General features: G+C 72.2%; 48 protein-coding genes and 2 pseudogenes (1 of these 50 running past the window's edge). 29 read left to right on the forward strand and 21 right to left on the reverse strand.

Going from position 1 to position 57671, the window contains the following annotated elements; genetic code table 11:
* Positions 1-48: 48 nt before the first annotated feature.
* From Vau01_RS51285 to Vau01_RS51295, 3 genes are read right to left on the reverse strand one after another with little or no spacing between them, the layout of a single operon-like run.
* Entirely contained in the window at positions 49-813 is a 765-nt protein-coding gene (locus tag Vau01_RS51285) for an enoyl-CoA hydratase-related protein (protein WP_204008631.1), read from the reverse strand.
* 10 nt (positions 814-823) lie between these two features.
* A complete protein-coding gene (locus Vau01_RS51290; RefSeq protein ID WP_204008633.1) occupies positions 824-2074 on the reverse strand; it encodes an FNR domain-containing protein in 1251 nt (416 codons plus the stop codon).
* Positions 2071-3573 (reverse strand): amino acid adenylation domain-containing protein, encoded by a 1503-nt coding sequence (locus Vau01_RS51295; RefSeq protein WP_239152633.1) that lies wholly within the window; start codon positions 3571-3573, stop codon positions 2071-2073. Before Vau01_RS51295 ends, Vau01_RS51290 begins: the two co-directional genes overlap by 4 nt.
* A gap of 229 nt (positions 3574-3802) precedes the next feature.
* On the opposite strand from Vau01_RS51295, the gene Vau01_RS51300 reads away from it, so the two are divergent.
* From Vau01_RS51300 to Vau01_RS51310, 3 genes are all read left to right on the forward strand, one after another.
* Positions 3803-5260 carry a PQQ-dependent sugar dehydrogenase gene (locus Vau01_RS51300; protein WP_204008636.1) on the forward strand — a complete coding sequence of 486 codons (1458 nt, stop codon included), beginning with the start codon at positions 3803-3805 and terminating at the stop codon, positions 5258-5260.
* A gap of 290 nt (positions 5261-5550) precedes the next feature.
* On the forward strand, positions 5551-14811 hold the full coding sequence (locus Vau01_RS51305) for a LamG-like jellyroll fold domain-containing protein (protein ID WP_204008638.1): 9261 nt from the start codon (positions 5551-5553) through the stop codon (positions 14809-14811).
* A 79-nt stretch (positions 14812-14890) separates the two neighbouring features.
* Positions 14891-15382, forward strand: a complete 492-nt coding sequence (locus Vau01_RS51310; RefSeq protein ID WP_204008640.1) for a nuclear transport factor 2 family protein — start codon at positions 14891-14893, stop codon at positions 15380-15382.
* Between the two features lie 4 nt (positions 15383-15386).
* Here the strand turns inward: Vau01_RS51310 and Vau01_RS64870 are convergent, their stop codons facing one another.
* Positions 15387-18254: a helix-turn-helix transcriptional regulator gene (locus Vau01_RS64870; protein ID WP_204008642.1), complete on the reverse strand. Its 2868-nt coding sequence runs from the start codon at positions 18252-18254 to the stop codon at positions 15387-15389.
* 112 nt (positions 18255-18366) lie between these two features.
* On the opposite strand from Vau01_RS64870, the gene Vau01_RS51320 reads away from it, so the two are divergent.
* Complete coding sequence (locus tag Vau01_RS51320) at positions 18367-18960, forward strand: dihydrofolate reductase family protein (RefSeq protein WP_204008644.1); 594 nt, start codon at positions 18367-18369, stop codon at positions 18958-18960.
* A 58-nt stretch (positions 18961-19018) separates the two neighbouring features.
* On the forward strand, positions 19019-19573 hold the full coding sequence (locus Vau01_RS51325) for a hypothetical protein (protein WP_204008645.1): 555 nt from the start codon (positions 19019-19021) through the stop codon (positions 19571-19573).
* Between the two features lies 1 nt (position 19574).
* Here Vau01_RS51325 and Vau01_RS51330 read toward each other — a convergent pair whose 3' ends face one another.
* From Vau01_RS51330 to Vau01_RS51365, 9 genes are all read right to left on the reverse strand, one after another.
* Positions 19575-20363 (reverse strand): GNAT family N-acetyltransferase, encoded by a 789-nt coding sequence (locus tag Vau01_RS51330; RefSeq protein WP_239152636.1) that lies wholly within the window; start codon positions 20361-20363, stop codon positions 19575-19577.
* A gap of 44 nt (positions 20364-20407) precedes the next feature.
* Positions 20408-21346: an MBL fold metallo-hydrolase gene (locus tag Vau01_RS51335; RefSeq protein ID WP_204008647.1), complete on the reverse strand. Its 939-nt coding sequence runs from the start codon at positions 21344-21346 to the stop codon at positions 20408-20410.
* Complete coding sequence (locus Vau01_RS51340) at positions 21343-21807, reverse strand: nucleoside 2-deoxyribosyltransferase domain-containing protein (RefSeq protein WP_204008649.1); 465 nt, start codon at positions 21805-21807, stop codon at positions 21343-21345. Before Vau01_RS51340 ends, Vau01_RS51335 begins: the two co-directional genes overlap by 4 nt.
* 7 nt (positions 21808-21814) lie before the next feature.
* Entirely contained in the window at positions 21815-22273 is a 459-nt protein-coding gene (locus Vau01_RS51345) for a hypothetical protein (RefSeq protein WP_204008651.1), read from the reverse strand.
* 40 nt (positions 22274-22313) lie between these two features.
* Positions 22314-23549 carry a cytochrome P450 gene (locus tag Vau01_RS51350; protein ID WP_204008660.1) on the reverse strand — a complete coding sequence of 412 codons (1236 nt, stop codon included), beginning with the start codon at positions 23547-23549 and terminating at the stop codon, positions 22314-22316.
* A 53-nt stretch (positions 23550-23602) separates the two neighbouring features.
* Positions 23603-23692 (reverse strand): hyalucidin A family RiPP precursor, encoded by a 90-nt coding sequence (locus tag Vau01_RS65800; RefSeq protein ID WP_506020351.1) that lies wholly within the window; start codon positions 23690-23692, stop codon positions 23603-23605.
* 19 nt (positions 23693-23711) lie between these two features.
* Entirely contained in the window at positions 23712-24830 is a 1119-nt protein-coding gene (locus Vau01_RS51355) for a cytochrome P450 (protein WP_204008662.1), read from the reverse strand.
* A gap of 89 nt (positions 24831-24919) precedes the next feature.
* The gene (locus Vau01_RS51360) at positions 24920-25381 is read right to left on the reverse strand and encodes an SRPBCC family protein (RefSeq protein WP_204008664.1); all 462 of its coding nucleotides are present in this window, start codon (positions 25379-25381) and stop codon (positions 24920-24922) included.
* Entirely contained in the window at positions 25381-26103 is a 723-nt protein-coding gene (locus Vau01_RS51365; protein WP_204008666.1) for a hypothetical protein, read from the reverse strand. Before Vau01_RS51365 ends, Vau01_RS51360 begins: the two co-directional genes overlap by 1 nt.
* Here Vau01_RS51365 and Vau01_RS51370 point away from each other — a divergent pair.
* On the forward strand, positions 26102-26923 hold the full coding sequence (locus tag Vau01_RS51370) for an SAM-dependent methyltransferase (RefSeq protein WP_204008668.1): 822 nt from the start codon (positions 26102-26104) through the stop codon (positions 26921-26923). The two genes, Vau01_RS51365 and Vau01_RS51370, sit on opposite strands and share 2 nt — an antisense overlap.
* 20 nt (positions 26924-26943) lie before the next feature.
* On the opposite strand, the gene Vau01_RS51375 is transcribed toward Vau01_RS51370, so the two are convergent.
* Entirely contained in the window at positions 26944-27915 is a 972-nt protein-coding gene (locus Vau01_RS51375; RefSeq protein WP_204008670.1) for a CU044_5270 family protein, read from the reverse strand.
* A 2-nt stretch (positions 27916-27917) separates the two neighbouring features.
* A complete protein-coding gene (locus Vau01_RS51380; protein ID WP_308440521.1) occupies positions 27918-28511 on the reverse strand; it encodes an RNA polymerase sigma factor in 594 nt (197 codons plus the stop codon).
* A 98-nt stretch (positions 28512-28609) separates the two neighbouring features.
* Between Vau01_RS51380 and Vau01_RS51385 the strand changes: the two genes are divergently transcribed.
* The 6 genes from Vau01_RS51385 to Vau01_RS51410 all read left to right on the forward strand — a co-directional run bounded on the left by Vau01_RS51385 (position 28610) and on the right by Vau01_RS51410 (position 32977).
* Positions 28610-29506 carry a tetratricopeptide repeat protein gene (locus tag Vau01_RS51385; protein WP_204008672.1) on the forward strand — a complete coding sequence of 299 codons (897 nt, stop codon included), beginning with the start codon at positions 28610-28612 and terminating at the stop codon, positions 29504-29506.
* 102 nt (positions 29507-29608) lie between these two features.
* Positions 29609-30406, forward strand: a complete 798-nt coding sequence (locus Vau01_RS51390; protein ID WP_239152639.1) for a phosphotransferase family protein — start codon at positions 29609-29611, stop codon at positions 30404-30406.
* 74 nt (positions 30407-30480) lie between these two features.
* Positions 30481-30807: a TraR/DksA family transcriptional regulator gene (locus tag Vau01_RS51395; RefSeq protein ID WP_204008674.1), complete on the forward strand. Its 327-nt coding sequence runs from the start codon at positions 30481-30483 to the stop codon at positions 30805-30807.
* A gap of 65 nt (positions 30808-30872) precedes the next feature.
* Complete coding sequence (locus Vau01_RS51400) at positions 30873-31298, forward strand: PASTA domain-containing protein (protein ID WP_204008675.1); 426 nt, start codon at positions 30873-30875, stop codon at positions 31296-31298.
* 84 nt (positions 31299-31382) lie between these two features.
* Entirely contained in the window at positions 31383-31775 is a 393-nt protein-coding gene (locus Vau01_RS51405) for a YciI family protein (RefSeq protein WP_204008676.1), read from the forward strand.
* Positions 31772-32977 (forward strand): RNA polymerase sigma factor, encoded by a 1206-nt coding sequence (locus Vau01_RS51410; protein WP_239152642.1) that lies wholly within the window; start codon positions 31772-31774, stop codon positions 32975-32977. Before Vau01_RS51405 ends, Vau01_RS51410 begins: the two co-directional genes overlap by 4 nt.
* Here the strand turns inward: Vau01_RS51410 and Vau01_RS51415 are convergent.
* Complete coding sequence (locus tag Vau01_RS51415) at positions 32955-33833, reverse strand: LysR family transcriptional regulator (protein WP_204008677.1); 879 nt, start codon at positions 33831-33833, stop codon at positions 32955-32957. The two genes, Vau01_RS51410 and Vau01_RS51415, sit on opposite strands and share 23 nt — an antisense overlap.
* A gap of 136 nt (positions 33834-33969) precedes the next feature.
* On the opposite strand from Vau01_RS51415, the gene Vau01_RS51420 reads away from it, so the two are divergent.
* Entirely contained in the window at positions 33970-34974 is a 1005-nt protein-coding gene (locus tag Vau01_RS51420; RefSeq protein WP_239152644.1) for an NADP-dependent oxidoreductase, read from the forward strand.
* Here the strand turns inward: Vau01_RS51420 and Vau01_RS51425 are convergent.
* The gene (locus Vau01_RS51425) at positions 34967-35998 is read right to left on the reverse strand and encodes a zinc-dependent alcohol dehydrogenase family protein (protein ID WP_204008679.1); all 1032 of its coding nucleotides are present in this window, start codon (positions 35996-35998) and stop codon (positions 34967-34969) included. The two genes, Vau01_RS51420 and Vau01_RS51425, sit on opposite strands and share 8 nt — an antisense overlap.
* A gap of 100 nt (positions 35999-36098) precedes the next feature.
* On the reverse strand, positions 36099-38003 hold the full coding sequence (locus tag Vau01_RS51430) for a hypothetical protein (RefSeq protein WP_204008680.1): 1905 nt from the start codon (positions 38001-38003) through the stop codon (positions 36099-36101).
* A 136-nt stretch (positions 38004-38139) separates the two neighbouring features.
* Here Vau01_RS51430 and Vau01_RS51435 point away from each other — a divergent pair, with 136 nt between their 5' ends.
* The 11 genes and pseudogenes from Vau01_RS51435 (at position 38140) to Vau01_RS51480 (ending at position 52467) form a co-directional block, all read left to right on the forward strand.
* Complete coding sequence (locus Vau01_RS51435) at positions 38140-39333, forward strand: dienelactone hydrolase family protein (protein ID WP_204008682.1); 1194 nt, start codon at positions 38140-38142, stop codon at positions 39331-39333.
* 102 nt (positions 39334-39435) lie between these two features.
* Positions 39436-43008, forward strand: coding sequence for a BTAD domain-containing putative transcriptional regulator (locus Vau01_RS51440; protein WP_204008684.1), 3573 nt, complete (start codon positions 39436-39438; stop codon positions 43006-43008).
* A 206-nt stretch (positions 43009-43214) separates the two neighbouring features.
* The gene (locus Vau01_RS51445) at positions 43215-43625 is read left to right on the forward strand and encodes a hypothetical protein (protein WP_204008686.1); all 411 of its coding nucleotides are present in this window, start codon (positions 43215-43217) and stop codon (positions 43623-43625) included.
* A 132-nt stretch (positions 43626-43757) separates the two neighbouring features.
* The gene (locus tag Vau01_RS51450) at positions 43758-47237 is read left to right on the forward strand and encodes a tetratricopeptide repeat protein (protein ID WP_204008688.1); all 3480 of its coding nucleotides are present in this window, start codon (positions 43758-43760) and stop codon (positions 47235-47237) included.
* A 159-nt stretch (positions 47238-47396) separates the two neighbouring features.
* Complete coding sequence (locus tag Vau01_RS51455; protein WP_204008690.1) at positions 47397-48797, forward strand: outer membrane protein assembly factor BamB family protein; 1401 nt, start codon at positions 47397-47399, stop codon at positions 48795-48797.
* A 213-nt stretch (positions 48798-49010) separates the two neighbouring features.
* Positions 49011-49211 (forward strand): hypothetical protein, encoded by a 201-nt coding sequence (locus Vau01_RS51460; RefSeq protein ID WP_204008691.1) that lies wholly within the window; start codon positions 49011-49013, stop codon positions 49209-49211.
* The gene (locus Vau01_RS51465; protein WP_204008693.1) at positions 49211-49891 is read left to right on the forward strand and encodes a Dyp-type peroxidase; all 681 of its coding nucleotides are present in this window, start codon (positions 49211-49213) and stop codon (positions 49889-49891) included. The genes Vau01_RS51460 and Vau01_RS51465 overlap by 1 nt, the downstream gene beginning before the upstream one ends.
* A 235-nt stretch (positions 49892-50126) precedes the next feature.
* Positions 50127-50693, forward strand: a pseudogene (locus Vau01_RS65090) (RHS repeat-associated core domain-containing protein); the annotation flags it as partial.
* 20 nt (positions 50694-50713) lie between these two features.
* Positions 50714-50830 (forward strand): annotated as a pseudogene (locus tag Vau01_RS65095) (hypothetical protein); the annotation flags it as partial.
* A 271-nt stretch (positions 50831-51101) separates the two neighbouring features.
* Positions 51102-51614: a hypothetical protein gene (locus tag Vau01_RS64070; RefSeq protein ID WP_239152657.1), complete on the forward strand. Its 513-nt coding sequence runs from the start codon at positions 51102-51104 to the stop codon at positions 51612-51614.
* A 94-nt stretch (positions 51615-51708) separates the two neighbouring features.
* Positions 51709-52467 carry an XRE family transcriptional regulator gene (locus tag Vau01_RS51480; RefSeq protein WP_204008695.1) on the forward strand — a complete coding sequence of 253 codons (759 nt, stop codon included), beginning with the start codon at positions 51709-51711 and terminating at the stop codon, positions 52465-52467.
* Positions 52468-52516: 49 nt separating this feature from the next.
* Here the strand turns inward: Vau01_RS51480 and Vau01_RS51485 are convergent, their stop codons facing one another.
* The 3 genes from Vau01_RS51485 to Vau01_RS51495 form a co-directional block, all read right to left on the reverse strand.
* Positions 52517-53167 carry a helix-turn-helix transcriptional regulator gene (locus Vau01_RS51485; RefSeq protein WP_204008697.1) on the reverse strand — a complete coding sequence of 217 codons (651 nt, stop codon included), beginning with the start codon at positions 53165-53167 and terminating at the stop codon, positions 52517-52519.
* 99 nt (positions 53168-53266) lie between these two features.
* Positions 53267-53875, reverse strand: coding sequence for a GNAT family N-acetyltransferase (locus Vau01_RS51490; protein WP_204008699.1), 609 nt, complete (start codon positions 53873-53875; stop codon positions 53267-53269).
* Between the two features lie 55 nt (positions 53876-53930).
* A complete protein-coding gene (locus Vau01_RS51495; protein WP_204008701.1) occupies positions 53931-54872 on the reverse strand; it encodes a GNAT family N-acetyltransferase in 942 nt (313 codons plus the stop codon).
* A gap of 89 nt (positions 54873-54961) precedes the next feature.
* Between Vau01_RS51495 and Vau01_RS65480 the strand changes: the two genes are divergently transcribed.
* From Vau01_RS65480 to Vau01_RS51515, 5 genes are all read left to right on the forward strand, one after another.
* Complete coding sequence (locus Vau01_RS65480) at positions 54962-55210, forward strand: DUF6986 family protein (RefSeq protein WP_373320443.1); 249 nt, start codon at positions 54962-54964, stop codon at positions 55208-55210.
* Positions 55211-55503: 293 nt separating this feature from the next.
* Entirely contained in the window at positions 55504-55962 is a 459-nt protein-coding gene (locus Vau01_RS51500) for a hypothetical protein (protein ID WP_204008703.1), read from the forward strand.
* 68 nt (positions 55963-56030) lie between these two features.
* Positions 56031-56549, forward strand: coding sequence for an SMI1/KNR4 family protein (locus Vau01_RS51505; protein WP_204008705.1), 519 nt, complete (start codon positions 56031-56033; stop codon positions 56547-56549).
* A gap of 110 nt (positions 56550-56659) precedes the next feature.
* Entirely contained in the window at positions 56660-56875 is a 216-nt protein-coding gene (locus Vau01_RS51510) for a hypothetical protein (protein WP_204008707.1), read from the forward strand.
* Between the two features lie 168 nt (positions 56876-57043).
* On the forward strand, positions 57044-57671 hold the 5' portion of the coding sequence (locus Vau01_RS51515) for an aldo/keto reductase (protein ID WP_204008709.1). It continues 206 nt past the right edge of the window; only the first 628 of its 834 coding nucleotides appear in the window; its start codon is at positions 57044-57046; the stop codon falls past the right edge of the window.

Genomic DNA, 57671 nt, shown 5'->3' on the forward strand with positions numbered 1-57671 from the left:
GGCGGGCGGAACGCCCGGCACAACCGGGTGTCCCGCCCGCCATCGGTGCTACTCGCCGGTGAACCGCGGCGGGCGTTTGTCGAGGAAGGCGTGCATTCCCTCGGTCTGGTCGTGGGTGGCGAAGAGGGCGTGGAAGGTGCGGCGTTCGAACAGGACGCCCTCGCGCAGGCCTACCTCCTGGGCGCGGTCGACCGCCTCGCGGGCGGCCATCGTCGCCAGTTTTCCGTAGGACGCGATCGTGCGGGCCGCCGCCAGGGCCTCGTCCATCAGGCGTTCCGCCGGCACGACCCTGGACACCAGGCCGCAGCGCTCGGCCTCCGCCGCCGCCATCGGCCGGCCGGTGAGGATCAGGTCCATCGCCTTGGCCTTGCCGACCGCGCGGGTGAGCCGCTGGGTGCCGCCGATGCCCGGGATCACCCCGAGCTTGATCTCCGGCTGCCCGAACCGGGCGTCCTCGGCGGCGATCACGACGTCGCACATCATGACCAGTTCGCAGCCGCCGCCGAGGGCGTACCCGGCCACGGCGGCGAGCTTCGGGGTGCGGAGCGCGGCGAAGGCGTCCCATCCGGCGAAGAAGTCGTCGCGGTACATGTCCGCGAACGACCGGGGCGCCATCTCGCCGATGTCGGCGCCGGCCGCGAAGTAGCGGTCGGTGCCGGTGATGACGAAGCAGCCGACGTCCGGGTCGCGGTCGAGCGGCTGGAGCGCGGCGAGGAGGTCGTCGAGCAGGTCGGTGCTCAGGGCGTTGCGTACGGCGGGCCGGTGGAGGTGGGCGGTGACCACACCGCCGTCCCGATCGATTTTGACGTTCATTGTTCTCTCCTCACGAGTCCCAGATCGCGCCGTAGGCCGGGATGCCGCGTTCCTCGACGCCGCGCACCACCTGCCAGGTGAGCTTTCTGTTGGAGATGCAGATGACGGCCTCGGCGTCGAACTCCCGGCACGCGTCGAGCGCCATCCGCACCATGTCGGGCTTGCCGCGGTCGCCGGTGTCCCAGATCCACGCGTCGGGTTGCACGGCGAGGATGTCGTCGACCAGCCGGTCGCCGTAGGTCTTCCGGGGATCGCGCGTCGCCCACACCAAGAGCGCGGGCACCTTCTGCGCGAGCAGGTGCGGCAGGCACGGGCCGATGCCGCTGCCGGTCGCCACGTAGACCACGCGCGTGAACAGCGTCTCGATGTTGGCGACCCCGGCGGTCGGGATTCCCTTGACCCACACCGTTTCCGGGGCGTCGTCGATGAACCGGCCGGTCCAGTCGCCGGCCCGGGAGATGGTCAGCCGGAACCCGCTGCGACCCGGCTCCGGGATGTTCGCGAACGAGTGCCACTCCAGCAGCGGCCGCCGGCTGACCGCCGTGGACGAGCCGGCGAACGGCGTGACCCCGTGGTCGAACCGCACCAGCGCCACGTGCGACGACGGGCGGTCGATGTGGACGGACACCCGGCGCAGCCGCAACCACGGCGACGCGATGCTCGCGGTGAGCACCGACAGGACGACCATCGCCGGACGGTCACCGGCGAGGAGCGTCTGTGTCCACAGTAGACACAGCGCGGCCCAGCCGCCGAACCGGTGGGTCTTCTCGAACGCGTCGTGGAACCGGCCGCGGAACCACGGCAGCGCGGTCGCCACGACGCCGACCAGGAGGACGAGAAGCGTGTAGCAGACCGCCAATTGCGCCACCGGCAACGGGTCCAGCGTCGCCGCGACGACGAATCCCAGGAACCACGCCGTCGCCGCCGTCGCGCCGCCGACGTGCAGGCCGCCGAAGTGGTACACCTTCGCCAGCGTCCACCGCACCCGCAGGGGCCAGGTCGTGGGTGCGCTGGTCGCGAGCCGGAACAACAGGTTGATGACGTACTGCTGGCGGATCAGCACCGCCAGCGCCACGTTGCCGAGGGCGAGGTACGACAGCGTGCCCGGATTCAACGGCACGGTCGCGAGCAGGACCAGGTTCACCGCCCAGACGCCCGCGGCGAGCCGGTTGTGGTGCATCAGGGCGGGGTGCTTGAGGATCCGTCGCACCCCGGTGGACGGCGGGTGATCGACGGCGGACCGCGTGAGCATGTCGGTCATGACGCCACCAACGCGAGCAGGCGGGTCTTGTCGACCTTGCCGCGGGCGGTCGTCGGTAGGTCCGGTAACGCGTGCACCTCCGACGGCACGCAATAGTAGGGCAGGGCGTCCGCCACCGCGCGTCGGGCGACCTCCGCATCGACCGACGCCGGGCTGACGAACGCGACCAGGGTCCGGTCGTCGACTTTCAGGGTGACCGCCCGCGTGCAGCCGGGCACGGATTCCAGCACGGACGACACGGAGTCGAGTTCGACCCGGAAGCCGCGCACCTTCACCTGGTCGTCGGTGCGGCCCCAGTGTTCGAGGTCGCCGTCGGCCGTCCAGCGCCCGAGGTCGCGGGTGCGGAACATCCGGCGGTCGCCGCCGAGGAACGGGTCGGGCACGTACCGCTCCGCGGTCAGGTCCGGGTTGTCGAGATAGCCGGCGCTGACGCAGTCGCCGCCGGCCCACATCTCGCCGACGACGCCGATCGGGCACGGGCGGCCGTGCCCGTCGAGCACGTACACGGTGTTGTTCGGCGTCGGCCGCCCGATCGTGAGCCGCCCGCTCGCCGGGTCGTACCGGTGCATCGTGTTGACGATCGTGGTCTCGGTGGGGCCGCAGCAGTTCCAGAACGCGCACCGCGTCGCCCACCGGTCGGCCAGGGAGCGCGGGCAGGGCTCGCCGGCGACTGCCACCACCTTGATCCGGCGGCACCGGGCCGGGTCGATCGTGCCCAGCACCGACGGCGTCGCGATGACGACGTCGGCGCGCTCCGCCGCGTCCGCGATGCTTTGACCGCGGATCACGAGCGTGCCGCCGTTCGCCAGGCACCCGAGGATCTCCCAGGCGGCCATGTCGAACGCGATGTTCAACAGGTGCGCGACCCGCCAGCCCGGCCGGATGCCGAGGTTTCCCGGCGCGGTGAGCAGAATGTTGGTGACGTTGCGGTGGGTGACCAGGATGCCGTTGGGCGTGCCCGTGGTGCCCGACGTGAACAGCACGTAGCACCCGTCGTCGGGTTTCGCCGCGCGGTCCGGAACGAAAGACGCCGCCGTCCCGGGGACGGCGGCGTCGGTGTCGATGGCGAGGACGGTGCGTCCTTCCATGGCGGGAACGCGGTCTGCCAGCCCGCGCAGGGTGAGGATGACCCGGATGCCGGCGGCCCGGGCCACCTGGCGCAGTTGCCTGGGTGGCGCGGTGCGTACGTCCTGCGGCACGTACGCGGCGCCCGCCTTCAGCACGGCGAGGATGCCCACGAGCATCGGCAGCGACCGGCGCAGGAACAGGCCCACGGTGTCGCCGGGTCGTACGCCGTGCGCGGTGAGCAGGTGCGCCAGGGCGTCGGCGCGGCGGTCGAGCTCGCCGTAGGTGATCGCGCGGCCGTCGTGCTCGGCGGCGATCGCGTCGGGCGTCCGGTCGGCCCAGCCGGCGATCGCGTGATGGATCGCGTCGTGCGGAACCGGCTCGACCGGTCCGCGCCCGAACTGTTCGAGCCGGGGTGGTTCCGTGCGGTTCATTGACATAGAGGTCGATCCCCTCGTCGGAGGTGCGCGCGTGCGGTAGCACGGCGGGCCGCTCCGCGGCCACCTGCGAGAACGAAGATCGTCGATGTTCGGTTCAATGCGCACGCAACTAGTTACCCTTCCGTTACTTGCGAAAGGTTTCCGAAAGTTATTGATCGACGTCGATGTTGCTGGGACGCTGGTCGGTGAGTCGGATCCGCCCTCCGACCTACCGGGAGTCCTCATGTTCCTCGTCCGTCGCCCGTCCTGGGCCACCCTGGCCGCGCTCACCGGTGCCGCGCTCGTCGGTGCGCTGGTGCTGCGTCCCGCCCTGCCCTCCGCCGCGCAGGCCGCGGGCGGCTACGACTTCACCCGGCCGAACACCGTGGCCACCGGACTGGCCGTGCCGTGGGGGATGGCGTTCCTGCCCGACGGCAGCGCGCTGGTGGTGGAGCGGGACAGCGCGCGGTTGCTCCAGGTGCGCACCGGTGCGGCGCCGACCGTGCTGGGCACCGTGCCCGGCGTCGTGCCCGGCGGGGAGGGCGGACTGCTCGGCCTGGCGGTGTCGCCGACGTTCAGCCAGGACAACCTCGTGTACGCCTACTTCACGGCGGCCAACGACAACCGCATCGTCCGGTTCCCGCTGACCGCGATCCAGAACCAGACCGTCGTCGTCAGCGGGTTGGCGAAGGCGACGATCCACAACGGCGGGCGGATCGCGTTCGGTCCCGACGGCATGCTGTACGCCGGCGTCGGCGACGCCGGCCAGACCGCCAACGCCCAGAACCAGCAGAGCCGCAACGGAAAGATCCTGCGGATGCGGCCCGACGGCACCGTGCCGCCCGGCAACCCGTTCACCAACTCGCTCGTGTACAGCCTCGGCCACCGCAACGTGCAAGGGTTGGCGTGGGACACCCAGGGCCGGTTGTACGCCACGGAGTTCGGCCAGAACACGTGGGACGAGGTGAACCAGATCGTGGCCGGCGGGAACTACGGCTGGCCGACCGTTGAGGGCATCGGCAACAACCCGAGCTTCCGCAACCCGATCGTCCAGTGGACCACCGCCGAGGCGTCGCCCAGCGGCGCGGCGATCGCGAACGGCACGCTGTTCGCGGCCGCGCTGCGCGGCACCCGGCTGTGGGCCGTGCCGCTGACCGCCGCCGGCGGCGCCGGCACGCCCGTGGCCGAATTGCAGGGCCAGTTCGGACGGCTGCGCACGGTGGTGGTCGGCCCCGACGGATGGCTGTGGGTCACCACCAGCAACCGCGACGGCCGGGGCAGCCCGGCCCAGTCGGACGACCGCGTCCTGCGCTTCCCGCCGGTCGGCACGCAACCGTCCGCCTCCTCGTCGGCGCCGTCATCGTCGGCATCGGTCTCCCAGGCGCCCGGCGGCTGCGCCGTTCGCTGGGAGGTCAACGACTGGGGCACCGGCTTCGTCGTGAACGTGACCGTGACCAACCGCGGACCCGCCCTGAACGGGTGGGCGCTGTCCTGGACGTTCGGGGGCAACCAGCGCGTCACCGGCGCCTGGCAGACCAGAATCACCCAGACCGGCACCGCCGTGACCGCCGCCAACGAGACCTACAACGCGACCCTCGCGACGAACGGCACCGTGGCGTTCGGCTTCCAGGGCACGTACACCGGTGGCAATGCCCGGCCCACCGACATCCGGCTTGGTTCCACCCCCTGCACCGTCACCTAGGCGCTCACATTCGCGGATCTTGGACTCCTTGCGGTGCCATAGGCCCGTGGGGAGTCCAAGATTGCGAACGGTGGCCGGGTGGCGTGGATTCTCCGTGGTCGACGATGTTGACGGAAAGTATTTGTTGCCTGCGCAGCGATGAGGCGTCACTATATCGACACATCTACATACACCGCTGAAGGGCGGCCGAAGTGCGACTACGGGGATCGCGTCGGCGTGGACTTCGCTGGACCAAGCGTCTGGCGGCTGCGGCCGTGGTAGTTCTGGCGTCATCAATCATCATCAATCCGGTGGAAGAGGTGTCGGGTTTCCCGGTACCGGACATTTTGGCGTGGCTGCCGGCCCGGCCCGGCCACGCGGCACCACCGGAACCCGGCCCACCGGCGGTCAGCCGAGCCGCGGGCGTTCCGACGCACCTCCCGGCCGAGGCAACCACGGCGGACGGCGGCGCCGGGCGTGCGCCGGGACGGGGCGTCGACGCCCTGGACCCGTACGTCGCGCCGCCGCGCGTCGCGCGTCCGGCCACGACGACCGAACCGTTGCGGGACAAGGCATCCACGCTCCTCGCCGGGGTGGCGCCACAGGTCGACGACCAGTACCCGCCGTCCGGGTACTCGCCGCCGACGCTGACCCCGGAACTGCTCGTCGCCGCGCACGACCCGGACGCCTCGGCCGGCGCGATGGCCTACGACTTCCTCGTGTACGACGCGGCGGGCACGAAGATCGCCGACTCCGGCTGGATCACGTCGCGGGCGTGGACGGTGCCGTCCGGCAAGCTGCAGTGGGGCAAGCGCTACTCGTGGACCGTCGGCGCGATGGACGGCACCGGCGCGGTGAGCACCTCGCAGACCCTCAACGCCCTGTCGACGCAGGTTCCGCAGCCGCCGATCACCTCGGAGCTGTCGCAGAACGACGGCAGGGGATTCGACCCGCAGGTCGGCAACTACACGACGTCGGCCACCGACGCCGGTGTGGCCACCGTCGGTCCGGCGCTGGCGATCGAGCGGTCGTACAACAGCCGGGACCCGCGACTCGACGGCGCCTTCGGCGCCGGCTGGGCGACGATCATCGACTCCCGGGCGACGGAACAGCGGGACGCCGCGGGGGCGGTCCGCACGGTCGTCGTCACGTACCCCGGCGGGCAGGACGTGGCGTTCGGCCGCAACGCCGACGGGACGTTCGCGCCGCCGCTGGGCCGGTTCGCGTCGTTCGCGGCGGTGACCGGCGGCTACCGGCTCGTCGACAAGGACGGCACCACCTACCTGTTCACCACCGCCACCGGTGCCACCGGCCGGACCGGGCTGACGTCCGTCGCCGACGCGCAGGGCCGGGCCACGACGCTCACGTACGCGTCGGGCCGGGCGACCAGACTGACGTCGGCGTCGGGGCGGTCGCTGAGTCTCACGTGGACGATGCCGACCGGCGCGACCGGGCAGCACGTGGCGACGGTCGTCACCGACCCGGTGACCGCGGGCGACGCGTCGAGCGCGCTGACGTGGTCCTACACCTACACCGGGGACCTGCTGACGAAGGTGTGCGCGCCGACGTCGTCGACCGAGTGCACGACGTACTCCTACGGCAACGGCACGCGGTACCCCGGCACGGTCGACAACACCGGTCCGCGCTCGTACTGGCGGCTCGGTGACGCCGCGGGCAGCACGGTGGCGACGAGTTCGGTGCTCGACAACAGCGGCACCGACAACGGCCAGTACGCCAACGTGACGCTGGGCCAGCCCGGCGCGCTGGCGGGCTCGACGGCCACGGCGGCCGGGTTCAACGGGACGTCGTCGCGCGTGCAACTGCCGTCGAAGCTGGTCGCCGAGGGCAGCTACCAGGCCGTCTCGATGTGGTTCAAGACCACCATGCCGGGCGGCGTGCTGTTCAGCTACCAGGCCAGCCCGGTCACCAACGCGACGACCACGAGCAACTACACGCCCTCGCTGTACGTGGGCGCGAGCGGCAAGCTGTACGGGCAGTTCTGGACCGGCGGCGTCGGCCCGATCGTCACGACCGGTGCGGTGACCGACGGGAACTGGCATCACGTGGTGCTGTCGGCGGCGGGGAACACGCAGTCGCTGTACGTCGACGGGAGCCTCGTCGGTTCGAAGAGCGGCCTGGTGCAGATGTACAACGCGGCCAGCGCCGCCAACAGCTACCTCGGCGCCGGGTTCCTCGGCGGCGCCTGGCCCGACAACGGAAAGAACGGCACCGGGAACACCGGCTACGCCACGTTCTTCACCGGCACGATCGGCGAGGTCGGCTACTTCGACAAGCCGCTGACCGCCGACGAGGTCGCCGCGCTCAACAGCACCGCGCGGGCGACCGCGCGCCCGCTGACGTCGGTGGTGCGCCCGTCGGGGAACGCGTCGGCGACGGTCTCCTACGACCCGAAGACGGGTGCGTTGACCCAGGCGACCGACGTCAACGGCGGTGTCTGGAAGGTCGGCGCACCAACGGTTTCCGGCTCCGGACAGGTGTACTCGGGCGCGGTGCTCGGTGCCGGTCCGGTGGACTACTGGCGGTTCGCGGAGAACGGCACCGTCGACGCCGTCAACCAGGTCAACGGCAACGTCGCCTCCTACAACGCGGTGACGCTCGGGGTGACCGGCGGCCCGTTGGGCGACTCGACGGTGGCGGGGTTCAACGGCACGTCGTCGTACGTGCGGCTGCCCGCGGCGTCGAACCCGGTGACGGGGCCGGCGTCGGTGAGCATGTGGTTCAGGATGCCGGCCAACAGCACCGCCGGCGGCGTGCTGTTCGGGTACCAGAACGGCGCGGTGACCGATACCGCCGGCACCACCGCGCAGGTCCCCGCGTTGTACGTGGGCATCGACGGCAAGCTCCGCGGTGGCTACTGGACCGGTGACCCGACGCGGGTCCTCGCCTCGGCCGGCAAGGTGAACGACGGCAACTGGCACCACGTCGCGCTGGCCGCGTCCACGAACTCCCAGACGCTCTACCTCGACGGCGTCGCGGTGGGCGCGGCGCTGTCGGCGGCGCTCGTCGCCGGTGGCGGCGACCACGTGTCGGTCGGCGCGGGCAAGTGGAACGCGACGACGCCGAGCAGGTCGGCGGCGGCCGTCGGCTACTTCCCGGGCAGCATCGGTGAGGTGGCCGTCTACCGTGGACAGTTGTCGACGGCCCAGGTGCAGGGCCAGTTCGCCGCGCGGGCCGCGTCGACGGGTGTGCCGGTGAAGACGGTCGTGGTCACCGACCCGGGCAACAGGTCCATCACCAACGTCTACGACATCGGCACGGGCCGGCAGATCTCGACGACCGACGCGCTGGGCAACAAGACCCAGTACGGCTACGACGTCGGCGGTTTCCTCCGCACGGTGACCGACCCCAACGGCAACGTCACCACGAACGAGCACGACGTGCGCGGCAACACCGTGTCGCAGACGACGTGCCAGGACCAGTCGGCGAACCGGTGCTCGACGGTCTACTACACGTACTACCCGGACTCGACGACGACGGTACTGAATCCGGATCCGCGCAACGACGTCCTGCTGACGACCCGCGACGGCCGCTCGTCGTCGGCGACCGACGCCACGTACCTCACCACGTACGCCTACGACGCGGCCGGGAACCGGGTCTCCGCAACGGATCCGTTGGGGCGCACCACGGTCACCACGTTCACCGACGGCACCACGGTGGCCGCCGCCGACGGCGGTTTCGCGCCGGCGGGCCTGCCGACGACGGTGACGACACCGGGCGGGGTCCGCCAGCGCGTGGTGTACTTCCGCAGCGGCGAGGTCGCCACGGTGACCGATCCGGCCGGCAAGGTCACCCGGTTCACCTACGACGGCCTCGGCCGCCTGCTCACCGAGACCGAGGTGACGAGCACGTTCCCGGCGGGCCTGACGACCGGCTACACGTACGACAAGCTCGGGCGGGTGGTGAAGCAGTCGGAGCCGCCGACGACGAACCGGGTCACCGGTGCGGTGCACACGGCGGTGACGACGACGGTCTACAACGCCGACGGTCAGGTCGTCTCGGAGACCGTGGCCGACCCGACCGGCGGCGACGCGTCGCGCACCGAGTCGGCCACCTACAACGCGCGCGGCCAGCAGGACACGGTGACCGACAGCGCCGGGAAGACGACGCGGTACGGCTACGACGCCTACGGGAACATCGTCCTGGAGACCGAACCCGACGGCGGACAGACCGCGTCGACGTACGACGCCGAGGGGAACCTGCTCACCTCGACGCTCGTCGCCTACACGGGTGACCCGAACGCGCCGGGTTCGCCGGTGAACTTCGTGCTCACCTCGAAGGCGTACGACCCGTCGGGCCGGCTCGGCTCGGTGACCGACGCGATGGGCTGGGTGACCGCGTACACGTACACCGACAACGGGCTCACGGCCACGATCACCCGGCGTGATCCGGCGTCGGGGGCGACGTTCGTCACGGAGCGGAACTCCTACGACGCGGCCGGGAACCTGCTGTCGCAGGTCACCAACAACGGGGTGACGACCGTGTCGTTCGCGGTCGACGCGGCCAACCGCACCACGACGTCCACTGTGGACCCGGCCGGCCTGCGCCGCACGACCACCCACGAGTACAACCGCGACGACGACGTGGTCGCGCAGACCGTCTCCGACCCGTCGGGCCTGGTGTCACGGTCGGAGACCCTGCACGACCAGTTGGGCCGGCCGCTCGCCCACACCGTCCACAATGGAGCGCTCGCGCCGATGGCCCGGTGGCGGCTGGCCGAGACGGCCGGCGCGACCACGGCCCGCGACACCGGTGGCAACAGCACCGGCGCCGCGACCGGCGTCACCTGGACCACCGACCGGGGCGGCGCGGCGACGTTCAACGGCACCAGTTCCGCGATCGCCACCACCGGCCCGGTGCTCGACACCGCGCGCAGCTTCACGGTGGCGGCGTGGGTGAACCCGACCAGCGCCACGGGTGCCCGGAACCTTCTTGCCCAGGACGGGAAGTCGGCGAGTGGGCTCACCCTCGGCGTCGACGCAAGCGTCTGGTCGCTGTCGATGGCCGACCGCGACGACGCGGCGGCGTCGGCGGTGACCGTGCGCTCGCCGCAGGCCGCTCCGCTCAACACGTGGAGCCACGTGACGGGCGTGTTCGACGCCGCCGCGCGACAGCTGCGGCTGTACGTGAACGGCACACTCGTCGCGACCCAGGCGCTGCCGGCGGCGTTCGTCCCGTGGACCGCGACCGGGCCGATGACGCTCGGGCAGGGGCGGGGCGGGTTCTTCGCCGGTGCGCTCAGCGACGTCCAGGCGTACTCCCGGGCGCTGACACCGTCGGAGGTGGGCGGCGTCTTCGGCGGCACGGTTCCGGCGGCGGGCGCGGCCATGGTGCGCGAGAGCTGGGCGCGCGACGAGGCCGGTCTGGTCACGGTCTCGGTCGACCCGCTCGGCCGGGCCACCAACCACGAACTCGACGCCGACGGCGAAGCCGTCGCGACGATCTCGCCGGCGGTGTCGACGGAAGCCAACGGCGGCGCCGCGCTGCAGGCGCGACCGGTCTCCTACGCCGGATACAACACGTTCGGCCAGCGGACCGAGGTGAAGGACCCGCTCGGCAACGTGTCGACCACGCGGTACGACGCCGCCGGCCGGCCGGTGTCGATGCGGTTGCCGAGCTACACGCCGCCGGGTTCGACGACGGCGATCGTGCCGGAGTCGACCGCGACGTACGACGTCAACGGCCAGCTGGTGTCCCGGACCGACGCGCCGGGCAACGTCACCACCTACACCTACGACCAGTTCGGGCGGCTCGCGAAGGTCACCGCGCCCAACAACGGCACGACGACCTACACCTACGACGCCGTCGGCAACCTGCTGTCGGAGACCGATCCGACCGGCGCCCGGTCGGAGAGCACGTACGACTTCCTCGGCCGCCGGATCACCGACACCGACATCGTGCGGCAGTCGGGGCAGCGGTACACGACCACCAACGTGTACGGGACGGGCGGCTGGCCGTCGCGGCAGGTGTGGCCGAACGGCACCGCCTCCGAGGCGACCTACAACGCCGTGGGCGAGGTCGTCACCGGCAAGGACCCGGCCGGCGCCGTGACCACGTACGCCTACGACGGGGAGGGCCGCACGGTCCGCGAGACGGCGGCGGACGGCACGTTCCGGACCGTCACCTACGACATGGCCGGACGGGACGTGGCCACCCGCCGGTACGACGCGGCCGGCGTGCAGCTGACCGCGGAGTCGAGCGAGTACGACGCGGCCGGCAACCTCCTCGCCGCGGTCGACGCGCGCGGCACGCGGACGACGTTCGCCTACGACGGCACGGGCATGGTGGTGTCGGAGACGCAGCCGGTCAGCGCGACCGACTCGATCACCACCACGTTCGGGTACGACGCGGCCGGCAACCGCACGCGGTTCACCGACGGCCGGGGCAACCCGTTCGTCTTCACCTACAACAGTCTCGGCCTGCCGGAGTCGCAGATCGAGCCGGCGACGACGGCGTACCCGAACGCCGCCGACCGCACGTTCACGCTGGTGTACGACGCGAACGGCGACCCGGTGTCGCAACGGTTGCCGGGTGGGGTGTCGGTCACCAACACCTTCGACGTCATGGGCAACATGACGAAACAGGCCGGCGCCGGCGCGGAGGCCGTGACCGCCGACCGCACGTTCGGGTACGACCTGGGCGGCCGGCTCACGTCGGCGTCGGCACCGGGCGGAACCAACACGTTCACCTACGACGACCGCGGCCTGGTGCTGACGACGACGGGCCCGTCGGGCGCGGCGACGTTCAGCTACAACAGCATGTCGTCGATGACGTCCCGGGTCGACGCGGCCGGCACGACGAGCTACACCTACGACTCCGCGAACCGGTTGGCGACGGTGGCGAACCCGACCACCGGCGTGCAGCTGCGACTCGGCTACACGCCGCTGTCGCAGCCGTCGACGATCACCTACGGGAACAACGGGAACCTCCGGTCGCTTGGCTACGACAGCCTGCACCGGCTCACCAGCGACGAGCTGAAGACGTCGGCCGGCGCGTCGATCGCGCGGATCACGTACGGATACGACGCGAACGACAACGTGACGTCGAAGACGACGACCGGTTTCGTGGGGCAGAGCAGCAACACCTACGCCTACGACCGGGCCGACCGGCTGGTGCTGTGGAACAGCGGGTCCGCGGTCACGAACTACTCCTACGACAAGTCCGGCAACCGCACCTCGGCCGGCGCGAAGACCTTCACCTACGACCAGCGCAACCAACTGGTCACCGGTGACAACACCACGTTCAAGTACACCGCGCGCGGCACGCTGCAGTCGGCGTCGAACCTGACCGGCACGTATTCCACGCGCACCGACGCGTTCGGTCAGGTGGCCAGCCAGGACGCGGCGGGCGGAACGCAGACCTACGCGTACGACGCGCTCGGTCGGGTGGTGCGGGACGGGTTCGCCTACAGCGGCCTGGACAACACCCTCGCGGCCGACGGCACCGCCCGGTACACCCGCGACGATGACGACGACCTGGTCGGTGTCGCGTCGGGGACGACCCAGACGTACGCGTGGGTCGACCTGCACACCGACGTGGTGGGTCAGTTCACCGCCACCGGCACCACGCTGCCCGGGTCGACGACGTACGACCCGCTGGGCCAGGTGCTCGGCAGCGCGGGCATGCTCGGCAACCTCGGCTTCCAGTCGGGCTGGACCGACTTCGCCACGGGTCGCGTGAACATGTGGAACCGGTGGTACAACACGCTCTCCGGCCAGTTCGACACGCGCGACGCCGTCGACGTCGACCCGGTGCCGGACTCGGTGAACGCGAACCGGTTCGCGTACGCCGAGGACAACCCGATGACGATGACCGACCCGATCGGCCACTGGCCGAGCTGCGGCTGGTGCAGCAAGGGTTTGAGCAAGCTGAAGTCGGGCTACCACGCCGTCACCTCGACCGTCTCGCGCGGGGTCAGCAAGCTCAAGAGCGGGCTGAAGGCCGTCGGCAAGAAGCTGAAGAGCGTCGGCAGCAAGATCAAGAAGACGCTCAAGGGGCTGGCCAACAAGGGCAAGCGGCTCCTGAAACACCTGTACAACAAGGGGAAGAAGCTCCTGAAAAAGGGCTACAACATCGTCAAACGCAAGGTGAAGGGCTTCATCGGCGGTGCGAAGAAGTGGATCGCCGACAAGGGCAGCTGGGCCAAGAGAAAGCTGAAGCAGGGTCTCAACAAGCTCCAGCAGGGCGGCAAGTGGGTCGTGGCGAAGACGAGCCGGGGCCTCAAGGTGGCGGGCAACAAGCTTCAGGACGGCTGGCACGCCTCCGAGAAGTGGGTGAAGGACAACAAGAACGCCATCATCGAGGGGGTCGCGATCGGCCTCGGGGTCGTCGCCGGGATCGCCTGCACCGCGGCCTCCGGCGGCACCCTGGTCGTCGCCTGCATGATCGGCACCGCGGCCATCATCAACCTCGGCAAGGACGCCGCCCAGGGCAAGATCCACAATGCTGGTGACGCCTTCGGCTCGCTCGGGATGGGTGCCCTGCAGGGTGCGGCGGGTCTGTTCGGCGGAGCCCTCGGCGGCAAGCTCGTCGGCGCGGGCCTCAGCCGGTTCGGTTCCGGGATGTCCTCGCTCGGCGGCCGCATGTTCGCCGGCGCGGCCGACGGTGCCGCCGGCGACGCGATCACCCAGTTCATGTTGACCGGCAAGGTCGACCTGCGCGGGGTCGCCGAGAGCGCCGCCCTCGGCGGGCTCACCGGTGGCCGGTCCCGCAAGCGCCCCACGAAGTGCGAGACGCACAGCTTCGCCCGGGACACCAAGGTCCTCATGGCCGACGGGAGCACCAAGGCCATCAAGGACGTCCGCGTCGGCGACCGGGTGGTGGCGACCGATCCCGCGACCGGCCGCACCGAGGCCCGCACGGTCACGAAGCAGCACATCAACCGCGACCGCGACCTGACCGACCTTGCCGTCCGCACCCCGGACGGCAGCACGCGCACGGTCGAGACGACGCAGCAGCACCCGTTCTGGAACGACACGGCCAGGAAGTTCGTCGCGGCCGGCACGCTCGTCGGCGCCGTCCTCTTCGGCGGGCAGGCGGCGACGGCCGGGACGGCACAGGCCGCACCGGTCGTCGAGTCGGTGACCAACTACACCGGCGACCGGGTCATGTACGACCTCACCGTCGACGAGATCCACACCTACTACGTGCTCGCCGGCGGGACGCCGCTGCTCGTGCACAACTGCGGCACCGGCGGCCCGACCGACCGCACACCCTACGACGAGAACGGCTGCCAGTGCGGCGATCGGGCCGAGTACCGGTTCAAGGTCAACGACAAGCACAAGTGGGAATCGACCGTCCCCGAGGACCAGGACCCCAACGGTCCCGTCAAGAAGCGTCGCGACGGGGTCAAGGACGCGCTGGACCGGGCCGAGAAGGCCGGGCAGTACATGGAGCAGGGCGACGAGGTCCTCGAACACGTCGGAGTGGGTGAGGACATGTCCGTCGACGTCGACATGACCGGTTTCCAGCAGGGGGTGCGCGTGGTCACCATGGGCATCCTGGCCTGGAAGAAGTGGCGGGAGACCAGGAAACAGAAGCGGTCGGGGGGCTGACGCCGGGGGAGCGTGCGGGGAGCGTCCGGGGAGCGGGCCGCGCGAGGGTGGGCGTATCAACGACCCATCCGGAGGAACCATGCGAAAGACATTCCTGCTCGCGCTCGCCGGTCTCGCCGCCAGTGCCGTCGCCGGCGCGGGAGTCGCCGTGCCGACCGCGGCCTCGGCGGACTCCGAGGAACAGCGGAACCGCCGCTGCGCGCGGGAGTTCCACGCCGCCGTCGTCGAGGACAACGAGGCGTACAACTTCCGCGACGCCGCGCGGTACGAACGGATCCTCAACCCCCGCATGATCTTCTGGGCCGACGGCGTCGCGACCTACGGCCGGGACACCATCATGGCCAACGCCGAGGCGGCCTTCGCCGTCCCCGGCTGGGTCTGGCGCTACGACATCAAGAGCGAGACCGTGTACGGCTGCGACTCCGGCATCGCGGTGCTCGAGGCGCACGTCAACTACCCGGAGACCGGGAAGGACATCCACTACGAGGTGACCATGGGCCTGGTCAAGGAGCACGGTCGGTGGTCGGTGGCCATCGACAACGTGCACCGCGTGAGCCCGCCCCCGGCCTGACCGGTCAGTGCAGCAGGTCCGCTTCGCGGGCTCGGGCGGCTGCCTCGGTGCGGGTCGTGACGCCGAGCTTGGTGAGGATGCGGGCCACGTGGGTCGCCACGGTGTTGCCGCTGATGAAGAGCTCGGCGGCGATCTGCGCGTTGGAGCGGCCGCGGGCCAGCACCCGCAGCACGTCGAGTTCGCGGCGGGTCAGGCCGAAGTCGTTGGTGGCGAGAGCGGTGACGTCGTCCGCCAACCGGCCCCGGCGTCTGAGGTCGTCGATGTGGGCCAGCAGTGGCTTGGCGCGCAGGTCGGCGGCGATCGCGTGGGCTTCGCGCAGTCGGGACGCGGCGCCGGGGCGGTTGTTCGACGCGAGTGCGGTGGTGGCGGCGTCGGTCAGCGCGAGTGCCAACTGGTACCGGTTGCGCAGGCCGCGCCAGGCGTCGGCGGCCCGGTCCCAGGCGGGCAGCGCGTCCGGCGTGGCGATGGCGTCGAAGGTGTGCCGGTGTGCGGCCAGTTCGGTCGTCGTGGTGTGCACGGCGTCGACGAGGTCGGTCAGTTCCGCGAATCTGGCGCTGACCGCGTCGGCGACCCGCCGGTTGCGTGGCGCGGCGGCGCGCCACGCCCGCAGGGCCCGCGCTCCGACCAGGACCAGCCGCATCGCCTCCGGCGGGAACCAGGCGGTGCGCGCCGGCCCGAGGTGCTCGCCGAGGATCCGGTCGGCCAGCTCGTGGTCGCCCTGGTCGGCGGCCCAGGCGATCCGCTGGACGGCGATCTCGGCCAGCACCTCGTCGGCGGCGTGTGCGTGCCGTCCGAACTCGACCAGCTGGCGCAGCAGCAGTTCGAACCGGTCGGCCTCGCCGCGACAGCGGGCGATGTCGGTGACGACCAGCCGCAGCGAGGCGGCGTACAGCGGCGGCGGTCCGTCGGCGAGGGCGTTGTCGACCACCTCCGCGGCCTCGTCCCACCGGCCCAGGTGACGCAGGTGCATCGCGCGCGTCATGGCGAGCATGCTGCCGCGCGAGCGGGCGTGGCCGAGGCGGTCGGCGGCCCGCTGTCCGGTGAGCGCGAGCTCGGCCGCCGCCTCGTACCGGCCGTTGGCGCCGAGCATCAACGCCTCCCACTGGAACGACGTCAGGAACGTGTGCTCGTCCCCGACCGCGTCGGCGAAGCGGCGCGCGTCGGCGAACCGCCGGCTCGCCAGCTCCGTGTCGCCCGCCGTGCCGTGGAACACGTCGTGCAGGACGAGCACGGCGAGCACGAGCACGGCCGGTGCCCGCAGGCCGTCGTCGTCGAGCCGGTCGGCGAGGCTCAGGGCCTCGGTGGCGTACCGGCGGCTGTCGTCGTGCCGGTGTGCCCCGATGCCGATGACCGCGAGCGCGGAGAGCAGGCGACTGCGGACGTCGGCCGCCGAGTCCGGTGGCAGCAACGTGATCGCGCGCTGGAGGTCCTGCATGCCGGTGCCGTCGATGCGCTGCCGCAACCGGCCGTGCAGGCCGAGCAGCGTCGCCGCTCGCACCGGATCGGTCGCGGGGTCGACCTGGTCCAGCGCCGCCGTGCTCAGCTCGAGACCGCGGCCCGAGCGGCCGGTCGCGAAGGCGGCCGCGGCGGCGCGTTCCAGCACGTCGACGTGGTCGGCGCCGACCAGCCCGCCCGGGTCTGCGGCCCGGCCCCAGTGCGCGAGGACCAGTTCGAGCATGTGCAGTTCCTCGTCGTGCGCGTGCAGCCGGGCGGCGTGTCCGGCGGCCCGCCACGCGACCGGCAGGGCCGAGTCGACCTCTCCGGCGGCGATCCAGTGCTCGGCAAGGGCGAGGTGGTCGGGCTCCCGGTCGGCGAGGGCGGCGGCACAGCGGGCGTGCAGGAGGCGGCGCTCGCCCGGCACGAGCGAGGCGTACACGGCCTCGCGGATCAGGTCGTGCCGGATCGCGTACCGGTCGTCGTGGACCACGACCAGTCGCCGTTCGACAAGGTCGCGCAGGGCGTCGTGCAGGTGCCGCGACGGCAGGGCGCAGACCTCGCCGAACACGTCGTCGGGCAGGCCCGCCCCGGCGACCGCCATGGCCGCCAGCAGATCGCGGTCGGGACCGGGCAGGCCGCTGATGCGGGCCAGGAGCAGGCTGCGCAGGTCCTCCGCCGCCGTGTCGTCGGCGTCGCCGAGCGCCTCGACGAACAGCGGGTTGCCGCCGCTGCGCCGGTGGATGAGCCGGCTGCGGGCGGGATCCGCGGGCTGCCCGTCGGCGGTGGCGAGCAGCTCGGCCACGTGCCGGTGATCCAGCGGTTCGAGCGCGATCCGCGTCACCTCGCCCCGGCGACCGAGCTCCGCGAGGAGTTGGCGGTTGGGATGACCAGCGGCGAGCTCGCCGGTGCGCAGGGTGCCGACGAGCAGGACCGGGGCGTCGGCCAGGTTGCGGACCAGGTAGGCGAACAGCTCGCGGGTGGACTCGTCGGCCCAGTGCAGGTCCTCCACGACCACGACGACCGGCCGCGTTTGCGCGACCCGCCCGATCAGCGAGAGGACCTCTTCGAGCAGGCGGGTACGCCCGTACCGGGCCGGTGCCGGGCCCAGGTCGGGCAACCAGTCGCCGAGCGCCGAACCACCCGCGGGAAGCAGGCGCGTCACCTCGCCCCGGCCGAGTCGCCGCACGAGGTCGCGCACCACGGCGATGAACGGCACGAACGGGGAGCCCTGCGCACCGAACTCCAGGCACCCACCGACCAGCACCAGCGGCTCGCCGGGAAGGTCGTGCACCGCGGACGTGACGAGCCGGGACTTGCCCATCCCCGCCTCACCGGAGACCAGCACGGCCGCCGGACCTCCCGACCGGGCCCGCTCGTACGCCGATCGCAGGGCCGCGAGTTCGGACGCCCGGCCCACCAGGCGCGGACCCACCATCCCCCGACACACCCCCAATCCCGGACCCGATGTCACCAGGTCTGACGACGACACGCACCGGCCCGGCAGGAGAACCTTATCCGGCAAGCAGAAACCGGCTTAAGGAGTTCAAATGAGCACGAACCGCACAGTCGTCGCGAACATCTCGCTCTCCCTCGACGGCCGCGTCACCGGCCCCGGCGGCGAGTACGACATGGGCTGGATCGTCCCGCACGCGATCGCGCCCGGCTCCCGCTCGCACATGGTGCGGGTCACCGGTACCGCCACCACCGCGCTGCTGGGTCGCAAGAACTACCAGGGCTTCGCCGGCTTCTGGCCGGCCGTCGCCGGCGACGGGAACGCGGACCCGAACGACCGCACCTTCTCCCGGTGGCTCAACGCGGTGGAGAAGGTGGTCTTCTCCACCACCCTGACGGAGGTGGAGTGGGACAACGCCCGCCTCGCCGACGGCGACCCGGCCACCACCGTCAAGCAGCTGCGCCAGCAGGACGGCGGCGACATCATCGTCCTGGCCAGCAGCAGCGTCATCCGGCAGCTGCTCGACGCCGACGAGGTCGACCGGCTCAGCATCACGCTCTGCCCCGAGCTGGTCGGCGGCGGTGCCCGCCTGTTCGACGACGGCCAGCCCGGCAGCGGATGGACGCTGGTCGACACGACCGCCGTCGAGAGCGGGGCGATCTGCCTGCTCTACGACCGGGTCCGCTGACCGTCCCACGCGAAAACCGGCGGGTCGGGACGCGGCCCGCCGGTTGTAGGGTGAGGCGATGTTGTACGTCTTCGGGTTCGACCGCGTCGCCGTGGTCGTCGGTGATCTGTACTTCGTCGACCCGGAGCCGCACCCCGGGCAGGAGGGCGCCGAGCACGGCGTCCGGTTGGAACTGCGGGTGATCGAGCGGGGCGAGCCACGGGGGACGATCTACGCGGCGACGCCCATCGGCGTCGACCGGCCGGTGTGGCGCGCCGATCTCCTCGAGGCCGTGGGCGGCAAGCCGTTCGACCGCACCCACCACCACCCGGTGTTCACCGACTGGAATCCCGGCCACCGGGTCTTCCTCCGCGAACTGTCGGCCGATCCGTTGGGCTGGGTCGCGGCCCGGCTCGCCGACCTGCCCGCCCTGCTCGCCGAGGCGAAGTTCCCGGCCGGGACGGCGGGCCCCGACGACGCGGCCGAACTGCGCCGGGCCGCACCCGAGATCGTCGACGCGACGCGCCGGCTGCTCGACCGGGTGCGCGCCGGCGAACTGGGCAACCCGCCGCACCCCGACGCACCCGTCACCGTCGACGGGCGGCAGGTGCTGGTCCGCTCCGGTTGGCTCTGACCTACCGCTGCCAGGTGTACGGCGCGATCGTCGAGACCGTGAGCAGGCCGGACCGCTCGAGGATCGGGCGGGAGTCCTCGGTCGAGTCGCTGTTGATGAGCGTCTTGCCCAGCGCCAGCGCCGACCGGGCCCGCGCCGCGGTCAACGCCCGGTAGATCCCACGGCCGCGCCAGTCCGCGCGGATCGCGCCGCCCCAGATGCCGGCGAAGGCGGTTCCGGGCACCGGTTCCAGCCGGCCGGCGCCGACGAACCGGCCGTCGGCCTCGGCGGCCCACAACTCCATCCCGTCGGCGCGGGCGAGGCGACGCAGCAGGGCGTTCGCCATGCCGTCGCTCACCGGGTCGCCGAAGGCCTCGTCGACCATCGCGCTCATCGCGCGGACGTCGGCCTCCCCGGTGACCCGACGCAGCGTGACGCCCGCGGGCAGCGCGACGTCGACGGCGAGCAGCCGCGCCTCGCCGACCATGATCGACTCAGGCTCGCCCGCGACGAACCCGTTGGCGAGCAACGCCTCGTGCAGGCCCGGCGCATGGTCGTGCCCGCGGGCCTTCCACTTGACGCGCTCGATCCCGGGGTCGGCCCGGTAGTGCGCGAGCGCCTCGGGGACCAGCCGCCGGATCGCGTCGGCGTCGGCCCCGCCGAGATCGCGATAGGTGACGAAGCCGCTGCCACCCGCGAAGGTGACGAGACGCAGCGGCCCGAGCCGGGTGGCCGAGACCGCGCTCGGTGTCTCGGCATCGGTGCGAAGTTGCTCGTCATAGGCCGCAAGAAGGTGAGCCGCGTCGATCACGGCCCCACAGTTCTCCGGACCGGCCGACGAGGCAACCGATTTGATCAGGCCCAGGGGTCTTCCCGTTGCCAGACGGTGGGCATCCGCAGCGCCACGCCCTGCGCTTCCGCGAGACGTCCGAGGACGTCGATGGTGACGTCGAGGTTGTCGCCCAGGTAGGGCAGTGCCCGCAGCGGCCGGTCCAGCGGGCGGAAGAAGTCGTCCCAGTGGACGAGGACCACGCGACGGGCACCGACCGCTTCGACGGTGTGCCGCCAGTAGGCCGTGATGTAGTCGCGGTCCAGCACCCCCAACTGGCCGACGCCGAGGTACACGACGTCGGCGCGTCGGCCGTCCAACGAGCCGGGGACGAACCCGGCGCTGCCCTGGACGAGGGCCGTCCGTCCGCCGGCGTGCTCGACCAGGACCGACCACGCCTCGCCGCACTTGTAGGCGGCTGCCTTCACGGGCGGGACGACGGGCGCGGCGATGGTTCCGGGGAACCGGTCGGGTGGGCAGTGCGCCGACGCGACGAACGTTAGGGTGAAGTCGCCGTAGGTGACGGGCCGGGACGGGTCCACGATATTGATCTTGTCGGTGGGCAGGCCCGCGCCGCGTCCGATGTTGGCCGCCGATTCGCTGCCGACGAGCACCGCCCCGGTGCGCCGCGCGACGACCGCGGAGTCCATGGCGTGATCGAAGTGGGTGTGCACCGGGATCACGGCGGCGAGCCCGCCCGCGGCCGGCCGCGGGTACAGCCGCAACCGCGTCAGCGCCGCGTCGATCCGGCTGTCGTCCGGGGCGATCCGGCCGAGGCCGACCCTGAGCAGCGAGGGCCGGGTGAAGAAGCCGTCGGTCATGATGGCCGTCCGGCCGTCGTCCACCAGCAGCGTCGAGACTCCCAGGAACGTCACGCCGACGTCGTGCGCGGCGGCCGGCCGGACGTCGAACCGCCCGGTGTGCGCGGCGATGTCCGGGCGGCCGAGGCGCCTGCGTCTGCTCACGTGCCGGAACGGGCGAGGAGCGTGCGGACGTCCGCGCACACCGCGCCGAGATTGTCGCGCACCACCACCTCGGGCCGGACGTGGCCGAGCTGGAGCACGACGTCGACGCGGCGGGCGTACCCGGGGTCGCAGCCCACCGCGATCGGCTTGCCGGCGGTGGCGTGCGCGCCCAGTTCGTAGAGCACGATCGGCTGTACGACCGGGCCGCTGTCGGGGAACCAGAAGAGGACGACGTCGGCGCGGCGGAGGTGCTCGAACTCCCACGCGATCTGCGCGGGGGCCGCGCCCGGGTCGTGAATCGGGAAGTCCGCCATGCGCGGGTTCAGGATCGCGATCGGCAGGGAGTCGAGCTCGCGCCGCGCCTCGGCCTGCCAGTCGGGGCAGCCGGTGATCCCGCCGGCGAGGAAGACGGCCGGGTCGGCCCCGTCGTACCGGGTCTGTGCCTCGCAGTAGATCGCCATGCCGTCATCATTCCGGAGGGGAATGGCGGGCGAGTTCGCGGATGCCGCGCAGGGCGAACAGCAGCGGCACGATCCCGATCACGCCGAAGGAGATGTCGATGAGGCGCCAGCCCCACGGGATCCCGCGCACGGTCCCCGCGATCAACGCGAGCGGCACCACGGCGGCGCAGGAGATCATGCCCCAGTGCACGACCCACACGTTGCGCACCGGGTCGCGGATCGGGCCCCAGAACGCGACGGCGATCACCAGGTGGGCGAAGGCGAGCCAGTCCGTTCCGTAGGCCATGAACGGGTAGTCGAGGTTGGTCTGCGCGACGCCTTCGGCGACCCGGTCGAACCAGTACCCGTCCAGCGTGCGGGCCAGCAGCCGGGTCTCGGCCTCGAGCGGAAACGCGGTGACGCCGCTGACGACGAGCCCCGCCACGAACAGCGCGAGCCAGAGCCGGACGCGGGTCAGGGTGGACATGGCTGAACACTAAAGGGCCGGTGTGGAGAAAGAGTGCAGGTTACGGGGCGACGGCGTGGGAGCGCCGCGTCACCCGTCCGGTGAAGTCCATCGGCAGCGCCACCGAGCCGACGGCCACCCGTAGCGCCGACGGGTCGGCGGCCTCGACCCGGAACTCCGTGCAGAACAGGCGGCACAGCAGCACCAGTTGAATGGTGCCCAGCCCGGCACCGATGCACGCCGTCGGTGCCCAGCCGAACGGCACATAGTGCTGGGCGCCGGTGAGGCCGTTCGGGGCGTCGGGCAGCCACCGGTCCGGGTCGAACGTCTCCGGGTCGCGCCAGTGCCGCTCGTCGTGGTGCACCATCGCGGGGCTCACCACGTACTGCTGCCCGACGTCGAGGTCGTGGCCGGCGATCCGCAGCGGACAGCGGGCGCTGCGCGTCATCATCGTCGGCGAACTCCACATGCGCAGCACCTCCTTGACGAAGCGGTGCGCCAGCGGTGCGCAGCGGGTGCCCGTCCGGTACAGCTCGTCGGGGGTGATCGCGGCGAATTCGGCGGCGAGCCGGTCGGCCCAGTCGGGGCGGGTCACCAGCGCGTACATGACGTTGGCCGCCGCGGCGCCGGGCGGCCCGGCGATCGCGGTGAGCACCGCGGCGATCGAGTGCACGGCCCGGTCCATGCCGAGGTCGGCGAGCAGGTCGGTGGCGATCGCGTCGGTGAGGTCCAGCCGTCGGGGTGCCTTGGCCCGGCGCCGCAGTTCACGGCGGATCACCAGGCCGGCCTGGACGCCGATCGAGACCAGCCGGGGTGACAGCCACATCGGGAGGTCGCGCTTCGGCGGGCGCATGAGCCGGTCCAATTTTGTGAGCGCGTCCCGGGTGATCTTTATTTGATCGGACGCCCGCAGCCCGCCGATCACCAGCGGAACCAACGACCGGAAGCTCACCTCGTGGGCCAACCACGGCAGGTCGAGCCGCTCGTCGAGCCGCTCGCGCAGGACGGCCGTCATCCGCTCGTCGAGCGCGGCCAGTTCGGCCGGGGCGGCGAGCCGGCGCAGCTGGGCCAGGAAGGTCGCCCGCACCTGCTTCCACGAGACCGCCGGGCTCGGCCGGCGGCGCAGCACGTCGACGAAGCGGTCGGGCATGGTGAGGTCGGCGAAGTTGTCGGCGTTGGCCCGCACCGCGGTGTCGGCGTCGAACACCATCAGCTGGTGGTCGTTCTGCCAGAACACCCCGCCGGACTCGGCGCTCGGCCCGCGCAGGTGCCGGAGCAGATCAGGGTCCGCAGTCATCGATCCTCCATGACGCGCCGGGGAGCGGGGCGTGCCCGCTCCCCGCCGACCGCCTAGATGTTGTGGTACAGGTACCAGATGTAGTGCCTGTCACTGCCGTAGATGTTCATCGCCCGCTTGGCGGCACGGAACAGCTTCGCCATGGGTCTCACCTCCTCTCGGTCAACCGGTTCTCGCGGTTCTCGCCAGCCGCAGGGTGAAGCGCGGCGGCGCGAGTGCGGCGGCCACGTGTGGCCGCGGATCGGTGACGGTGACGTCGAGCCGGTATCGGTCGCCGACGATTCCGACCAGCGACTCGACGATCCGCAGCGACGCGGCCGCGCCGGTGCACGCGTGCGGCCCCCAGCCGAACGGGATGAACGCGTCGGTGCCGGTGCCGGTGGCCCACCGCTCGGGGCGGTACTCGTCCGGCGCGCTCCAGTGGTCGGGGTCGCGGTGGACGAGGTATCCGCAGACGCGCACGTCGTCGTCCGGCGTCACGGCGACCCCGCCGAGTTCGCCGGCATGCGCCGGACGCCGGGCGAACAACCACGCGACCGGCCACAGCCGCAGTGCCTCGCGGACCACCCGGGCCGGCTCGTCGAAGCCGTGCGTCGCCGCGAGGAACATCGCCCAGCCGAAGAGGAACCCGACCGAGCCGACCATCGCGAACAGGCCGGAGAGGTACACCTCGGCGAGGTCGCGGTTCGGTGTGGTCGGGGGAGCGTGGTGGGCCAGCACGTCGAAGAGATCCTCGCTTGCCCCGGTTTCCCGGCGGGCGGCCAGCTCCGTGGCCAGGACCCGCATCACGCGGGCGCGGAACCGGGCGCGGGCCAGCATCGAGTACCGGTCGCGGGCGCCGGCCAGCACCGCCCGCTCCACGACCTCGCGGACGGTGTCGAGCAGCAGCGGCGACGGATCCGCGCCGACCAGCACGCGGCGGGTGTAGTCGAAGAGCAGACGGTTGCCCGCGTCCGGCCAGATGCTCGTGGGGACGAGGTGGCGGTCCACCAGTTCCGGCAACGTCCCGGCCGACGCCCGGTGGTGCCGGTGCAGCAGCTGCCGGACGGCCCGGCCGACCTCGATCTGCGCGGAGCGCGGCCCGAACGTTCCGCCGCGGATCCGGAAGAAGTCCGAGTGCTCGCGGAACCGGCCGCCGGCGTTGCCGAGCACCGCCCGGGCGATCGCCGGGTCGGCGACGTACAGCTGACCGGATCGGCCCGGGAAGACCCCGCCGTGCCGGCCCCGCAGCTCCGCAAGTCTGGCCAGGTAGTCCGGCCCGGCAAGCCGCCGTGAGATCATCGGCACCGCCTTCCGGTGAGTGGCCTACCGGAATACTGGCGACGGCGGTTGCAGTTCCGTTGCAGCGGTGCCGTTTCGGATTTCTGGCGTCATGTCCGGCTTTCGGCGAGACGCTTGACGTGGGCGGAACGCCGCTTCAGCAGCCGTCGTAGGTGCGGCGCGAGCAGCATCCGGGTCACCAGGATCCCCAGTGGACCGAACGGCGCGGTGACCGTCATGCGGTCGGTCATCCGCGTCCGGCCGGGACCGAGGTCGTCGAAGACGTGTTCGTGGCGGAGAGCGCGGAAGGGGCCGCGGACCTGCTCGTCGACGAAGCGGCGCGGCGGTTCGTACGCGGTGATCCGGCTGGTCATGCGCCAGACGACCCCGAAGTGGCGGGCCCGGAACGTGACCTCGTCCCCGAGCGCGACCCGCCGTCGGCCGGTGCTCGTGGTGGCCGTCTCCCCGCTGGCCGCCAGCGAAGCGGCGTGGACGTCCATGTCCAGTTCCAGATCGAAGACCACGTCGACGGCGGCGTCGATCTCCGTCACGACCTCGATCAGCGTGGACATCAGTCGTCGGCGCGCCGGGCCTGCTCCTCGACGTACCGGTCGAGTGCGCTCTGGATCGCCGGCACGTCGGCGAACCGGGACCTCGCCCCGGTCACGAACGCCTCGGTCTCGTCGTCGTCGTAGACGGCGCCGTGTACGTCGAGGTCCGGGGTCGACCAGGCGATGCCGTGGGCGCGCAGGAACGTGTCGACCGCGTACATGTCCCGGATCTGGTCGGCGACCTCGGGCAGGGCGGGCTGGTAGATCGCCGTGGCGATCGGGGAGCCGCCGAACAGTTCCTTGAACCAGACGTCCGCCGTCCCCTGCTCGGGCGCGAACGCCCCGGCCACCGCGTCCCACACCAGTTTCGACATCATGCAGTAGACGATGGGACGACCGTGCAGCGACAGCGCCGGTTGCTCGTCGGAGGAGTCGCAGAAGTTCCGCTCGAAGTAGCCCAGCAGCGCCGCGATGTCGCGCGGGGGAACACCGAAGTCCCGCTTGTAGTGGCGGTCGAACACCAGCTGGCCGTCGCGCGCCCGGTCGAGGCAGTAGGCCATGACGAGCTCGGTGTTGCGGTCCTCGACGACCTCGTCGATGACGCCGTAGCCGTTGTATCCGCCCGCGATACCGAGAGTGATCGGATGATGGCCGTCGCCGTCCCGGTCGAGGCCCACCATCACGGTGTCGGCCGTGAACAGGCTGATCCCGGTGACCGCGCACCGCGTGTCGTACAAACCCATGCGCGCACCGTACTGTGTGACCGTGGATGCGCCGAACATCGATCCGAAGCTCGATACCTCCGTGCCACACTCGGCCCGGATCTGGAACTACTGGTTGGGCGGCAAGGACAACTTCGCGGTCGACCGGGAAGCGGGCGACCAGTACCGCAAGGTCTTCCCCGGTGTCGTCGACGTGGCGCGGGCGTCGCGGCAGTTCCTCACCCGGAGCATCGAGTATCTCGCCGGCGAGGCGGGCATCCGCCAGTTCCTCGACGTCGGCACCGGTCTGCCGACCGCCGACAACACGCACCAGGTCGCCCAGCGCATCGCTCCCGAGGCGCGCGTCGTGTATGTCGACAACGATCCGCTGGTGCTGGCGCACGCCCGCGCGCTGTTGATCGGCACGCCGGAGGGCGTCACCAAGTACATCGACGCCGACCTGCGCGAACCCGCCGCCATCTTCGCGACGGCCCGGACGATCCTCGACCTCGACCGGCCGGTCGCGTTGATCCTGAGCGGCGTGCTCGGGCACGTCGACGACACCGACCAGGCCCGGGCGATCGTCCGCGAACTGCTCGAACCGCTGCCGTCCGGCAGCTACCTGTCCCTGAACGACGGCACGAGCGTCATCAGCGCCGAGATCAGCGAGGCGCAGGACGAATACAACGAGACCGGCGCGGCGCCGTACAAGCTGCGGAGCCCGGACGAGATCGCGTCCTACTTCGACGGCCTCGAACTGGTCGAGCCGGGTGTGGTGCCGTGCCCGCGGTGGCGGCCGGACGACAACGTCGACACGCCGCTCGACATCGACGCGTTCGGGGGCGTCGGCCGCAAGCCCTGACGCGCGGCGCGGCGCCGGGGTCAGGCAATCTGCCCGGGACGGTCCACGATCGCGATCTTGAGCTGGGCGGACTCGCTGGCGACCTGGCCCTTGCGGAGGAACTGGGAGTCTTCGAGGCCGACGACCCGTTGGCCGAGGTACTGATAGGTCGACGGATCGAAGATGATCTCGCTCCGCGCGTACTCCGACGTGATACCGACCGACACCCCGGTGCGACCGGCGGCGTCGACGACGTCCCGCACCACCGACAGGCCCGTGGTCCGCGACAGCACGGTGAAGATGGCCGCCCGCGTCGCCGGCGGCACGTACGCCTCGCCCAGCAGGGCGGAGGCGATCGCCCAGGCGTAGCGGTCGGCGACCTTCTCCTTGGCGACGGCGCCCTTGTTCCGCGCGGCGATCTGCTGGTCGAACCACGCCTGCAGGGCCGCCACGTCGGAGGGCAGGTTGTCGTGGAAGTTGCGGATCGGTGTGCAGCCCTTCCCGTCGCCGCAGCCGTCGAGGGTGATCCGCTCCTCGCCGCGGCCCGGTACGACCTTTCCGATGAGCAGGCCGTCGCGGGTTCCGTCGACCGAGAGCCAGATCTTCCGCGTGGACCGGACGAACGTGGTGTTCGCGGGGGTGACCATTCCCTCGGGTCCGCCGACGGCCGACTCGACGTAGACGAACTGGTCGTTGCGGGCCGCCAGCGGTTGCTCCTGCGCGACCCGGGTGGCGGCACCGCGCAGAACGAGGTCCGGCGTCAGCGGGTCCTCGATCCGGTCCTGCGTCCGGGGCGGCGGCCCGGCGGCGGGGCGGTCCGGCCCGCCGCCCCACACGCCGACGCCCGCCACCAGCGCCAGGGCGGCGGTGGCGGCGGCCGGCAGGAGCAGCCAGCGACGGCGGACCCGGCGGGGTCGTGGGTGGAACATGGCGGCGCGGGCGCGGGCCAGCGCGGCGGGGTCCGCGGGGGTCAGGTCGGCACGCAGGCCGCGCAGTTCATCGAGGTCGTTCATGGTCAGCTCCATTTCTGGTCAAGGTCGCCGAGGGCGTTTCGAAGGCGCTTGCGGGCGCTGTTCAGCCGCGACCGCACCGTTCCGACCGGGATGCCGAGCGCGGTCGCGATCTCCGCGTAGGAGAGGTCCTGCCACGCCAGCAGCAACAGCGCGTCGCGCTCGCCCACCGGCATCCGGGCGAGCACCGCGGCGAGCCGCCGGTGGGCCGCCGACGCCGCCGCCCGCGCCACCACCCGGTCGCCGTCGGGGTCGTCGACGGGGTCCCGCCCGGTGCGTTGGAGCGCGCGGTACAGGCGCACCTCGTGCCGCCGCCACCGGTGCATCAGGTTCGTGGCGATGCCGTACAGCCAGGGCAGCGCGTCCACCTGCGTCAGGTCGAACCGGCCGCGGCGGTCGAACGCGACCAGGAACGTCTCGGCGGTCACGTCGTCGGCGGCCGTGTGGCCGAGCCGCCGGGCGGTGTAGCCGTGGATGGTCGCGGCATGACGGTCGAAGATGCCCGCGAACGCGTCCGGCTCGGTCAGTGATCGTCGGATGAGTTCGTTGTCCGCCTGCGGGACGACGGGTTCGCGTTCCAGCGCCATAGGTACCGCCACGGGCGGTCACCCCTTTCTCGGTCGCGTCCATGAACGTTCGTCCGTCATTGCCCGCAGGCCGGCGTCCGGTTCGAAATCCGTCGTTGTACTGTCCGTCGATGTCCACGATTGACCCCGATGCCGGCGAGGTGGTCGAGGCCGAGCGCCGGTTGCGGTCGGCCGCCGACGACGGTGACGCGCGAGCAGCCGGCAAGCTGGGCGAACTGCTCGAGGAACGGGGTAACCTCGCCGCGGCCGAACGGCGGTACCGGCAGGCGGCCGAGGCCGGCGACCGCACCGGCATCTTCCACCTCCTGCTCCTGCTCAACCGGCACGGTGACGTCGGCGACGCCGTCGAGCTGCTGCGGCGGGGGGTCGACGCGGGTCACACCGCCGCGATGGTCGCCCTGACCTTCACCGGTGTGCTCGAACCGGCCGAGGCCGAAGAGCTGCTGCGGCGGGCCGCCGAGGCCGGGGAGGTCACGGCTCCGCGTCCCCTCGCGAAGATGTACGCCGACTCCGGCGACCTGGCCACCGCCGAGTGGTGGTACCGGCGGGCGATCGACGCCGGTGACATGACGGCGTTCCGGGAGTTGTCCGCCGCGCTGTTCGGGGTGGGCCGGTCCGGGGACGCCGCGGCGGTCAGTCGCGAGGGTGCCGAGGCCGGCGACGCCTTCTCCATCTACTCGGTGGCGATGGACCTGCTCCGGTCCGGCGACTACGTGGAGGCCGAGGGCTGGTTCCGGCGCGCGATCGACGCCGGTGTGGTCGAGGCCATGTCGCCGTTCGCGTACATGTTCGAGAAGCAGGGCGACGACGCCGCGGCCGAGGAGTGGTACCGGCGCTCGCTCGAGTCCGGCCACCGGCATTCGGCGCGGGCGCTGGCCGCGCTGCTGGCCAAGCGTGGTGCCACCGCCGAGGCGGTCGAGGTGCTCCGGGCCGCCGTCGAGGGCAGCCCGGCCTGGCTGGTGAACCAGCTCGAAGACGACCTGGAACGCCTCACCGGCACGGTTTAGTGGGGTGTGCTACTGCGGACGGTGGGAGGGCACAAGCAGGTGGAGGCAGCGAGGGCGCGACGTGCGGTGGATGCCGCGATATCGACGGTCTCATCGCTCGGCTTGACGGTCGACGACGCGGTCGTTCTCAGCGACTCCAACCGGCTCGTCGTCCGCCTGACGCCGTGCGACATCGTCGCTCGAGTCACGCCCTTGACACATTTCGCGAGCGCGGAGCTGGAAGTCGACCTCGTGACACGGCTCGCGCAGACGGACAGTCCGGTTGCGGCGCTCGAGGCCCGGGTCGGGCCACGCGTCTTCGTGCGTGACGGCTTCAAAATCACCATGTGGACCTACTTCGAGCCGGTGCAGTCTCGAGGGCTTCCACCGGCCGACTACGCGCAGGCGCTCAAGCGTCTTCATGCCGGCCTGCGGCAACTCGATTTCACGACACCGCACGTCATGGATCGCATCGCCGCAACCCAACGAGACGTTGCGAACCGTGACGTCACTCCCGAACTCGCCGATGCGGACCGGGCGTTGCTCGCCGACACGTTGCGCGATCTGGGCCGGTCGATCGTCGACCGGCGCGCTCCCGAGCAACTACTGCACGGCGAGCCGCACCCGTGGAACGTCCTCGACACGAGGAACGGGCCGCTGTTCATCGACTTTGAAAACACCGCCGAAGGGCCTGTCGAGTACGACATCGCATGGGTGCCCCAACAGGTTGTAGAGCGCTATCCGAACGCTGACGAAGACTTGGTGGGCCTCTGCCGGGGCGTCGTCCTGGCGATCATCGCAACCCACCGCTGGAGCCGCGGCGACCAACATCCCAGCGGCGGGAGGAGATCAGGACTGGCGTTCCTCAACGCTCTGCGAGACGGTCCGCCGTGGCCGGCGCTCGACGAGGTCACCTGGTAGCGCCGTTCGAGATCGACATGGACGTAGCGATCGACATGCCGTCGACGGCCGCCGGCGGTCGTTAGGCTGCGGACGTGGTTCGGGATGAGTTGCTGCGGCTGCGGGCGGGCGCGGAGGCCGAGGCGGCCACGTTGGCCCGGGATCTGGAGGCGCTGTTCGCGGCGTCGCGCGATTCGAATGCCGACGACGAGCACGATCCGGAGGGTGCCACGATCGGGTTCGAGCGTGCCCAGTTGACCGCGTTGCTGGCCGCCGCCCGGGAGCGGATCGTCGAGGTCGACGACGCGTTGGGGCGGGTGGATGCCGCGACCTACGGTGTCTGCGAGGGATGTGGGGAGCCGATCGCGGCGGAAAGGCTCGCCGTGCGGCCGTTCGCCCGCCGTTGCATCGCGTGTGCGTAGGGCGCGTCACCGTCGGTCGATGATGCGGCTCGCGTCGCTTGTCCGCGTCCGGCACACTGCGCGGTGTGACGGGTTCACTCGGGCGCGGGCGGCGGACGTACCGCCTGACGATCGGCGTCACCCTCACGGTCCTGGTGATTCTCGCCCTTTCGTGTCTGGCGTGGATGGTGGGCGGCGACGACGACCCGGACCCACCGGTCGCCGCTGAGCCGACCGTTTCACCGTCGCCGGCTCCGGCCGCACCGGAGCTGTCCTGGTCGCCGGTGGGGCCGCGGGTGGTCGTGCCGGACGTGGTCGGCAGGAACGCGGCGGTCGCGGCGCAACAGTTGGGGGCGCTCGGCTTCACCAACGTGCTCTGCACGACGCCGGACGACGACGACGGGTTCCGGCCGACCGCGGAGTGGACGGTGACCGGGCAGCTCGAGGCGGCCGGCACGACGATGACCGCCGGCAACGGGCCGTTCTATCTGCGCTGCGCACCGGCGCGCTGAGGACGAGGATGTAGACATCGGCGGGGGCGCTCCGACGTACCACGTGAGCGACGGAACGACCGTCGAGCGCGACAGGAGAAGCCGATGAAGTACGTGATCATGATCCACTCCAACCCGCAGCCCTGGGGTCACCCGACGAGTGACTACCTCGCGGCGCACCAGGCGTTGCCCGCCGACGTCCGCAAGCGGCTCAACGCCGAGTTCGAGCAGGTGATGACCGAGCTGCACGCCAACGGTGAGCTGCTCGGCGGCGAGGCGCTCGGCGACCCGGCCAACGCCCGCCTGTACCGGTGGCGGGACGGTGAGCCGCTCGCCAGCGACGGGCCGTACTCGGAGGCGAAGGAGCACCTCGCCGGGTTCTTCCTCATCGACGTCGACAGCCAGGCGCGGGCCGAGGAGGTCGCCGCCCGGTTCTCCGGGCCGGACGAGACGGTGGAGCTGCGACCGCTGATGTGGCCGGGCGGCGACGACCAGTGACGGGTCAGGTCCTCGACGACGTGTGGCGTCGGGAGGCGCCGCACGTCCTCGGGGCCCTGCTGCGCCGGTACGGCGATCTCGGTGACTGCGAGGAGGCGCTGCAGGACGCCGCCGAGGCGGCCGCCGCCCAGTGGCCCGTCGACGGGGTGCCCGACGCGCCGCGGTCATGGCTGATCACCGTCGCCTCCCGCCGGTTGATCGACCGGGCCCGGGCCGACTCGGCCCGGGCCCGGCGCGAGACGCTGGACGCGGCCCGGCGCCCGGACGCGACGGGGGAGGAGACCACGGACGACACGCTCCGGCTGTTCTTCCTGTGCTGCCATCCCGCGCTGACGCGACCGTCGCAGGTCGCGCTCTGCCTCCGGTCGGTGGCCGGCCTCGGCGTGGAGCAGATCGCGGCCGCGTACCTCGTCCCGGCCCGCACGATGACGCAGCGGCTCACCCGGGCGCGGACGGTGCTGCGCCAGGCGGGCGCGCGGTTCGTCATGCCGTCGGAGGAGGAGCTGCCCGACCGGGTCGCCGCGGTCATCGACGTGTGCCACCTGGTGTTCACCGAGGGATACACGCGGACGTCGGGCGAGGCGCTCGTCGACGTCGTGCTCGCCGAGGAGGCGATCCGGCTCGTCCGGCAGCTCCACGCCGCGCTGCCCGACCACGCCGAGGTCGCCGGCGCGCTGGCCCTCATGCTGCTCACCCATGCCCGGTCGCCCGCCCGGGTCGACACCGCCGGTGACCTCGTGCCGCTCGCCGAGCAGGACCGGTCACGCTGGCGGCGCGACCTGATCGCCGAGGGCGTCGACCTGCTGGAGCGGACCCTGCCCCGTGGCCACGTGGGCCGGTTCCAGCTGCAGGCCGCGATCGCCGCCGTGCATGCCGAGGCCGCGACGTACGCGGAGACGGACTGGCTGCAGATCAGCGTGCTCTACGACATGTTGAGCCGGGTCGCGCCGGGCCCGGCCGTGACGCTGAACCACGCGGTCGCCGTCGCGATGGCGCACGATCCCGCGGCCGGCCTGGCCATGCTCGAACCGCTGCTGGACGACCCCGCCATGAAACGCCACCACCGGTTGTACGCCGTGCGCGGGCACCTGCTCGACCTCGCCGGCGACGGCGCCGGGGCGACGGAGCAGTACCGGATCGCCGCCCGGTTGACCGCGAGCCGGCCGGAGCAGCGGTACCTCAACCGGAAACTGGCGCGCTGACGGCCCGGAGCTCGCGGACGAGTTCGCGGACGGCCAGGGACTGGCGGGTCGGGCCGGTGGTGATGTGCACGATCCGGCGGGTCGGCGGGTGGTCGCCCAGCGGCGTGACGGTGACGCGCCGGGGCGGGTCGGTCAGGGTCAGCCGCGGCAGGATCGCCATGCCGATGCCCTGGGCGACCATCGACAGCACGACCCCGTCGTCGGCGACGTCGAGCGTGGCGGGCGGCAGCCAGTCCTGGCGGGCCCACCAGGCCCGGGTGTAGGACGAGCAGTTCTCGGGCCAGTCGATCAGGGGCAGGCCGCGCGGGGCCGGATGCCCGGCCGGGTGCACGAACAGGTACGGCTCGGTCAGCAACTCGCCGGCGAGCAGGCCCTTAGACGGCGTCACGTCGGAGGCGAGCGTGGCGATGGCCACGTCGGCGCGACCGTCGGCGACCTCGCCAGCGGTGCCCCGGCCGACCTCCGGCACGATCAGCACCTGCGGGCTCAGGCCGGGATACCGCGCGGTGAGCCGCTCCAGCGCCGCAGGCAGCAGGTGGATGGCGGCGCTGCGGAACGCCGCGATGCGCAGCGGCCCCGTCGTCGTGCCGGCGGCCGCGTCGCGCGCCTCGGTGTGCAGCAGGTCGAACTGGCGCAGGATCTGCCGGGCGTGGACCAGCACGCGCCGGCCCGCCGGGGTCGGCCGCGCACCGGCACGACCCCGCTCGAACAGGACCACGCCCACCCGACGCTCGGCGGAGCGCACCGCGTGGGAGACCGCCGACTGGGTCAGCCCCAACTCGCCGGCAGCCCCGGTGAACGTGCCGGCGCGCTCGACGGCGAGCAGCAGGCGCAGGTCCTGCGGGGTCAGCTCCATCGCGTCACCCTACGGTCCATGAGCGCCGTTCATGGCTGCCGGCGATCGATCGACGCGGGCGTCTGCCCGTGGGTTTCCTCACGTGTCACGGTGCTCACGCAGCGATCGTCGTCGCGTCAAGGAGTCAGGAGATCCCGTGTCCCGCACGCTCACCGCCGTCCGTCACGTCCGCCGCCCCGCGGGCGAACCGCGCGCGGACGACTTCACGTTCGTCACCGAACCGGTGCCGGACCTGCTCGCCAGGCAGGTGCTGGTCGAGAACGCCTACCTGTCGGTCGACCCGTACATGCGCCAGTTCATGGACCTCGGCGGCTGGCGGCTCGGCGCCGGGTTGGAGGGTCGCACGATCGGGCACGTCGTCGAGTCGCGCGACCCGGCGCTGCCGGCCGGCGTCACCGTGTTCCACCGGCACGGCTGGAGCACCCACGCGGTGCTGACCGCCGCGGACCTCCGCCGGATCGACCCGCCCGACGGGGTTCCGCTCAGCGCCTACCTCGGCATCCTCGGCGGTACCGGCCTCACCGCGTACGTCGGCCTGACCCGCGTCGCCCGGCTGCGGCCCGGCGACGACGTGTTCGTGTCGGCCGCGGCGGGTGCGGTCGGTGGCGCCGTCGGGCAGATCGCCCGGCTGCTGGGCGCGGGCCGCATCGTCGGCAGCGCCGGATCGGCCGCCAAGGCCGGGCACGCGACCGGACGGCTCGGGTTCGACGCGGCCTTCGACTACCGCGCCGGGCCGGTCGCGGACCTCCTCGCCGACGCCGCGCCCGACGGCATCGACGTGTACTTCGACAACGTCGGCGGCGACCACCTCGCGGCCGCGATCGGCGCGCTGCGCGACCACGGCCGGGTCGCCTGGTGCGGGGCCGTCGCCCAGTACAACACCCGCAATTCGCCACCGGCGGCGCCGTACAACCTCTTCGACGTCGTCGGCAAGAGCCTGCGGATCGAAGGGTTCCTCGTCCGCAACCACATGGACGCACGCGAGGAGTTCGAGCGGTTCCTCGTTCCGCACGTCGGGAGCGGCCGGGTGGCGGTGGACGAGACGGTCCTCGACGGCTTCGAGAACATCGTCGACGCGTTCCTCGGCGTCCTGCGTGGCGACAACACCGGCAAGATGCTCGTCCGGGTGCCCATCAGGTGACTTCGATGACGACCTTTCCGAACGGGTTGGTCGACTCGTAGTGGCGGAACGCGGCGGCGGCGTCCTCGAACGGGAAGATCCGGTCGATGACCGGGCGGAGCCGGTGCGCGGTCACCACGTCCATGAGCTCGGTGAACTGGGCGCGGCTGCCGACCGCCAGGGCCCGCACCGTCGCGGCGACGCCGAACACCAGGCGCGGGTCGAGCGGCGCCCAGGTGCCGGAGACCGACCCGACGAACGCCACGTGTCCGTTGATGGCGAGGGACTTCAGCGACCGCTCCAGCGTCCCGGCGGTGTCGACGACCCGGTCGACCCCGCGTCCACCGGTGACGTCGCGGACCGCGGCGTCCCAGTCGGGATCGGTCCGGTAGTTGACGACGTGGTCGGCGCCGAGGTCGCGGAGGCGCTGTTCCTTCTCGGTCCGGCCGGTCGTGGCGATCACCCGGGCACCGAGAACCGTGGCCAGTTGCACCGCGAACAGCGAGACGCCGCCGGAGCCGGTGGTCAGCACGGTGTCCCCGGGCCGGACCCCGACGCCGTCCCCGGTCAACGCGTTCCACGCCGTGACGGCGGCGCACGGGAGCGTCGCCGCCTCGGCGTAGGAAAGATGCTCGGGGACGGGGACCAGGGCCTGCTCGGGGAGGACGGCCAGTTCGGTGAGCAGGCCGTCGAGCGAGCCGCCCAGTTGCGGCAGGCGCGACGCGTCCAGCGGTCCGTCCTGCCAGTGCGGGAACAGCGTGGCGGTGACCCGGTCGCCCGGCCGCACGCCCCGGACACCGGGCCCGACGGCGACGACCTGCCCGGCGCCGTCGGAGACCGGGATGACGTCGGGCTTGACCGGCAGCACGTACTGCCCGCGCAGCACCAGCAGTTCGCGGAAGCTGAGCGAGACGGCGCGCACCGCGACCGCGACCTCGCCCGGGCCGGGCGGGCGCGGTTCGTGGGTGCGCACGGACAGGCCGTCGATGCCGTCACCGCTGTTGACGTGGTAGCTCCGCACGGACGCGGGCAGCGTCGCCGTCATCTCGATCCTCCGCAGTCGTGGTCGTTTCTCAGCGACCACGACTGTGCTCGGCCGCCCGCGCCGCGACAATTCCCCGGAGGGAATCACCGACCCGCCGGCCTCAGGCCCTGATCCGGTAGGCGCGGACGAGGGTCTGGGTCACCGTGGTTCCCGCGGCGTCCCTGGCGGTCGCCCGTAACGACGCGAACCCGGCGCCGGCGGGATGCCGGACCGTGCCGGTCCAGCCGCCCGACGCGGGCCGGACCGGCACCGCCGACCAGGTCGCGCCGTCGTCGTAGGAGATCTCCACGGTCAGGCCGACGATCCGCGCCGCGGGTGCGCCGGGCTGGCTCTCGACGGCGACCGGCAGGTCGAAGCCGCGGTTCGCCGGCGCGGCGTTGTCGGCGTCGAGCGCGGGGGTGAACCGGACCGCCGGGAGCGGTAGCCGGACCGGGGCCGTCCCGTCGGTGTGACCGGACCGGAACGTCCACGCCGCGCTGACCCGGGTGGTCAGGTCGTCGGTGCTGCGGGTGTCGGCGACCTCCAGGCGGTAGCCGGCGGGTTCCGCCGGCACGGTGAACGATCCACCGCCGGACGCGGGGAACTCGCCGACCAGCTCACCGTCGCGGTAGAGCGCGGAACGGGACTCGTCGGTCGGCACGAACGACCCGGCGTGCCCGGCCCGGTCGCCGTAGAGCGGGAGGCCGACGTCGATCCGGTCGCCCTGGCGGCTCGCCCACTGCCACGCCGCCTCGCCCTCCTGCCCGAACGCCGGGCCGGTCGGGCCGGCGTTCCACTGGTCCCGGTAGGTGCGACCCGGGCGGTAGGCGGTCGGCTGCTGGTACAGGCGCTTCTGCGACCGGAAGGCGCCGCTCGCGTCCGTGACGCCCGTCCACTGCTGCTCCGACCAGCGCACGCCGGCCTGGACGTACTCCACCCGCGAGCCGGGCAGCGTGGTCGGGACGGACAGCGCGCTGGTGCCGGCCGGCTTCGGGGAGACGGCCGGGAACATCAGGTGCCGGGCGGACTGCTTCGGCCCGGAGGCGGCGAACTGCTGGTGGACGGTCGCGAAGTCGCCGGGCCGGTAGGCGCGGGTGAACCCGCCGGGCAGCCGGCCGGGGAACGTCTCCGCCACGCTGTACAGGTAGGGGCTGTCGGTGAAGTCGCCCGTGCCGTCGGGCTTCCCCCACTGCGCCGCCACGCTGCCGACCAACTCGCCCGGGGCCGCCGGCGGGCCGACCTGCCCGATCCGGACGGGCGCCTCCTCGTCGCCGGTCAGGTACATGCCCGCCGGCCAGGTCTGGGTGGTCGGGTAGAAGCTGTAGCCGACGTCGACGAAGCCGGCCCGCGCGGACGGTTCGGGCACGGTCAGCGTGACCGCCCCCGCGACCCGGGCGTCCAGCGTGACGGTGAGATCCCCGGTCAGGTCGACCACGGGCTGCACCAGCAGGGTGGTGTTCGGCCCGGAGCCGAGGTAGGCGCCCAGGTTGTAGCGGCCCGCGGGCAGCTTGACGGTGGAGGTGCCGTCCGGGTTCACGGCGGGCCACTCCGCCATGGCGTTGTCCCAACCGGACACGACGGCGACCGCGTCCTGGGTCGGCGCACCGGTGAGGTCCAGGTAGCGGATGGTCAGCTGGTGGGTCTCCCCGCCGACGCGCGGCGCGACCGTCGGGACCCGGGTGGTGGCGATCTCGAACCGGGTGCGGTCGACCGTGCCGTCCCGGAAGCGCGCCAGCGTGTCGCGGGGGACGACGTACGTGCCGGCACCGGTGCGCACGACCGCGAACCGCATGCCGGTGCGGCCGGGGCCGGGGCGCACGGACAGGTTCGTCCCGTCCGGGGCGGCGACCGTGACGCGGTCGCCGGTTCCCAGCGTCACCGTGTGCGGCCCGGCGGCCCCGGACGCGGGCGCGGGTACGCCCGGGCGCGGCGGTGCCGTGGTGGCCTCGCTGTCGTGGGTCGTCACCACGGTGAGCGTCACGCCGGTCGCGACCACCGCGGCCAGCAGGATGAGTTTCTTGATCAAGGTCTGGTCCTTCTCGGGAAGGTGGGCCGTCGACAGGTAATGACGGCGGAGCCGCATTCCTTACCGCCGATGGCTCACATCGTCCGAGATCGATATAGTTCGGATGACGATCCAACAAAAGCCCGGAGAGTGGACCATGAAGCGACGCACCCTGGCCTCGATCCCCGCGCTGGCGGCGCTCGCACCGGCGGTAGCTGGGCGAACGTCGGCGGTGCCGCGGGAGCCGCGACCGCCGGTCGACCCGCCGATCGAGTCGCCGTCGGTCCTCGAGGGCAACCTGCCGGCGTTCTACGAGCGGGTCAAGGCCGGGCTGCGGTACCCGCTGGCGTGGGGAAACGCGCCGGTGCGCGACTTCCGCGCGTGGCGGCGGCTGGCCCGGGCCAGGGTCGAGGAACTGCTGTGCCAGCCGCCCGACACCATGCCGCTGCGGCCCGAGATCGTCGACGAGGTGCCGGCCGAGGGATATGTGCAGCGGCGGCTGCTGTTCAACGTCACCGAGAACAGCCGCGTGCGGGCGACGATGCTCGTACCCGACGGAGCCGGACCTTTTCCCGGTGTCCTGCTGCTGCACGACCACGGGTCGAAGTTCGACATCGGCAAGGAGAAGCTGATCCGGCCGTGGTACGACGAGACCCGGCTGGCGTCGGCGCAGGCCTGGTCGACGCGGTACTTCAGCGACCGGTTCGTCGGCAACGAACTCGCCGCGCGCGGGTACGCCGTGCTCGCCGTCGACGCGCTGGGCTGGGGCGACCGGGCCGGCATCAGCTACGAGACGCAGCAGGCCCTGGCCGCCAACTTCTTCAACCTCGGCTCGTCGCTGGCCGGTCTCGTGGCCCACGAGGACGTGCGCGCCGCCGCGCTGCTGGCCCGGCTGCCCGAGGTCGACCGGCACCGGGTCGCCGCGGTCGGCTTCTCGATGGGCGCCTACCGCGCCTGGCAGGTGGCGGCGTTGTCCGACGACATCGCGGCGGCCGCGTCGGCGTGCTGGATGACCACGCTGAAGGACATGATGGTGCCCGGCAACAACACGCTGCGCGGGCAGTCGGCGTACTACCTGCTGCACCCGGGCCTGTACCGGTACCTCGACATCCCCGACGTGGCCAGCATCGCGGCGCCGAAGCCCGCCCTGTTCTTCGACGGCGAACTGGACCCGCTGTTCACGCCCGCCGGCGTGACCGGCGCGTTCGCCCGGATGCGCACGGTGTGGGAGTCGCAGCGGGCCGGCGACCGGCTGACGACGAAGGTGTGGCCGGGCCTCGGGCACGTGTTCGTCCGCGAGATGCAGGACGAGGTCTTCACCTGGCTCGACACGGTCCTCACGCGCCGGTAGGCAGGGCGCAAGGCTTCTGTCGCCTTGCCGCCGACGGGAGCGGGCGCCGGCCCGGACGCGCTATCAACAAGGCGTACGGGGAACACGGAAGCGGGTCTCGGCATGACACCCCGGACCATCGGCCAGCTGATGCTCGGGTTCCGGCTCCGGGCCGGCATCACCCAGCGCGACCTGGCGCGCGCCGCGTCGGTGAGCGTCCGGACGGTGCGCGACATCGAACAGGACCGGGTGGCGCGGCCGCGGGCGCCGTCGGTGCGCCGGCTGGCCGCGGCGTTGGGGCTGCGGGACGCCGATCGGGGCCGCCTGCTCGCGTTACTGGGTGGGCGGACCGACGGCCCGGCGCTGGTGTCGGTCGGCGTGCTGGGGCCGCTGGCCGTCGTGCGGGACGGGGAGCCGGTCACGGTCGGCGCGCCCAAGCTCCGGTGCCTCCTGGCGCTGCTGGCGATCCAGCCGGGCCTGGTGGTGACCCGCGATCAGCTCGTCGACGCGTTGTGGCCGGCCGGGCCGCCGAAGACGTCCGCCGATCTGATCCAGGGGTACCTCGCGAGCCTGCGTGCGGTCCTCGACCCCGACCGCCCGCGCGACGAGGCGGGGCGGCTGGTCCGGTCCGGGGCCGGCTACATCCTCCGGCTGGCCGGCGACGAGCTCGACCTGCTGCGCTTCGACGATCTGGTGGCCCGGGCCGGGTCCGGCGGCGGGCCGGAGGCGGCGTTCGACCGGCTGGGGGAGGCCCTCGACGTCTGGCGCGGGCCGGTGCTGGCCGACCTCGACGCCGGGCTGCGCCAGCTGCCGCCCGCCGTGGCGATCGCCGGCCGCCGGTTGGCCGCGACGCTGCGGTTCGCCGATCTCGCGACCGCGCTCGGCCGGCACGAGGCGGCGGTCTCGCGGCTGCGGGCGGTGGTCGGTGACGAGCCGTGGCACGAGGGCCTGCACGCCCGGCTGATGCTCGCGCTGGCCCGGTCCGGCCAGCAGGCGGCGGCGCTCGCGCAGTTCGCCGACCTGCGCGCCCGGCTGGTCGACGAGTTCGGGGTGGAGCCGGGGCCGGAGATCGCCGCGGCGCACCTGCGGGTGCTGCGGCAGGATCTCGGGGACCCGCACCGGAGCGCGAGCGGCGGTAGAGCGGGCGACAGTAGAGCGGGCGACAGTAGAGCGGGCGGCGAGGACACGAGCCGCGCGGAGCCGGCCGCCGTACGGCCGGCGCAACTGCCGGCGGACGTCGCCGCGTTCACCGGCCGCGCCGCCCAGCTGCGCCACCTGGACACGCTGGTCCGCGACCGGCCGCCGGCCCGGGCCACGGCGATGGTGATCTCGGCGATCGCCGGTACGGCGGGGGTGGGCAAGACCTCGCTCGCCGTCCACTGGGCGCACCGCGTGCGCGGGCACTTCCCGGACGGGCAGCTCTACATCAACCTGCACGGCCACGATTCCGGGTCGCGGCCGCCGCTGCGGCCGGTGGACGCGCTGGCCCGCGTGCTGCCGGCGCTGGGCGTGCCGGCCGAACAGATCCCGGTGGACGTCGAGGCGGCCGCCGGCGTCTACCGGAGCCTGCTCGCCGACCGGCGGATGCTCGTGCTGCTCGACAACGCCCGCGACGCCGACCAGGTGCGTCCGCTGCTGCCCGGCAGCCCCGGGTGCCTGGTGCTGGTCACCAGCCGGGACCGGATGACCGGGCTGGTCGCGCACGAGGGGATCGACCGCCTCACGCTCGACGTGCTCACGCCGGAGGAGGCCGCGGCGCTGATGGTCCGGCTCCTCGGCCGGCGCCGGGTGCACGCCGAGCCCGCCGCCGCCGTGGCCCTCGCCGAGGCGTGCGCCCGGCTGCCGCTGGCGCTGCGGGTGGCGATGGCCAACCTACTCAACCACCCGCGGGTCGGCATCGCGGAGTACCTCACCCGGCTGCAGGGCGACAACCGGCTGGCCGCGTTCGAGTCGGACGGCGACTACCGGGCCGCGGTCCGCGCCGCGTTCGAGGTGTCGTACCGGACGCTGCCGCCGGCCGCGCGGCGGCTGTTCCGGCTGCTCAGCCTGGTGCCCGGCCCGGAGGTGTCGCCGGCCGCGGCCGCCGCGCTGCTGCCGGCGCCGAGCGGGGACGCCGAGGCGCTGCTGGACCGGCTGGCCGCCGCGCACCTGCTCGCCGAGCACACCCCGGGCCGGTTCGCGTTCCACGACCTGCTGCGGTCGTACGCCGGTGAGCGGGCGCGGGCGGAGGATGGCGCGGAGGAGCTGGCGCGGGCGGCCGACCGGCTGTTCGGCTTCTACCTGCGGGCCGTCGACGCGGCGGCGCGGCGGCTGAACCCGGAGAAGCTGCGGCTGCCGGTGCCCGCCGGTCCGTCGGCCATCTCCTTCGACGACCACCGCGACGCGCTCGCCTGGCTGGACGGGGAGCGGCCCAACCTGGTCGCCGCGGTCATCCAGGCGGCGGCGCGCGGTCCGCGGCCGGCCGCCTGGCTGCTCGGTGACGCGCTGCGCGGGTACTTCCAGATCCGCCTGCACGCCGTCGACTGGCTCACGGTGGCCGACGCCGGCGCGACGGCCGCCCTGGCCGAGGGCGACGCGCGGGCCCGCGCCGCCGCGGAGATCAACCTCGCCGACGCCAACCTGCTGCGCAGCACCTACGAGACGGCGATCGGCCACTACCACCATGCGCTGGCGTACAGCCGCGAGGGCGGCTGGGTGCAGGCGGAGGCCGCGGTGCTGGGCAACCTCGGCAACGCGTACCTGCGGTCGGGGCAGCTCGTGAAGGCGCTCGACGCGCACCGCCGGGCGCTGGCCATCAACCGCCGGTCGGGCTGGGTGGCCGGACAGGCGGCCAACCTGGGCAACCTGGGCATCGAGCACGCCGAGCTGGGGCACCTGGCCGTGGCCGCCGACCACAACCTGCGGGCGCTGGACCTGTACCGGAAGATCGGGTCCCGCAGCGGCGAGGCGCACACGCTGGCGAACCTGGGCGAGACCCACCACTGGCTCGGCCGGCTCGACGACGCGCTGGGCTGGCTGACCCGGGCGCTCGCCCTGCACCGCGAGCTCGGCGACGAGGGCAACGCCGGCGACACGCTCCGCGCCCTCGCGGAGGTCCACCGCGACGCCGGCCGGCTCGACCTCGCCCTCGACCTGGCCCGCACGGCGCTCGACGCGGTGCGCGACACGGGGTACCGGCGGCCCGAGGTCGACGCCTGCAACGCCCTCGGCGCCACCCACCTCGACCTCGGCGACGTCGACCGGGCCGCCGACTTCCACCACCGGGCCCGCGACCTCGCCCGCGAGACGGGCAACCGGTTCTCCGAGGCACGGGCGTTGATCGGCCTGGCCGCGGTCCACCGCCGCCGGGCCGCACCGGAGGCGACGGCGGTCGCCGAGGAGGCGGTGGCGCTCACCCGGTCGGCCGGGTTCCTCGTGCTGGAGGGACGGGCGCTGACCGCGCTCGCCGCGGTCGACCTCGACGCGGGCCGCCCGGAAGCGGCCCGGCGGCACGCCGACCGGGCCCGCGAGATCCAGGTGGCGACGGGTGACCGGCTCGGGCTGGCCGACTCGTACGCCGTGCTCGGCGGCGCGGCGGCCGCACCCGACCGGGCGCGGGCGCACCTACGCCGGGCGCGGGACCTCTACGCCGAGGTGGGCGCGCCGGGCCGGCACATCGTGCGGATACCTGACAGCACCGGCCGGGTCGACCGGTAGCCGCGCGGGCGTCCTGCCGCACCGGGGCTGCCGCTTCCTGCCGCCCGCCGGCCGGGCGCGATCGACGGGAGCCCAGGCCGGCGGCGGGACGCGGCGACGGTCGGCGGCTCCGGGTTGACGCCGGGTTGGGCTCGGCCGTGCGGGCCTAGCGTCCCTACCGATCCGGTGCGCCGGCCGAGACGCACCGACGACCTGCGGAGGTAGGCATGAAGCGAGTATTCACGGCGGCGGCGTTCGCCGGGGCCGTTCTGTTCGGGTCCACGGTGCTGGCGGCACCGTTCGCGTCCGCCGACTCGACATCGGCGGTGACCGTCATCCAGCAGCGGTCGTTCGGCACGATCACCCGCGGCGCCCGGATCTGCGTCGGCCCGATCGCGCCGACGAGCGCCGACGGCGTGCAGATATTCGGGTTCACCAACGCCAACACGAACCTGACCTGGCAGGTGCTCACCGTCTCGTCGCAGTCGGCGGAGACGGTCGTGTTCCAGACCGTGGCCCGGTCGGTGAGCCAGACGGTCAAGCCGTCGGGCAACCTGCTCTTCGAGGCGTGCGTGCTGAAGAGCACCGCCGGTTCGCAGGACTACGACATCTCGATCAACTCCCAACCCGTCGGCTGATCCGGCGGTCGTCCGGCCCCGTGTCCCGGTGTGGATACGGGGCCGGACGGTGCAACCGGCGCGCATTCCCGACACTCCGGCGCGCCGTCGCGGTGGACACTGGCGACACTGCGGCGGGATCGAGGGAGACGGATGCGTGGAACCGGAGAGCCGACGCTCGGCGCGCTCGTGCGGACGTTCCGGCTCCGCACCGGCCTGACCCAGCGCGAACTGGCGGGCAAGGCGCGGCTGAGCGTCCGGGCGGTCCGCGACATCGAGCAGGACCGCGTCGCACACCCGCGGTTGCCGTCGCTGCACCGGTTGGCCGAGGCGCTGGCCCTGTCAGACGCCGACCGGCTCGCGCTGGTCGCCCGCGCCGGGGATATCGACCCCGGCCCGTCCGCGACCGCCGGTCCGCTGCCACGGATCGCCGTGCTGGGTCCGCTCGCCGTCACGGGGCCCGACGGAGCGGTGGAACTGCCGTCGGAACGGGTGCGGCACCTGCTCGCCCTGCTGGCGATCCAACCCGGCCGTACGGTGCCGTACGGGGAGATCATCGCGGCGGTCTGGCCGGCCGACCCGCCCCGGACGGCCCGTCGCCTCGTCCACGCGTACGTCGCGCGGCTGCGCGGGCTGCTGGAACCCGGTCGGGCCGGCCACGGCCACCCCGCGATCCTGGCCGCGGCGCCCGGCGGGGTCCGGCTGACGGTCGACGAGGACCGCCTCGACGCCCTGCGCTTCGAGTCGTCGGCCCGGCGGGGCACCAAGGCGCTGGCCGCCGGCGACCTGGAGGCCGCCCGGGAGCAGTTCAACCGGGCCCTGGCGTGCTGGCGGGGGCCGGCTCTGTCCGATGTGGACGGTCGGCTGCGCCGCCATCCCGCCGTCGACGCGCTGCGGCGGCACCGCGTCGCGGTCGCGATCGCCTTCGCCGACACGGCGATCGACCACGGCGACCACGAGGAGGCCGAGGCGCAGCTGCGCCCGGCCATCGTCGAGGACCCGCTGCACGAGGGGCTCAACGCGCGGCTGATGCTGGCGCTGGCCGGTTCGGCGCAGCAGGCCGACGCGCTGGCGCTGTTCCAGGACCTGCGCGCCCGGCTCGCCGACGAGCTGGGCATCGAGCCCGGACCGCTGCTGCAGGAGACCCACCTGCGCGTGCTGCGTCACGACGTACCGCCGGCGCGGAACGGCGGCCGTGCTGTCACGCGTCATAAAAAACCGACCGCGGCGGCCGCACCGCCCGCGACCACCGCAACCCCGCCGGGCATCGCGGTTCCGGCCCAACTGCCACCGGACGTCGCGCAGTTCGCCGGCCGCGACCACCAGCTCCGCACGCTCGACGAGATGCTGACCCGCGACGCCGCCGACAACGGGCAATCCGCGGGCGCGCCCCGGATCGTGATGCTCGTCGGCGGCGCGGGCGTGGGCAAGACCGCGCTGGCCGTGCGGTGGGCGCACCGGGTCCGCGCGGCGTTTCCGGACGGGCAGCTCTACGTCAACCTGCGGGGTTTCGCGGTGGAGCGACCGCAGCGGCCGCTGCAGGTCCTGGCCGACTTCCTGCGCGCCCTGGGCGTACCCGCAGAGAACGTGCCCACCGGGGTCGAGGGAGCGACCGCCCTGTTCCGCAGCCTGCTGGCCGATCGACGGATGCTCGTGGTGCTCGACAACGCGCGCGACCCGGACCACGTGCGGCCGTTCCTGCCCGCGGCCGCCGGCTGCCTGGTGCTGATCACCAGCCGGAGCCACCTCACCGGGCTGGCCGCCCGCGAGGGGGCCCGGCGGCTGCGGCTCGGCGTGCTGGGCGCCACGGAGGCCCGCGACCTGCTGGTGACGCTGCTCGACCAGCATCCGGAGGTGACGGCGCTCGACGACCTCGTGCGGTCGTGCGCCCGGCTGCCCTTGGCACTGCGGGTGGCGGCCGCGAACCTCAACGAGCAGCGCCTGACGGTCGCGGACTACGTGGCCCGGCTCAGTGCCGGCCCCCGGCTCACCGAACTGCAGTCCGGCGGCGATCACCGGTCGGCGGTGCGGCACGCGTTCGACGTCTCCTACGCGGCCCTCCCGGCGGACGCGCGGCGGGTCTTCCGGCTGATGAGCCTCGCGCCGGGGCCGGACGTGACGGCCGAGGCCGCCGGCCGCCTGCTCGACCGGCCCGCCGGTGACGCGGCCGCGCTCCTCGACCGGCTGGCCGGCGCGCACCTGGTCGACCTGACCGCGCCGGGCCGGTACACGTTCCACGACCTGCTGCGGCTGTACTCCGTCGAGCGGACGGAGTGGGAGGACCCGCCCGCGGAGCGCGCCGCCGCCCGGGGCCGGCTCTTCGAGTGGTACCTGCAGCGGGTGGAGGCGGCGGCGCGGCAGCTGTACCCGGAGAAGTCGCGGCTGCCATTGCCTGTGAGCTCCGCTTTCGGATTTTCCAGTCACACCGACGCCTCCGCGTGGCTGGAGGCGGAGCGGCCCACGCTGATCGCGGTGGTGCAGGAGGCGGCGTCGGGCCTGCCGCACGTCGCGTGGCTGCTCGCCGACCTGCTGCGGGGCTACTTCTTCATGCGGATGAACGTGGTCGACTGGCTGATCGTCGCCCGGGCCGGGCTGGCCGCCGCGACGGCGGCCGGCGACCTGACCGGGCAGGCGTCGGCGCACCTGAGCCTCGCCGCCGTCGACCGGTGCCAGGGCCAGTACCACCCGGCGGTCGACAGCTACCGCGAGGCGCTCGCCCTGGCCCGGCGGGCCGGCTGGGTCGACGGTGAGTCCAGCGCGCTGGGCAACCTCGCCAGCACCTACTGGCACCTCGGTCGGTTCCCGGCGGCGGCCGACCACTACACGCAGGCGATCGCGCTGTGCCGCAGCACCGGCTGGCTGGCCGGCGAGGCCACGGCGCAGGGCAACCTCGGCGCGCTCTACCTCCAGATGGGCCGGCTGCGGGAGGCCGCCGACCGGTACGGCGAGGCGGTGGAGCTGGCCCGGCGCACCGGGTCGCGGCCCGGCGAGGCGATCAACCTGGCGAACCTCGGCGAGGTGTACCACGCGCTGGGCCGGTCCGAGCGCGCCCGCGCGCACCTCGACCGGGCGCTGGCGCTGCACCGGGAGACCGGCAACCGGGGCGCCGAGGCGGAGGCGACGCGGATCCTCGCCGAGGTGCGCGCCGACACCGGCGAACTCCAGGAGGGGCACGCTCTCGCTGTCGCCGCCGTGGCCCTGGCCCGGGAGATCGGCGAGCGGCAGGACGAGGCGAACGCGCTGAACACGCTGGGTGGGCTTCATCGCCGCGCCGGCCGGTGGGCAGCGGCCGTCGAGGCGCACTCGTCGGCGTTGCGGATCGCGCAAGAGATCGAGGCCGGGTACCCGGAGGCGATCGCGCTGCTCGGGCTGGCGGCGGCGGCTCTCGGCACCGGCGATTCTGTGGCCGCGCGGACGGCGGCCGGTGACGCGCTGGCGATCGCGGCGCGGACCGGGTACGGCTTGCAGGAGGGGCAGGCGCGGGTCGTCCTCGCCCGGCTGCGTGCTTCCGTCGATGACGCAGATCGTGCGTTGGCCATCCTCACCGGGACGGGCCACCGGGCGGCGATCGCCGAGGCCCGGTCGGTGCTGGAGGACGCGCGCCGGCGTCGCCCCGCGCATCGAGCGCGATAACTGTCTTGCGTCGCTTCACCTGCGCCGTCGTCGTTGTGGGTGTTTCCGGGACAGGCAGATAGCGGCAGTTCCGGGCAGTTTCGTTTTATTGGACGTCGTGCGCGCGCGACGCCCGCGCCAGACTCCCGGGGTGCCAATGTCCGCACACCAGGAGGCGCCATGTCTTTCGTATCCCTGCGACGGTCGGCGGTCGTCGCGGCAATCCTTCTCACGGTCGGTGCCGCACCGGTCTCGGCCTCTGCTGCCCCGGTGCCGCTCGACCAGTGGCCGCAGTTCGGCCAGACCGAACGTCATCTGAATACCAACCCGGCCGAGCGCACGTTCAATATCGGCAACGTGGGCAAGCTGGAGACCAGGTTCGTCGCACACGTCGGCGAGAACAACCTCACCGAGGGCGGCCCGGTCGTGGCGAACGGCGTCATGTACGTCGTCGACTTCGACGGTCGCCTGTCCGCGTTCAAGGCCGCCGGGTGCGGCGCCGCGACGTGTGAGCCGCTGTGGCGCGGCCAGGCCGAGAACGACATGACCAGCACCCCGGCGGTGGCCGGCGGTCTCGTCCTCATCGCCGCGGCCGACCACTTCCTCTACGCGTTCCCGGCCGCCGGGTGCGGCGCGGCGACGTGCAAGCCGCGGTGGCGGGGCCAGCTTGCCGACGCGTCGATCGACTCGTCGGTGGCGGTGGCCGGCAACGTCGCGTACGTCGGTGACTTCTCCGGCCACCTGTACGCGTTCGCGCTCCAGGGCTGCGGGGCCGCGGTGTGCAAGCCGTTGTGGACCGGCGTGGGCGAGCCGAACGAGCTGTTCGGGGCACCGGCGGTCGGCAACGGCTTCGTGTACGTCAGCACGTTCCTGTCCACGCCGGACCTGTTCACCGGGCGCCTGCTGGCGTTCCGGATCGCCGGCTGCGTCGCCGGCCCGGCGGCCGTGTGCAAGCCGGCCTGGACGGCCGACATCGGCGGCCCGGCGGACCGCACCGGCTCGCCGACCGTGGCGGGCGACACGGTCTTCGTCGGATCGACGACGCTCTTCGGCGAGGGCGAGAACACCGACTTCCACCTCTTCGCGTTCGCGGCGGCCGGCTGCGGCGCGGCGGTGTGCAAGCCGCTGCGCGCGTACGACACCGGTGACGGCGGCACGCTCGGCACGCCGGCCGTGGTCGGCAACGTCGTCTACGCCACCACGCAGGACACCCCCGACCCGAACACGATCGGGGTCGTCGCCGCCTACCCGGCGAAGGGCTGCGGCGCGGCCCGGTGCGCGCCATTGTGGACCGGCGTCAACTTCGCCGCCGGGTTCTCGTCCTCGCCGGTCGTGGTGAACGGCGTGGTGTTCGTGGGCAAGGGCCCCGCGTCCGGCTTCCCGGTCGACGCCGGCCTGTACGCCTTCAACGCGGCCGGGTGCGGCCAGATCGTCTGCCGTGACATCGGGTTCCACCAGCTCGGCCTGGAGCAGGGCTACCTCGGCTCACCGCTGGCCGTGACCGGCGGCCTGATCTACATGGCCTCCAACGACAACACCGTCCAACACACCAACGTCTACGCCATCGGCCTCCCGACCTGACCGTGCGGTGGGCGCCCGCGGGCGCGGGCGCCCACCGCGCCGCGCATCTGCCCGCGTTTTCCGGATCTTGGACTCCTTGCGGTGCCATAGGCCCGTGGGGAGTCCAAGATCCGCAAACCGGGGCGAGCGCACGCCATGGCGGGTGTCCCGTTGGTGTCCCGTCTTCGCGCACTCCATCGACGCCGATCGTGGTGCCGGTTAGGGTGCGGGTCGGTGAGACGGCGCTCCCTGATACGGGTCACGGCTGGTGTCGCCGCGGCCGGACTTGCCGGCTGCGGCGACGACGCCCCGCCGTCCGCGGGGGAGCGGCCCGCGCGGACGGACCTGCCGCACCAGCCGGGTGTGGTCACTCCGCCGCCGGCGTCGGCGTGTTTCGTCGCGTACGACGTCGCCGGTAACGCCGCGGCCGGGTGATGGAGGCCGGGGAGGCGCCGGCCGCGACCGTGACGCTGGCGGTCGGCGCGTCGATGTTCGACGGCAGGTTCGGGCTCGCCGGGCGGCGGCCCCGGTACCTGCGCCCGATGCCGGCGTTCCCACACGACGTCCTCGACGCCGCGCAGTGCCACGGCGACCTGCTGCTGCAGGTCTGCGCGGAGACCCCGGAGCGGGTGCGGGCGGTGGTCGACGGGATCGCCGCGGCGGGTGGCGGGGCGCTGCGTCAACGGTGGCGGCTCGACGGCTTCCGGCCGGAGAACGGGGTGACGGCGTCCGGCGTCGCCACGTCCCGGAATCTCTTGGGTTTCCGCGACGGCGCCGGCAACCCGGATCCGGCGGACCGGATGTTGATGGACCGGTTGGTGTGGGCCGACGCCGGCGAGCCGGGCTGGGCGGCCGGCGGCACGTACGCGGTGGTGCGGTCGATCCGGCTGGCCACCCGGTTGTGGGACCGGGACGCGGTGCCGGAGCAGGAGGCGGTCTTCGGGCGCCGGCGGGCCGACGGCGCGCCGCTGGGGCGGAGCCGGGAGGACGAACCCCTTCGACTACGCCGGCGATCCCGACGGGCAACCCGAGCGTGCGCACCAGCGCCCGTGGCAAAGTCACCACGTTCCAGTTCGACGACCTCGACCGTCTCACGCTGGTCCGCTACGGGGTGACGGGCTCCACGGCGGAGAGTCAGGTGGCGTACGGCTACGACGCCGGTAACCGGATCCGCACCGTCACCGACTCGACGGCGGGCACGGTCACGCCCGCGACGAACTGACCCGGTACGCCAAGGCCGGCCTGACCGTCGACTACGGCTACGACGGCCTGGGCCGGCGCACCGGTCGCGGCGGGACCACCCTGACCGACGCACTGGGCAGCACGGTGGCCGTGGCCGATGCGACGTCCGTGGGCGCGGAGTACAGCTACGACCCGTTCGGCCGCACGACGGTCTCCGGTGACGACGCCGGGAACCCCACCCGGTTCACCGGCCGGGAGGACGAAGGCACCGACGGCCTGTACTACTACCGGTCCCGGTACTACTCCGCCACGGCCGGGCGGTTCCCGAGCAAGGACCCGATCGGTTTGGCATCGGGCGACACGAACCCGTACAGGTACGTCTTCAACCAGCCGACCGTGCTGACCGACCCGATGGGCACCAAACCCAGCAACTCCCGCGGTGATTGCGGGCAGGGGAACAGCTTCGCCGCCGGGACGCGTGTGCTGATGGCCGACGGCTCGACGAAGCCGATTGAGCAGGTGCGGGTCGGTGACCGCGTTGCCGCCGCCGATCCCGAGACCGGCGAGAAAGGCGCCCGGACGGTCACCGCGACGATCGTCGGTGACGGCGAGAAGACGCTGATCGATGTCAAGGTAGGCGACCGCGGCGCGGTGATCACCGCGACCCACGGGCACCCGGTCTGGGTCGACGACGACGGCCGCGCGGACACCGTGGCGGGCCGGTGGATCGACGCCCGCGAGCTGCGCACGGGGCAGTGGCTCAAGACGTCGGACGGGCGGCTGGTACAGGTCGCCGGCACGCAGGCCCGAATGCGCATGCCCGCGTCTACAACCTCACCGTCGACGACCTCCACACCTACTACGTGGTCGCTGGCGGTCGGTCGGTCCTCGTCCACAACTGTCCAGCGGGGTCGACTCCGAGTGAAGTTGCGGATCACATCCGCAGTTCTGCCGATCCGAGCAAGGTAATCGTCATCGGGCGGACGATGGGTCGGGTGAAGGACGCGGTGCGGGCACTTCGTGCCGAGGGCATCAACGCCAAGTGGTACCAGGCGTGGGAGAACGACCCGTTTGATCCAGCCCTCGCGATGACGAGGAATACCCGCTGGATACGTACCGCGGGTATCCTCTCCATCTCATGGGATGGCCAGCGTCATGACAAGCCGAACTGTTCGCGAAGCGGCCGACACCTGCGAGCGCTCGTTCCGGTTTCTGGTGGAGGAATTCGAATACCGGGCCGACCCGACCCGGTTCGATTCGGGCGGGTTCGCCGTGCGTTATCTCGGATCGGTCCTCGGCGTCGAGGTGGACTGGTATCCGCGAGATCCGCTGACCGTGTGGCTCGTACGGCTCGTAGACGGCGACTTCCCGGAGCGGGCCTCGGTTCGTCCGGCCGCCACGCTGAACTACTTCGACCTCGAGGATGTCGAAGCGATCAGCAACAAGACGCGGCAAGTCGAAAGCCTGCAACTCTATGCGCTGCCGAACGAAGAGAATGCGGACCTGCTGGCCGCCAATCTCAAATCGTGTGCGTCGGACCTGCTTCGCGGTGACCTGTCACGTATGCCGGAACTCGAACGCCGGATTCTGGCGCGTGCCAGAGCCGTCGCGGTCGAACGCTACGGCGTGGAGGGAGCGGCCCGCCTCGGCTGGTAGCGGTACGTGGCAATCCCTCTGGTGAGGGCAGAATTCATCCGCGGTACGACCGTGTCAGGCTGGTGAAATGACTCGACCTCCGAGTTTCGGGGCGTTGGCCCGGCTGGCTCAGCACCGGAGGCTCGACATCGGCGCCCTTGCGCAAGAAGCGCAAGTCGAGGAGCCCGCGTTGCAGAACGTACTCGCGGGCTCCGCGCCGGAAGCGTCGCTGCTCCGACGGATTGCGCCGGCACTCGGCCTACACGTCGCCGACGTGTTCGTCCTCGCCGGCCTGCCGGTGCCGGACGACCTCGCCGCCTGGGACGAGCGGGCAGCTGATCACATGGATGGCCTGGCCTACGACGCCATTCGGTTGCGGGCCGAGCGGCGCCAGGAACTCCGCAGCTACGTACGGTCGCTGGCCGACCCTGTCATGAACCGGTGTCCACCGGCGCTCAAGGCCCATGAGCAGTATGAGCCGAACGCCGGCGGCGTTCTTGTCCGGATGCTCCACAACAGAAATTTGACCTGGTCGGCATCGGCGAAGATTCTCTACGACGTGGGTGGCGTCGGTCCGCTGTCTGCGTCGACGATCGGGGTGATCGGGCATGGACGTAAGGAGCTCACTTCGGAGCTGCTGATCGGGTTCGCGATCGTGTTGGCGATCCCCGCCGTCGACCTGGCCGTGTTGCTCAGGATGGAGCTGCCGTCCGGCGCTCCGCCGGTGCGGCCCTCGGCAGCGGATGTCGCCGAGCTGATCTGGGACGCCCGCCGGTTGGACGCCGGCCAGGTGGCGCGGGCCGCCGAATACGCCAGACGTGGTCGGCTGCGCAGTCGTCCCATTTCGCAGGAAGGCACTCAGGGCCAAGATTGAGAGCGTGCGACCTCGAAGCGATCAGCAACCAGACGCGGCAGGTCGAATGCTACGGCACGGAGGGGGCGGCCCGCCTCGGCTGGTAGCGGTACGCCAACTGGTCGATCGCCTCTGCCGAGAGGGGAATCAGGTCGAGGACGAGGCCGCCGACCGGTGTCCGGTGGAGGGGTGCGGCGTCCTCTCCGGACGATGCGGGCACCCCGGCGATCGCGGCCAGGTCATCGGGGCGGAGGTCGAGCACGTCGCCGAGGTACCGCAGCCACTCCGGTTTCGGCGGGAACTGTCCCTGGACGAGCCGGCTGAGCAGCACCATGGGCCAGCCGATGACGCGGCACACGGTTTCGATGTTGAGGTTTCGGACGAGCATGAGGCGCCACAGTGCGGTGCCGAAGGTGATCGGATCGACGGGCGGCACCGTCTGTCCGCGTGGTTCGGGCGCTGCCGGCAGGGAGCGGGCGTAGGCGCGGACGGACGCCAGTTCGTCGGCGGTGAGAGTGCCGGGCTTTTCCAGGAGGTTCCGGATCTGCCGCTTCGCGGTGGGGTCGGCGGGCATCAGCTCGGCGGGTATTGCCGATCCGCTGATCGCCAGCAGGTCGGTGAGGCGCCATCCGAGCTCTTCGGCCGCCGCGGGAAGGTGTTCTTCGACCGGTACGGCGACGCCCCGATGCGCCGCCAATCGTTGCAGCAGCAAGCCGTCCACGCTGACATTCTAAGTGTCCGGGTGGTCCGATCCTCTGAACGGAGGCGACAGGCGTCGATCGCATACAGGCGGCCGGTCGGGCACGACGGCGAACCTGACTCACTCTCTCGCCAGCCACATCTCGCGGGTGATCTCGTATTCGACCTCGCCCAGCTCGGTGCCGGGCAGCGGGTCTTCCCACTGCTGGTGATAGGTGCGCACGTGGCGCATCCCGATGGCTTCCATGACGCCGCGGGAACCCGCGTTCGCGGCCATGGTCTGTGCGATCACGCGGCGCTGCCCGATCGTGTCGAAGGCGTGCCGTAGGAGGGTACGGCAGGCCTCGCTGGCCAGACCCTGACGCCAGCACCGCCGGACGAGACGGTAACCAAGGTCGCAGACGGTCGGGTCGTCGGGCTGGTCGGGGCCGTGCGCGGGCGGCAGCATCATGAGGCCGACGAAGTCGCCGTCCTCCTCGCGCTCCGGCGCGGCGGATCCGCGCCGACCGTTGCGCGTGCCGAACGCCATCCAGTGACCGAGACCGTCGACCCGGCGGCCGAGGGCCATGCGCGCGGCGTGCGATTCGGTCACCTCGGCGCGGGACCGGGCACGCCCGTACAGGAACCGGAGCACCTCGGGATCGGAGTCGAGCTCGACCTCCAGATCGAGGTGGCGGTCGGCCAGGGGCACGAGCAGGAGACGACCGGTACGCAGAACGGGTTGGGGCACAACGTGAATCCTCACACGAGTCGGGTGCCGCCGAGGATCGCGATCAGAGGGCCGATTAGAGGTCGGTGCGGTAGGCCACCGAGCGGGTCTCCACCTCGAATCCGACGCCTTCGTAGACGCCCACCGCGCCGGTGGGGCTGTCGGCGTCGACCGACAGGTACGCGAAGCCCTTGCCGGCAGCGGCGGTGCCGGCGATCACGTCGGCCAGCAGGGCGCCGGCCAGGCCGCGTCGCCGCCACGGGCGCCGGGTGCCCACCTGGCCGATGTAGACGCGGTCGTCGTCGGCGTCGTCGTAGCTCAGCACGTAGCCGGCCAGATCCTCGCCGTCGAACGCCAGGCGGCTCAGGTCGCTCCGGAAGGAGTCGGACCGTACGGTGAAGCCGGCCCAGCTGTCGAGTTCGCGCTTCTGATAGCCCCAGTGGTCGCTGAAAGCGTCCATGTGCGCCTCGTACAGCGCGCCCTCGAAGCGCGGCTCGTACGGCTGCACGCGCAGCCCGCTCGGCACCGCCTTGTGGAGGTCCTTCGCGGGCGCGACCATCTCGAAGAAGTACCGCACGGGCGCGAACTGGAACCGCTCGAACAGCCGCACGGCATCGTCGCCGACGGCCGCGTTCGTCTCGATCACCCAGCCGTCGGGTGAGCCAGCCGCCTGATGGATCTCCCTCGCCCGGGCGATCTGCCAGCCGAGCACCGCACGCCCCACGCCGCGCCCGCGCCACTTCGGTACCACGCCACCGAACGAGTCGAACCGGTACCCGTCGGGCGGTGGAGTGGCGACGATGCCGGCGGCGATCAGGTCACCGTCGTCGGAGAACACCAGGCGGGAATCGCTCTCCAGGTTCCGCACCACGGCGTCGAGCACACCCTGCGTCTCGTCTTCGACGTATCCGGGGTGCCCGCCCGCGGCCTGCTCCACCTCGTTGTACAGCGCGGTGAGCGCGGCGGCGTCACCGGGCTGGTACGGGCGGGTCGTGAACGGCAGGGTCAGCTCAGGCATGCTCCGACGCTAACCGGTGCGGCAATTGGATTTCCGTCGATCATGGACGCCACCCGCGGGGCGCCGGGGACTCGCGGCTGCCCGCCGGTGTGTCCGACGAGCCCGACCGGCTGCTCGCCCCGGTCGGCTCGGCCCTGGCCGCCATCTATCCAGGCCAGCCGCGTCGCCGGCAGCCCGTGCACACCGTCTACGCGCCGGCCGACCGGGTGGTGCCGGGCCTCGCCACGGTGCGGGGACGGGAGGCGCGTCAGGCGCTTTCGCGCATCCTCCGGCGCCTTTCGACCCGGATCTTCTGCCCCGGGTGTACGCCAAGCTCGAGCGTGAGCCGGGCGCGCTGAGCCGCGGGCCACGACCTGGCACAGAGCAACATCATCGGGCGAGTTGATGTTCATCCGTGCCCGGTCGTCGAGGTCTTCGGGCGACCGTGTCAGGCTGGTGAAATGACTCGACCTCCGAGTTTCGGGGCGATGTTGGCCCGGCTGGCTCAGCACCGGAAGCTCGACATCGGCGCCCTTGCGCAAGAAGTGCAAGGCTAGGAGCCCGCGTTGCCGACCGTGCTCGGAAATTCGCGAGAGCGGTCGGCGAGTCTTGGCACCACCCCAGAGCTCCGAGAGGAATTGTCGAGCGATACATGGACGAGCTAGCCGGGTATTCGGCCGAGGTGGTTGAGCGGTGCGGCACCTGCGGAGGCAACCTCAGATCGGCCATCTCCCAGTCGGCGTTCAAGGGCCGCCTCGTCTGGTCGATCGACCGCTGGTGCGACAACTGCGGCCATGCCGAGGTGGTTGACGGCTGGGACGACATGCCGGACGAACTGCGTTCAATGTTGATCGAGCAGTGCGGGCTCGTCCGGGTCCGGGTCGACCGGGCCGAGGCGAACCCGTTGCGCGTGCGGTTGATGGCGGTATTTCGGGTGAACGGTGTCGGGCTCGTCGAGGCCCGGGACGCCGTCGCGCGGCTCGTGGGCGAGGGCGTCACCGGCACCGACGCGGAGATGCGTCTGCTGTCCGAACGGCTGGCTGCGGTGGGTGTGACGCCTCATCTCGACCTCCTCGGCCGGTCGGTTGACGAGGAGGCAGAAGCCGGGTGAGATAACGCTCGACGAGGTTCGGGACGACGGCTACGGATCCTGACAGTGGTGCGGTCAAGGGGGCAGGCTTGTTCGATCCGGACGCCTTCCGGCGGGTGGTGGCTCCGCCCGATCATGCGCCGACGGCAGTCGACTGGGGTGCGGTCGAGTCTCGCCTGGGCGCGCCGCTTCCAGCGGATTACAAGGGGTTGGTGGAAACGTACGGACCGGGTTCGTTCGGTGGATTCTTCCGCGTGTTCTGTCCGGGGTCCTCACACAAGAGCCTGGATCTGGAGCACCAACACGAACGCACCACGTGGGCGCTCGAGTATCTGGCCGAGAGGGGTCATTCGTTACCGCGGGATCCCGCCGAACTGTTGTCGTTCGGCCGGTCCGACAATGGCGACGTGGCCTACTGGGTCATTGGACAGCGTGACGATCCCGATCAGTGGAGTGTGGCGCTCGGGGAGCCTCGCGGTCCGCTGTGGGAGGAATACGAGGGCGGAGCGGTCGAGTGGCTCGAGGCCGTTCTCTCCCGCCGTCTGCGAATGAAGATCTTTCCCAACGATTTCCCCCGGCGCACGGTTCGCTTCAATCCGCTCGGTTGACCTTCAGCATTGGTTCGAGTTCGACATGACGGCAACCGAGTGTCTGTTGATCGCCAGCAGATCGGCGAGGCGCCAGCCGAGATCGTCCGCCACCGAGGAGGGGCAGACCCGTGGAGGAGAGCGAGCTCCATGCCAGGTGCCTGGCGCTGGTGCGCATGATTCGGTGGGGCGCCGGGTCCGAAGAGGAGGGCGATCGCCGCTTCGCGGAACTGCAACGGCTCAAGCCCAACCCGAACTGGGCCGACATCATGTTCCACAGGTTTCCGGACCTCTCCGACGAGGAGGTCGTGAACGAAGGCCTGTCATATCGCCCATTGGCTCTGTAGCCGCCCGACAGCGAGTCGATCTTGCAGTCGTGGGACTGCCATATCAGACCAGACCGGGCGCAACCTGGCACCACAACTGCAAGATCGGCGCGGGGATCAGGGGTCGGGCGGTCACGGACACGGCGTCCCGCTGGGGTGGGACGCCGGTCGATGCGGTTGGATGGACCCATGACGAGCGCACCCACGGTGACCCTGCGGAACGGCGCCGAGATGCCGCGACTGGGTCTCGGCACGTGGCCCATGGACGACGACGCCGCCGAGGTCACGGTGGCCGCCGCGATCGGGTCGGGATACCGGCTCGTCGACACGGCGGAGAACTACGGCAACGAGCGCGGCGTCGGTCGCGGGCTCAAGGCTTCGGGCGTGCCGCGGGAGGACCTGTTCGTCACCACCAAGTTCAACAAGCGCTGGCACGGCGTCGACCTGGTGGCCGAGGCGTTCGAGCGCAGCGCCGATCGGCTCGGCCTGGACTACATCGACCTGCTGCTCGTCCACTGGCCCAACCCACAGCAGAACCAGTTCGTGGACGCGGTGCGGGGGCTGGCCCGGTTGCTCGAGGACGGCCGGCTACGCGCGATCGGCACGTCGAACTTCAAGCCCGCCCACCTGGAACGCGTCATCGACGAGACCGGCGTGGTGCCCGACGTCAACCAGATCCAGCTCAGCCCGACCGTGACCCGCGAGTCCCACCGTGCCTTCCACGGGAAGCACGGCATCGTCACCCAGTCGTGGTCGCCGATCGGCGGCGAGAGCAACGACGTCCTGCGCGAGCCGGTCGTCCGGGAACTGGCCGAGC

The sequence above is a fragment of the Virgisporangium aurantiacum genome, assembly GCF_016863635.1.
Taxonomy (GTDB): Bacteria; Actinomycetota; Actinomycetes; order Mycobacteriales; family Micromonosporaceae; genus Virgisporangium; species Virgisporangium aurantiacum.

Excerpts from the sequence above, each read along its gene's own strand:
- Vau01_RS51285 (WP_204008631.1), bottom strand. The coding sequence starts at position 813 with ATGAACGTCAAAATCGATCGGGACGGCGGTGTGGTCACCGCCCACCTC.
- Vau01_RS51290 (WP_204008633.1), bottom strand. The coding sequence starts at position 2,074 with ATGACCGACATGCTCACGCGGTCCGCCGTCGATCACCCGCCGTCCACC.
- Vau01_RS51295 (WP_239152633.1), bottom strand. The coding sequence starts at position 3,573 with ATGAACCGCACGGAACCACCCCGGCTCGAACAGTTCGGGCGCGGACCG.
- Vau01_RS51300 (WP_204008636.1), top strand. The coding sequence starts at position 3,803 with ATGTTCCTCGTCCGTCGCCCGTCCTGGGCCACCCTGGCCGCGCTCACC.
- Vau01_RS51310 (WP_204008640.1), top strand. The coding sequence starts at position 14,891 with ATGCGAAAGACATTCCTGCTCGCGCTCGCCGGTCTCGCCGCCAGTGCC.
- Vau01_RS64870 (WP_204008642.1), bottom strand. The coding sequence starts at position 18,254 with ATGGTGGGTCCGCGCCTGGTGGGCCGGGCGTCCGAACTCGCGGCCCTG.
- Vau01_RS51320 (WP_204008644.1), top strand. The coding sequence starts at position 18,367 with ATGAGCACGAACCGCACAGTCGTCGCGAACATCTCGCTCTCCCTCGAC.
- Vau01_RS51325 (WP_204008645.1), top strand. The coding sequence starts at position 19,019 with ATGTTGTACGTCTTCGGGTTCGACCGCGTCGCCGTGGTCGTCGGTGAT.
- Vau01_RS51340 (WP_204008649.1), bottom strand. The coding sequence starts at position 21,807 with ATGGCGATCTACTGCGAGGCACAGACCCGGTACGACGGGGCCGACCCG.
- Vau01_RS51345 (WP_204008651.1), bottom strand. The coding sequence starts at position 22,273 with ATGTCCACCCTGACCCGCGTCCGGCTCTGGCTCGCGCTGTTCGTGGCG.
- Vau01_RS51350 (WP_204008660.1), bottom strand. The coding sequence starts at position 23,549 with ATGACTGCGGACCCTGATCTGCTCCGGCACCTGCGCGGGCCGAGCGCC.
- Vau01_RS65800 (WP_506020351.1), bottom strand. The coding sequence starts at position 23,692 with ATGGCGAAGCTGTTCCGTGCCGCCAAGCGGGCGATGAACATCTACGGC.
- Vau01_RS51355 (WP_204008662.1), bottom strand. The coding sequence starts at position 24,830 with ATGATCTCACGGCGGCTTGCCGGGCCGGACTACCTGGCCAGACTTGCG.
- Vau01_RS51360 (WP_204008664.1), bottom strand. The coding sequence starts at position 25,381 with ATGTCCACGCTGATCGAGGTCGTGACGGAGATCGACGCCGCCGTCGAC.
- Vau01_RS51370 (WP_204008668.1), top strand. The coding sequence starts at position 26,102 with ATGCGCGCACCGTACTGTGTGACCGTGGATGCGCCGAACATCGATCCG.
- Vau01_RS51365 (WP_204008666.1), bottom strand. The coding sequence starts at position 26,103 with ATGGGTTTGTACGACACGCGGTGCGCGGTCACCGGGATCAGCCTGTTC.
- Vau01_RS51375 (WP_204008670.1), bottom strand. The coding sequence starts at position 27,915 with ATGAACGACCTCGATGAACTGCGCGGCCTGCGTGCCGACCTGACCCCC.
- Vau01_RS51385 (WP_204008672.1), top strand. The coding sequence starts at position 28,610 with ATGTCCACGATTGACCCCGATGCCGGCGAGGTGGTCGAGGCCGAGCGC.
- Vau01_RS51405 (WP_204008676.1), top strand. The coding sequence starts at position 31,383 with ATGAAGTACGTGATCATGATCCACTCCAACCCGCAGCCCTGGGGTCAC.
- Vau01_RS51415 (WP_204008677.1), bottom strand. The coding sequence starts at position 33,833 with ATGGAGCTGACCCCGCAGGACCTGCGCCTGCTGCTCGCCGTCGAGCGC.
- Vau01_RS51425 (WP_204008679.1), bottom strand. The coding sequence starts at position 35,998 with ATGACGGCGACGCTGCCCGCGTCCGTGCGGAGCTACCACGTCAACAGC.
- Vau01_RS51435 (WP_204008682.1), top strand. The coding sequence starts at position 38,140 with ATGAAGCGACGCACCCTGGCCTCGATCCCCGCGCTGGCGGCGCTCGCA.
- Vau01_RS51440 (WP_204008684.1), top strand. The coding sequence starts at position 39,436 with ATGACACCCCGGACCATCGGCCAGCTGATGCTCGGGTTCCGGCTCCGG.
- Vau01_RS51445 (WP_204008686.1), top strand. The coding sequence starts at position 43,215 with ATGAAGCGAGTATTCACGGCGGCGGCGTTCGCCGGGGCCGTTCTGTTC.
- Vau01_RS51450 (WP_204008688.1), top strand. The coding sequence starts at position 43,758 with ATGCGTGGAACCGGAGAGCCGACGCTCGGCGCGCTCGTGCGGACGTTC.
- Vau01_RS51455 (WP_204008690.1), top strand. The coding sequence starts at position 47,397 with ATGTCTTTCGTATCCCTGCGACGGTCGGCGGTCGTCGCGGCAATCCTT.
- Vau01_RS51465 (WP_204008693.1), top strand. The coding sequence starts at position 49,211 with ATGGAGGCCGGGGAGGCGCCGGCCGCGACCGTGACGCTGGCGGTCGGC.
- Vau01_RS64070 (WP_239152657.1), top strand. The coding sequence starts at position 51,102 with ATGGCCAGCGTCATGACAAGCCGAACTGTTCGCGAAGCGGCCGACACC.
- Vau01_RS51495 (WP_204008701.1), bottom strand. The coding sequence starts at position 54,872 with ATGCCTGAGCTGACCCTGCCGTTCACGACCCGCCCGTACCAGCCCGGT.
- Vau01_RS51500 (WP_204008703.1), top strand. The coding sequence starts at position 55,504 with ATGGACGAGCTAGCCGGGTATTCGGCCGAGGTGGTTGAGCGGTGCGGC.